General features: G+C 34.4%; 41 protein-coding genes and 1 tRNA gene (1 of these 42 running past the window's edge). 32 read left to right on the top strand and 10 right to left on the bottom strand.

Going from position 1 to position 57,671, the window contains the following annotated elements:
• On the bottom strand, positions 1 to 376 hold the 5' portion of the coding sequence (locus B5X64_RS12740; RefSeq protein WP_079465618.1) for a deoxyuridine 5'-triphosphate nucleotidohydrolase. Its footprint begins 251 nt before the window's first position; the window shows 376 of its 627 coding nt (coding positions 1-376); the start codon lies at positions 374 to 376; its stop codon lies beyond the left edge, outside the window.
• Positions 376 to 1,128: a glycosyltransferase family 2 protein gene (locus tag B5X64_RS12735; protein WP_079465695.1), complete on the bottom strand. Its 753-nt coding sequence runs from the start codon at positions 1,126 to 1,128 to the stop codon at positions 376 to 378. Before B5X64_RS12735 ends, B5X64_RS12740 begins: the two co-directional genes overlap by 1 nt.
• Before the next feature lie 143 nt (positions 1,129 to 1,271).
• Here B5X64_RS12735 and B5X64_RS12730 point away from each other — a divergent pair, with 143 nt between their 5' ends.
• The 13 genes from B5X64_RS12730 (at position 1,272) to B5X64_RS12670 (ending at position 17,683) form a co-directional block, all read left to right on the top strand.
• The gene (locus B5X64_RS12730; protein WP_079465617.1) at positions 1,272 to 1,739 is read left to right on the top strand and encodes a lipocalin family protein; all 468 of its coding nucleotides are present in this window, start codon (positions 1,272 to 1,274) and stop codon (positions 1,737 to 1,739) included.
• A gap of 204 nt (positions 1,740 to 1,943) precedes the next feature.
• The gene (locus B5X64_RS12725; protein WP_079465616.1) at positions 1,944 to 4,871 is read left to right on the top strand and encodes a leucine--tRNA ligase; all 2,928 of its coding nucleotides are present in this window, start codon (positions 1,944 to 1,946) and stop codon (positions 4,869 to 4,871) included.
• Positions 4,872 to 5,109: 238 nt separating this feature from the next.
• The gene (locus tag B5X64_RS12720; RefSeq protein WP_076560271.1) at positions 5,110 to 5,973 is read left to right on the top strand and encodes a MotA/TolQ/ExbB proton channel family protein; all 864 of its coding nucleotides are present in this window, start codon (positions 5,110 to 5,112) and stop codon (positions 5,971 to 5,973) included.
• A 60-nt stretch (positions 5,974 to 6,033) separates the two neighbouring features.
• Positions 6,034 to 6,642 carry an ExbD/TolR family protein gene (locus B5X64_RS12715; protein ID WP_079465615.1) on the top strand — a complete coding sequence of 203 codons (609 nt, stop codon included), beginning with the start codon at positions 6,034 to 6,036 and terminating at the stop codon, positions 6,640 to 6,642.
• A gap of 13 nt (positions 6,643 to 6,655) precedes the next feature.
• The gene (locus B5X64_RS12710; RefSeq protein ID WP_079465614.1) at positions 6,656 to 7,198 is read left to right on the top strand and encodes an ExbD/TolR family protein; all 543 of its coding nucleotides are present in this window, start codon (positions 6,656 to 6,658) and stop codon (positions 7,196 to 7,198) included.
• Between the two features lie 41 nt (positions 7,199 to 7,239).
• A complete protein-coding gene (locus B5X64_RS12705; protein ID WP_079465613.1) occupies positions 7,240 to 8,082 on the top strand; it encodes an energy transducer TonB in 843 nt (280 codons plus the stop codon).
• A gap of 79 nt (positions 8,083 to 8,161) precedes the next feature.
• Positions 8,162 to 8,350 (top strand): DUF308 domain-containing protein, encoded by a 189-nt coding sequence (locus B5X64_RS12700; protein ID WP_228418902.1) that lies wholly within the window; start codon positions 8,162 to 8,164, stop codon positions 8,348 to 8,350.
• Positions 8,351 to 8,438: 88 nt separating this feature from the next.
• Entirely contained in the window at positions 8,439 to 9,212 is a 774-nt protein-coding gene (locus tag B5X64_RS12695) for a PstS family phosphate ABC transporter substrate-binding protein (RefSeq protein WP_420808111.1), read from the top strand.
• A gap of 103 nt (positions 9,213 to 9,315) precedes the next feature.
• Positions 9,316 to 10,965 (top strand): tetratricopeptide repeat protein, encoded by a 1,650-nt coding sequence (locus B5X64_RS12690; RefSeq protein WP_079465610.1) that lies wholly within the window; start codon positions 9,316 to 9,318, stop codon positions 10,963 to 10,965.
• A gap of 149 nt (positions 10,966 to 11,114) precedes the next feature.
• Positions 11,115 to 11,834 (top strand): bacillithiol biosynthesis deacetylase BshB1, encoded by a 720-nt coding sequence (gene bshB1 / locus B5X64_RS12685; RefSeq protein ID WP_079465609.1) that lies wholly within the window; start codon positions 11,115 to 11,117, stop codon positions 11,832 to 11,834.
• Positions 11,835 to 11,870: 36 nt separating this feature from the next.
• A tRNA-His gene (locus tag B5X64_RS12680) sits at positions 11,871 to 11,946 on the top strand.
• A gap of 243 nt (positions 11,947 to 12,189) precedes the next feature.
• A complete protein-coding gene (locus B5X64_RS12675; protein WP_079465608.1) occupies positions 12,190 to 12,624 on the top strand; it encodes a hypothetical protein in 435 nt (144 codons plus the stop codon).
• 22 nt (positions 12,625 to 12,646) lie between these two features.
• A complete protein-coding gene (locus B5X64_RS12670) occupies positions 12,647 to 17,683 on the top strand; it encodes a DUF4132 domain-containing protein (protein ID WP_079465607.1) in 5,037 nt (1,678 codons plus the stop codon).
• Between the two features lie 146 nt (positions 17,684 to 17,829).
• Here B5X64_RS12670 and B5X64_RS12665 read toward each other — a convergent pair whose 3' ends face one another.
• Together B5X64_RS12665 and B5X64_RS12660 are read right to left on the bottom strand one after the other, a co-directional pair.
• Positions 17,830 to 18,165 (bottom strand): DUF3276 family protein, encoded by a 336-nt coding sequence (locus tag B5X64_RS12665; RefSeq protein ID WP_029295477.1) that lies wholly within the window; start codon positions 18,163 to 18,165, stop codon positions 17,830 to 17,832.
• Positions 18,166 to 18,266: 101 nt separating this feature from the next.
• Positions 18,267 to 19,928 (bottom strand): ABC transporter ATP-binding protein, encoded by a 1,662-nt coding sequence (locus B5X64_RS12660; RefSeq protein ID WP_079465606.1) that lies wholly within the window; start codon positions 19,926 to 19,928, stop codon positions 18,267 to 18,269.
• A 90-nt stretch (positions 19,929 to 20,018) separates the two neighbouring features.
• On the opposite strand from B5X64_RS12660, the gene B5X64_RS12655 reads away from it, so the two are divergent.
• From B5X64_RS12655 to B5X64_RS12635, 5 genes are all read left to right on the top strand, one after another.
• Positions 20,019 to 20,924, top strand: coding sequence for a transcription antitermination protein NusB (locus tag B5X64_RS12655; RefSeq protein ID WP_079465605.1), 906 nt, complete (start codon positions 20,019 to 20,021; stop codon positions 20,922 to 20,924).
• A 17-nt stretch (positions 20,925 to 20,941) separates the two neighbouring features.
• Positions 20,942 to 21,469 (top strand): DUF1573 domain-containing protein, encoded by a 528-nt coding sequence (locus B5X64_RS12650; protein WP_079465604.1) that lies wholly within the window; start codon positions 20,942 to 20,944, stop codon positions 21,467 to 21,469.
• A gap of 4 nt (positions 21,470 to 21,473) precedes the next feature.
• Positions 21,474 to 21,830 carry a preprotein translocase subunit YajC gene (gene yajC, locus B5X64_RS12645; protein WP_066674825.1) on the top strand — a complete coding sequence of 119 codons (357 nt, stop codon included), beginning with the start codon at positions 21,474 to 21,476 and terminating at the stop codon, positions 21,828 to 21,830.
• 199 nt (positions 21,831 to 22,029) lie between these two features.
• A complete protein-coding gene (locus B5X64_RS12640; RefSeq protein ID WP_079465603.1) occupies positions 22,030 to 23,580 on the top strand; it encodes a hypothetical protein in 1,551 nt (516 codons plus the stop codon).
• A 211-nt stretch (positions 23,581 to 23,791) separates the two neighbouring features.
• Positions 23,792 to 24,517 (top strand): SDR family NAD(P)-dependent oxidoreductase, encoded by a 726-nt coding sequence (locus B5X64_RS12635; protein WP_079465602.1) that lies wholly within the window; start codon positions 23,792 to 23,794, stop codon positions 24,515 to 24,517.
• Between the two features lie 51 nt (positions 24,518 to 24,568).
• On the opposite strand, the gene recQ is transcribed toward B5X64_RS12635, so the two are convergent.
• The 6 genes from recQ to B5X64_RS12605 form a co-directional block, all read right to left on the bottom strand.
• Entirely contained in the window at positions 24,569 to 26,755 is a 2,187-nt protein-coding gene (gene recQ, locus B5X64_RS12630; RefSeq protein ID WP_079465601.1) for a DNA helicase RecQ, read from the bottom strand.
• 152 nt (positions 26,756 to 26,907) lie between these two features.
• On the bottom strand, positions 26,908 to 27,453 hold the full coding sequence (locus tag B5X64_RS12625) for a hypothetical protein (RefSeq protein ID WP_079465600.1): 546 nt from the start codon (positions 27,451 to 27,453) through the stop codon (positions 26,908 to 26,910).
• A gap of 47 nt (positions 27,454 to 27,500) precedes the next feature.
• The gene (gene aspS, locus B5X64_RS12620) at positions 27,501 to 29,255 is read right to left on the bottom strand and encodes an aspartate--tRNA ligase (RefSeq protein ID WP_079465599.1); all 1,755 of its coding nucleotides are present in this window, start codon (positions 29,253 to 29,255) and stop codon (positions 27,501 to 27,503) included.
• A gap of 142 nt (positions 29,256 to 29,397) precedes the next feature.
• Positions 29,398 to 29,832: an ankyrin repeat domain-containing protein gene (locus B5X64_RS12615; RefSeq protein ID WP_079465598.1), complete on the bottom strand. Its 435-nt coding sequence runs from the start codon at positions 29,830 to 29,832 to the stop codon at positions 29,398 to 29,400.
• A 333-nt stretch (positions 29,833 to 30,165) separates the two neighbouring features.
• Positions 30,166 to 30,825 carry a DUF937 domain-containing protein gene (locus B5X64_RS12610; RefSeq protein WP_079465597.1) on the bottom strand — a complete coding sequence of 220 codons (660 nt, stop codon included), beginning with the start codon at positions 30,823 to 30,825 and terminating at the stop codon, positions 30,166 to 30,168.
• Positions 30,826 to 30,933: 108 nt separating this feature from the next.
• Positions 30,934 to 31,443, bottom strand: a complete 510-nt coding sequence (locus B5X64_RS12605; protein ID WP_079465596.1) for a DUF2480 family protein — start codon at positions 31,441 to 31,443, stop codon at positions 30,934 to 30,936.
• A gap of 121 nt (positions 31,444 to 31,564) precedes the next feature.
• Here B5X64_RS12605 and lpxB point away from each other — a divergent pair, with 121 nt between their 5' ends.
• The 14 genes from lpxB to B5X64_RS12530 form a co-directional block, all read left to right on the top strand.
• A complete protein-coding gene (lpxB, locus tag B5X64_RS12600) occupies positions 31,565 to 32,674 on the top strand; it encodes a lipid-A-disaccharide synthase (protein ID WP_079465595.1) in 1,110 nt (369 codons plus the stop codon).
• A 55-nt stretch (positions 32,675 to 32,729) separates the two neighbouring features.
• On the top strand, positions 32,730 to 34,505 hold the full coding sequence (locus B5X64_RS12595) for a ComEC/Rec2 family competence protein (protein ID WP_079465594.1): 1,776 nt from the start codon (positions 32,730 to 32,732) through the stop codon (positions 34,503 to 34,505).
• Positions 34,506 to 34,650: 145 nt separating this feature from the next.
• Positions 34,651 to 35,313, top strand: a complete 663-nt coding sequence (locus tag B5X64_RS12590; RefSeq protein ID WP_066674590.1) for a succinate dehydrogenase cytochrome b subunit — start codon at positions 34,651 to 34,653, stop codon at positions 35,311 to 35,313.
• A gap of 15 nt (positions 35,314 to 35,328) precedes the next feature.
• Positions 35,329 to 37,341 carry a fumarate reductase/succinate dehydrogenase flavoprotein subunit gene (locus B5X64_RS12585; RefSeq protein ID WP_079465593.1) on the top strand — a complete coding sequence of 671 codons (2,013 nt, stop codon included), beginning with the start codon at positions 35,329 to 35,331 and terminating at the stop codon, positions 37,339 to 37,341.
• Positions 37,342 to 37,365: 24 nt separating this feature from the next.
• Entirely contained in the window at positions 37,366 to 38,133 is a 768-nt protein-coding gene (locus B5X64_RS12580; protein WP_074232040.1) for a succinate dehydrogenase/fumarate reductase iron-sulfur subunit, read from the top strand.
• 140 nt (positions 38,134 to 38,273) lie between these two features.
• Entirely contained in the window at positions 38,274 to 39,809 is a 1,536-nt protein-coding gene (locus B5X64_RS12575; protein WP_079465592.1) for a TlpA family protein disulfide reductase, read from the top strand.
• A 166-nt stretch (positions 39,810 to 39,975) separates the two neighbouring features.
• Entirely contained in the window at positions 39,976 to 41,382 is a 1,407-nt protein-coding gene (gene rlmD, locus B5X64_RS12570; RefSeq protein ID WP_079465591.1) for a 23S rRNA (uracil(1939)-C(5))-methyltransferase RlmD, read from the top strand.
• A gap of 43 nt (positions 41,383 to 41,425) precedes the next feature.
• Positions 41,426 to 43,906, top strand: a complete 2,481-nt coding sequence (locus tag B5X64_RS12565; protein WP_079465693.1) for a zinc-dependent metalloprotease — start codon at positions 41,426 to 41,428, stop codon at positions 43,904 to 43,906.
• Between the two features lie 10 nt (positions 43,907 to 43,916).
• Positions 43,917 to 44,387, top strand: a complete 471-nt coding sequence (locus B5X64_RS12560; protein ID WP_079465590.1) for a DUF6452 family protein — start codon at positions 43,917 to 43,919, stop codon at positions 44,385 to 44,387.
• Complete coding sequence (locus B5X64_RS12555) at positions 44,353 to 45,018, top strand: DUF6048 family protein (protein WP_079465589.1); 666 nt, start codon at positions 44,353 to 44,355, stop codon at positions 45,016 to 45,018. Before B5X64_RS12560 ends, B5X64_RS12555 begins: the two co-directional genes overlap by 35 nt.
• Before the next feature lie 197 nt (positions 45,019 to 45,215).
• The gene (locus tag B5X64_RS12550) at positions 45,216 to 48,128 is read left to right on the top strand and encodes a reprolysin-like metallopeptidase (RefSeq protein ID WP_079465588.1); all 2,913 of its coding nucleotides are present in this window, start codon (positions 45,216 to 45,218) and stop codon (positions 48,126 to 48,128) included.
• A gap of 114 nt (positions 48,129 to 48,242) precedes the next feature.
• The gene (locus tag B5X64_RS12545; RefSeq protein WP_079465587.1) at positions 48,243 to 51,227 is read left to right on the top strand and encodes a reprolysin-like metallopeptidase; all 2,985 of its coding nucleotides are present in this window, start codon (positions 48,243 to 48,245) and stop codon (positions 51,225 to 51,227) included.
• A gap of 143 nt (positions 51,228 to 51,370) precedes the next feature.
• A complete protein-coding gene (locus B5X64_RS12540; RefSeq protein WP_079465586.1) occupies positions 51,371 to 54,409 on the top strand; it encodes a reprolysin-like metallopeptidase in 3,039 nt (1,012 codons plus the stop codon).
• A 389-nt stretch (positions 54,410 to 54,798) separates the two neighbouring features.
• A partial coding sequence (locus tag B5X64_RS12530; protein ID WP_185120019.1) for a fibronectin type III domain-containing protein occupies positions 54,799 to 57,671 on the top strand: 2,873 nt, incomplete at its 3' end.

Raw genomic sequence — 57,671 nt, 5'->3', positions numbered from 1 at the left:
AGATATCGTTAAATCTCTGTCGGCTCAGTTTTTCATTACTTTCCAGGATTTCGTTGATCAATAAAAGGTTTAAACTAATATCACCAAATTTATCGGTCGTCACTTTTACGTGTTCGGTAATTTGAGCGCTTATTTTTCGGATCAGTACAATGAAATATTTTTGATTACTGATGTATTTAGAAGCATATTCTACCTTTTCCTTAATTAATTCTTCCATTGCATCGCGTTTCTGATCAACGGTTTCTTCATCGATTAATTCAAAATATAATTTTTTAGATAAAATTTCATCCTTTCTGAGTAATCTGAAAATTAATCGGTCTTTTTCTACCGGTGAAAGTTGACTTAATGCTGTTTTAAATTCTTTAGAATACTCCATTAATTAAATATTTTCGAATATTTTATAAATCCGTTTAATGCCCAGTTTGCGGTGTAATAAAGAGATTTTAAGGTAGAAAATTTCATAAAATCTTTATAAACAAGATACTGATCTTTTACAATATTCTGTTTTTTTCTAGAGATACTGTTTTCACGCATCCTGTATTTTGCCATTGTTTTCGGAAGTGGTTTTCCTGTAGGAATTTTCTTTAATAGATTTAACCACATTACATGATCTTCCCTCTTGCTGTCTTCCGGGAAGAATTCTTTTCCCACTCTTTGCGAATCGTACATCGATGAAAGAAGAGAAAACCTGCAGGTTTTCAATAAATTATTAAAAGTAACTTCTTTATCGGCTTTAAAATCTTCAATTTTTGGAACTAAATTTTCATCACATCTTGCATAATTAGAATAAGCAATTTCTGCATTTTCACGCTTCATAAAATTAATCATTTCTTCAAGAAAATTGGGTTCCCAAAAATCATCAGCATCAAGAAAAGTAATAAATCTTCCGGAAGCTTCCTGTAGAGAAAGGTTTCTTGCATGACCTGCACCGCCATTTTTTTTAGCAATAATTAATTTTACTCGGGAGTCTTTATGTTTTTGAATGATTTCAACGGAATTATCTGTCGACTGATCATCTGTAATGAGCCATTCCCAATCGGTAAACGTTTGATTCATTACCGAGCTGATGGTTTCTTCTAAAAAAGGAGAAGAATTGTAACAAGGGGTAATGATGGAAACTTCTGGCACGTATTTTTTTACAAATATAAGGCTTTGTGAATATATTTTCTTCGGAGAATTTTTAAGGAAATGTAAATTATAGTTCAAAATTCAAAAAAAATGATTGGATTTTTAAAAAAAATCATAATTTTAACCCTTGAAAAATTTGATCTATGAAGAAATTAGCATTATTTGCAGGATTATCATTATTAGCTTTTACAGGATGTAACGACGACGACGTGTCAGAACAGATATTTCCTATTGTAGGAACTTGGTCTCCAACCACAGAAGTAAGAACACAGGTTCCCGCTGACGGAGTCGGGTTTTCTGACGAAATAACATATACAGACTGCCAGAAAGAAGGAAGATGGGTTTTTAATGAAAATTCTTCGGGTAAAAGAACCAATAGAGATATGGCAGGAAATCCTGCAATATGTAGTACAATTTCTGAGCGTAACTTCACTTATGTGTATAACTCTTCTGAGAAAAACTTCGAGATCAAATATCAGGGAACTGTAGTTTCAGATAAAGGTAAAGTGACTTTGCTAAACGCTGAAACTTTAAATCTGAAAATTGAAGATACTACAGATCCTACTATATATAAGTCTACAACGTATACTTTCAAAAGAATTCCGCAATAATAATCAGTGTTTCGATTCTAATATATAATCTCATCTTTTTGGTGAGATTTTTTTGTTTATAAGAATTACATTGTAATTAATTCAAAATTCAATTTACATTAATTTTATAATCATTAATTTTGTGAAACTAGATTGAGAATTGATAGTGAAATTAATTCTAATATCTAATATCTAAAGTCTAACATCTAACATCTATAATAAAAAGTGTTTTACGATCATCAGCAGATAGAAAAAAAGTGGCAGAAATACTGGGAAGACAATCAAACGTATAAGACTTCCAATAACACAGACAAACCAAAATTTTATGTTCTCGATATGTTTCCGTATCCGTCGGGTGCGGGGCTTCACGTAGGCCATCCGCTTGGGTATATTGCATCAGATATTTACGCAAGATATAAAAGACATCAGGGTTTTAATGTTCTCCACCCGGTTGGGTACGATAGTTTTGGGCTTCCTGCTGAGCAATATGCAATTCAAACTGGTACGCACCCCGCAGTTACTACTGAGCAAAACATTACAAGATACGAAGAGCAGTTAAGAAAAATAGGTTTCTCTTTTGACTGGAGTAGGGAAGTGAGAACTTCTGATGCTTCTTATTATAAATGGACCCAATGGATTTTCATTGAGCTATTCCATTCTTGGTATAATAAAGATACCGACAAAGCTGAATCTATCGAAACTTTAATCAAACATTTTGAAGAAAAAGGAACGGAAGGATTAAATGCCAATCAAAACGACGAATTAAATTTTACAGCAGAAGAATGGAAATCTGCTTCTGAAATTGATAAAGAAGATATTCTTTTAAATTACCGTTTAGCGTATAGAGCAGAAACGACGGTGAACTGGTGTCCAGCCCTTGGAACTGTTTTGGCAAACGACGAAATAAAAGACGGAAAATCTGAAAGAGGAGGCTTCCCTGTTTTTCAAAAGAAAATGATGCAGTGGAGCATGAGAATTTCTGCTTACTCTGAAAGATTATTACAAGGTCTAAAAACTTTAGACTGGCCACAACCTTTGAAAGATTCTCAAGAATACTGGATTGGAAAATCTCAGGGAGCACAGGTTCAATTTAATATTGATGGGCATGATGAAATCGTTGAGGTTTTCACCACACGCCCTGATACTATTTTTGGAGCAACTTTTATGGTTTTGGCGCCGGAGAACCCTTTAGTCGAAAATATTACTACAGCCGAACAAAAAGCTGAAGTAGATACCTACATAGAAGAAACTTCCAAGAAAACTGAAAGAGACAGGATGTCTGATGTGAAAAACGTTTCAGGTGCTTTCACAGGAACTTATGCAATCAATCCGTTTAGCGGAGAAAAAATGCCGATCTATATTTCAGATTACGTATTAATGGGTTACGGAACGGGAGCTGTAATGGCTGTTCCTGCACATGACGACCGTGACCATAGGTTTGCGAAAAAATTTAATTTAGAAATTAAAAAAGTTGTAGAAACAGAAGAAGACGTTCAGGAAAAATCTTTTGATTCTAAAGATTCTGTTTGCGTAAATTCTGATTTCTTAAACGGATTAAAATATAATGAAGCTAAAGCATTAATTATTGATGCTATCGAGAAAAAAGCAATCGGCCACGGAACTACGAATTACAGACAGCGTGATGCGATTTTTTCAAGACAAAGATATTGGGGAGAGCCCGTTCCTATATATTATAAGGATGGAATGCCTTATACTTTACCAAATTCTGCGCTGCCTCTAGAACTTCCTGAAGTTGAAAAATATTTGCCAACAGAAGATGGTGATCCGCCATTAGGAAATGCAAAGACATTTGCTTGGGACGAAGCGAACCAAAAAATTGTTGATACTAATTTAATTAACGATAAAACTGTTTTCCCATTAGAATTATCTACCATGCCAGGTTGGGCGGGAAGCTCTTGGTACTTCCTTAGATATATGGATCCTAATAATGATGAAGTTTTCACAAACAAAAACTTATCAGATTATTGGGGGCAGGTAGATTTATATATTGGCGGTAGCGAACATGCGACTGGTCACTTATTATATTCTCGTTTCTGGAATATGTTCTTAAAAGACAGAGGGTATATTAATAATGATGAGCCTTTCCAAAAATTGATCAATCAAGGAATGATTTTGGGAATGAGCGCTTTTGTGTATAGATTTAATTACAATTCTACAATTGACAATGAATTAAAATCAGTTTTTATTTCTAAAAACCTTGTTGATAACCTTGTTAAAGGAAATAATGTAGACTTACTAACTAATTTTATTTCTAAAAATATTGGATTTGATCTGAAATCAAATTTGGTTTTAACAAAAGATAGCTTTCAACAAATCCACGTTGATGTATCTTTATTAAAAGGAACATCTGACGAATTAGATACTGAAGCATTTAAATCTTGGAGACCAGATTATACTGATGCCGAATTTATTTTAGAAGAAGGAAAATACATCACAGGTCGTGAAGTAGAAAAAATGTCTAAGTCTAAATACAATGTTGTAAATCCTGATGATATTTGTAATGAGTATGGAGCAGACGGTTTAAGATTATATGAAATGTTCTTAGGTCCATTAGAACAATCCAAGCCTTGGAATACTCAAGGATTAAGTGGAGTGTATGGTTTCTTGAAGAAGTTCTGGAATCTTTATTTCAATGAAGATACTTTTGAAGTTTCTGAAGAAGAACCTACGAAAGCAGAATATAAAGTATTGCATACCTTAATAAAGAAAGTAGTTTACGATATCGAAAACTTCTCTTTCAACACTTCTGTGTCATCATTTATGATCGCTGTAAACGAATTACAGAAATTAAAATGTAACAAACGCAATATTTTAGAGCCTTTAGCCGTTATAGTTTCCCCTTACGCTCCACATATTTGCGAAGAGGTATGGAATTTGCTTGGAAATAACTCTTCAATTGAATTTGAAAAGTTCCCAATTTTGAACGAAGATTACTTAATTGAAGACGAAATTGAGTACCCTGTAAGTGTAAATGGTAAGATGAAATTTAAAATATCTCTTCCTGCAACATTATCTGCTAAAGAGGTTGAAGATTTAGTGCTTCAAAATGAGAAAATGGGAGCTCTCTTGGAGGGTAAAACTCCTAAAAAAATCATCGTAGTGCCAAAAAAAATCGTTAATATCGTAATTTAAAAGAAATTTAACATTGGTAAAATGAAAATTTTAGAGTATTTAAATTTTTGATTTTCTAACGTATTTTGTGAAATTAGAAAATATTAATAAAATATTTAAATATAATTGCGATATCGGAATCTTATCAAATTATCATTATGAAAAAAAGGCAAAATGTTATTTGATACTATTGGATTTTAATTAATTTTGCCTTTATTTTACAACTTTAAAATTTTAAAACAATATAATTTAGTTAAATATGGAAATGAATGTTTCAAAAAATGATGAGCAAGTAGTTGCTAGAAAAGCAGGAGGTCTTAATCCAGCTGTAATTATTCCTATTCTATTAGTTATAGGAATTTGTATTTGGTTATTCGTATTGGGTAGCCCGGGTAACTTTAAAGCTGATCCAAGATTGGCAGGTGCGTCAGTAGCGTTTTCTGATGTTGAAGGTAAAGAGATGCATCCTGAAGGATTTTTAGGTATGATCTACATGGGAGGTATTATTGTACCATTATTGGTAACATTCATGATTACTGTAATCGTTTTCTCATTTGAAAGATATTTTGTTTTAAGCAAAGCTTCAGGTGCAGGTAACGTAGATAACTTCGTAGTAAAAGTAAGAAGTTTATTAAATAGCAATAAAGTTGACGAGGCTTTAGAAGAGTGCGACAGACAACAAGGTTCTGTAGGGAATGTTGTAAAAGAAGGTCTTACTACTTACAAAGCTTTAGCTCACGATACTACTCTTAACAAAGAGCAGAAAATGGTTGCTCTAAACAAAGCTATCGAAGAGGCTACAACTCTTGAAATGCCAATGTTAGAGAAAAACATGATGATTCTTTCTACTTTAGGTACTGTTGCAACATTAGTAGCACTATTGGGAACAGTAATCGGGATGATTAGAGCATTCTTCGCTTTAGGAGCTGGAGGTGGTACTCCTGATGCAGCTGCATTATCAATCGGTATCTCTGAAGCATTGATTAACACGGCATTAGGTATTGGTACTTCTGCAGTAGCGATTATCCTTTACAACTTCTTTACTTCTAAAATTGACGGATTGACTTATAAGATCGACGAGATCGCTATGAGCATTCAGCAGTCTTTTGCAGAATTTCACTAAGAAATAGTGGAGCTGTGTTTTTACACAAAAAAAGAAGTTTTAATAATTAGATAATAAATAATGGCGAGAATAAAACCAAAAAGACATGGTGTAGTTACGGATATGACCGCAATGTGCGACGTTACGTTTCTACTACTTACGTTCTTTATTATGACCACTCAGTTCAAAAAACCTGATGTGGAGCAGATCAAACCGCCATCTTCAATCTCAGAGAAGTTACTTCCTGATGCAAGCTTAATGACTATTAATGCTACACCAGACGGGAAATTTTACTTCCAGCCTGTAGAAAATGCAACAGAGAGATTACAGCTTTTAAAGAAAATGGGTGAAAAGTACAATGTTACTTTTGATGATAAACAAAAAGCTTCATTCCAAAAAGTACAGTCTATTGGTGTTCCTATGAACCAATTGAGAAGCTATTTGGATTTGCCAGAAGATGAGCAGAAAAATTATAAGAGTCCTACTGGGATTCCTATGGATAGTACAAATAAGCAGTTAACTGACTGGGTAGAACAAAGTTTAAGCGTAAATCCTGATTACAAATTAGCAATCAAGGGTGACGTTACAACAGAATATCCTAAAGTGAAAAGTTTATTTGAGGGTTTAAGAGATATTAACTTTCTTAAATTTTGGTTGATTACGTCACAAGAAGGTAAACCTAACGAATAATTAAGAATAAGAAATGGCACAAGTACAAGTACAGGAGAAGAGCGCCAAAGGTGGCAAAGTTCGCTCCAAGAAAAACAACCCTGCCGTCGATATGACGCCAATGGTTGACCTTAATTTCTTACTATTGATGTTCTTTATGTTTACATCAACATTTAGTAAACCGAATGTGATGGATTTAGGGCTTCCCGCAAAACCGGATCCCACTAAACCTCAACCACCACCAAATGAAATCGATTTATCCAATTCTATTACTTTGCTTTTAGGAAAAGATAATAGAGTATTTTGGCATCAGCAAGACCAAGCAGGTCTTAATGATCAGACAATGACTGAAACTTCTTTAGACAGAGAAGGGATTAGAGAAATTATCAAGCAAGCAAAAGCCAGAGCTAAAAAGAAAGATCTGTTTACAGTGATTATTAAGCCAACGGATGATGCGGTATATAAAAACTTTGTAGACATTCTTGACGAGATGGCAATTACAAAAAGCGAAAGATATGGGGTAACCGATCTTAAGCCTTATGAAAAAGCTGTTTACGATAAGAAAGTGGGTAACTAATTTGTTACTGCAAAGTGTTTAACATTTAAATTTGCAATACAATGGCAGATGAAAATATATACAGTCAGAATCTTACTTTAGACGAGATTGTATTTGAAAATAGAAATAAAGCATATGGTGCTTACGATCTTAGACATCAGTATCCTAGATTACTGACAAAGTCTTTTATTATTGGTACAGGATTGTTCTTGGTGACTGCTTTATCTCCTTTTATTTATATGACTATTAAGAGTATGAATGAAAAGGAAGCTGTAGAGGTGAAATCTGATTTGGTTGAAATTATCGAAGAAGATCCTATCATTGAACAGCCGAAAGAAGAGGAACCACCTCCACCACCTCCGCCAGTAGAAGAGGAAAAGATTGAAATTATTCAGAATGTTGTTCCGGAACCGGTGAAAGCTCCTAAAATTGAGACGCCACCACCACCAATTTCTGAGCAGCTAAAAACCACTACAGGTGCTGTATCTCAAGATGGAGTAAAAGCTCCTGCTTATACTCCACCACCACCGCCGCCATCTACAGGTACTAAAGCTTCAACAGCTGAAGTTAAGCCTCAGGTGAGTGATACTCAGGTGTATAGTGAGGTTGAGCAGACTGCAGAATTCCCTGGAGGAATTAATGCTTTCAGAAGAAAAGTTCAAGATAATTTTGATTCTTCGGCAATTGAAGGTGCTGATGGAGTTGTAAAAGGAGAAATTACTTTTGTTGTTGAGAGAGATGGTAGTATTACAGATATTAAAGTAAACGGTAAAAATTCCGATTTTAACTCTGAAGCTGTAAGAACTGTAAAATCGATTAAAAACAAATGGGCTCCTGCAAAAATTAATGGTCAATCTGTTCGTTACAGATACAGACTTCCATTAGCGATGCAACCGCCAGAATAAGTTATTAGTTTATTTTAAATAATAATTAAAAAAGAGAAGCTTATGCTTCTCTTTTTATTTTTTTTAATATTTTTGTTGTATGATGTTCAACTGGTTATCTTTAGTCGCAGGAATTTGTTACGTAGCCCTAGGAATCGTAATGATGGTTTATAAATTCCTCGAGCCAATATATGCATACGCTCTGGGAGCTGTATTAATACTTTACGGAATCTTCAGAATCTGGAGAGCAATATCTAAATTCAGAAATACAGCCGAAGATGAAGATTAGTCGCTTTTTTTTATTAGTTTTCTTCGCAGTTTTGATTATAAACTGTTCAAAAAAAGTAGAAAGTACCGTATCCTATAATAAAGGGGAAATGACAATTTTAACGGATGAATCTTTTAAAAGTGTTACAGAAGCTTTAGCAGAAGGGTATATGATTAGTTATCCAGACACTAAAATAAAAGTGGTGACTAAAAAAGAAGACTTAGGTTTTCTTGATTTATTGAATAATAAAGCAAGAATTGTAGTGATGTCTAAAGTATTATCTTCCGAAGAGGTTAAAGCCTACGAAGAAAAAGTAGATATGAAGATAGAACCTGCAAAATTTGCAGCAGATGCTGTCGTATTTTTTGTACCTAAAAATTCTGATAAAGAAAGTATTACAATGGAAGAAATAACTTCCGGTTTGCAGTCTGATGATAAGAATTTTGTATTTGACGGAACCAATTCTAGTAACCTTAATTTTGTTGCTCAAAAGCTAAATAAACTTCCTAAAGATTTAAAGTTTTCAATTATTCCAGGAAGTGTAAATGTTATTGAAGAATTGAGTAAATATCCGAATAAAGTAGGGGTGATTGGGCTAAATACAATCAGCAGACCCTATGATAAAGAAGCTGAAAAGCTAAGAGGAATGATAAAAATTCTTCCTGTAGTAAGTGAAGGAAAATCTTATTCTCCTGATTTTAGTGGACTTCGTGAGATGAAGTACCCATTCACCAGAGTTTTGTATTTCCTTACCAATGAAGGTAGTTTTAATATCGCCAATGGTTTTATAAGATATTCTTGTACCCATTTGGGACAGAAAATTGTTCAGAAAGAAGGTTTACAACCTTATAATATTTATCCGAGACAAGTACAAATGCGTTAAAAAATATTAAAAAATAGCAACTTTCAAACCTATTTATTATATTGGTCTGAAAATTGTGTATTTGTAATGTGTTTTATTTAGAATACTGATTTTTAAAATAATAATGAAAGATATAATGATTATGAATGTAAAGAAGATTGCTTTAGGAGCATCAGTGGTATTTTTTACCAATTTTGCCTTTGCACAGACGTTGCAGGATGGTATTAACAGCATAGATAGCGATAAATTTGCAGCTGCGAAGACCAATTTCACGTCTATGATTGCAAAAGAACCTACAGCAGAAAATTATTTCTACCTAGGAAATACTTTTTTAAGACAAAGTGAGCCAGATTTTGCAGCAGCTACAGAAAACTTCAATAAAGGTTTAGCTGCAGATAAAAAAAGCTACTTAAATCAAATTGGTTTAGCTGCGGTTAAGCTTGGTAAAGGTGATAAATCTGCTATCGCAGAGATTCAGAAAGTAGTTACAGATTCTAGGGAAAAAGATGCAGCAGTATTGTTTAGAGCTGCTGAAGCATTGACTTTGTTTGAAAAAAATAACGCTCCAGATTTAGCTATTCAATTTTTGAATAAAGCTATTGAAAGAGCCTCTAGAAAAGAAGTTCCTGCATACTATTACTATACTTTAGGAGATGCATACAGATTAAAAAGAGTTCCTGGAGATGCAATGACAGCATATGACAACGCATTACCGTTAGCTAAAAATAAAGCTTCAGTGTATACAAGAATTGGAACTTTATGGATGGCTGCTCAGCAATGGCAACAAGCAAAAACAAGCATCGAGAAAGCAATTTCAACCGATCCTACATATGCGCCTGCTTACAAAGCTTTAGCTGCTTATGATATTAAATATCAGGAGAATGCAAAAGCAACTCAGGATTTGATTAATTATACAAAGTATGCTGATGAGGATCCTTATACTCAATTAGAAATTGCAAAATTGTACTTTACTAACGAAGATTATGCAAATTCTAAAATGATTTTAGATAAAATCTTTGATAAAGTTGACGATCCTATTAAATTCAAATTAAGAGCATATGTAAATTATGCAGACGGTCAATATGCAGAAGCAAAACAAAACATGGATTCTTTCGTATCTAAAGCTGAAAAATCTAGAGTTCAACCTGCAGATCAAGGATTGATGGGATTAATCGCTGCTGGTTTGGCTAAAACTGAAACTGATGCAGCTAAAAAATCAGCTTTACAGGCAGAAGCACAACAAAAAATTGCTATTGCAAAAGCCGCTAAAGACCAAACAATGAAGTGGGATTTGGAAATAATTAAAATTAATGGTGGTGGTGCTACGCAGGCAAGTATTAATGAAGGACCAACTTCTCCTGAAGTAGAGGCTGCAAAAAAAGAAGTAGCTGCCAATCCTGAAAGCTCGGATGCATTGTACAAACTTGCGAATGCTTATCAAGATGTGAAAAACTGGGATGGAGCTATATTAACTTGGCAGAAAATGAGCAGTTTATTACCTGATTGGGCGCCTGCTTATTACAGCCAAGGATATGCGTACCAACAGAAAGGAAATAATGAGACCGCAAAAGTTTCTTATGAGAAATTTATTGCAACGGTAAAACCTGCTGAGGTTGAAACTAACAAGCAAACTCTTGCGTATGCTTATTTTGCAGTAGCATATCTTGAAAAAGATAAAGACTTGGCTAAAGCTAAAGACTATGTTGCAAAATCTTTACAGTTGGATCCTTCTTATCAGGATGCTGTGAAATTAAATGCAGAAATCAATAAATAATTTAAAAATTAAATTATTCAGATATAAACTTCCCATTCGTAATGTTTGGGAAGTTTTTGTTTAAATCTTATCTTTGAATTAATATATTGCCTGTTTAAAACTAAAAATAATCAAACCGGCGATTGTATTATTTAAATTATTATCTAATTATGAAAACAGATATACTTGCTTTTGGGGCTCATCCTGATGATGTTGAATTAGGATGTGGCGGAACAATAGCTAAATTAATTTCGGAAGGAAAAACCATCGTTATTGTTGATTTAACTAAAGGTGAATTGGGAACAAGAGGAACTGACCAAACTAGAAAAGAGGAAGCAACTGAAGCTGCCAAAATTTTAGGAGTAGCTGCAAGAGAAAATTTAGGATTAAAAGATGGTTTCCTTGTCAATTCTGAAGAATATCAGATGGAGATTGTAAAAATGATCCGCAAATATAGGCCAGAAATCGTTTTAGCCAACGCAATTGATGATAGACATCCAGATCATGCAAAAGCTGCAAAATTAGTGTCGGATGGGTGCTTTTTAGCTGGACTAATAAAAATTGAAACTGTTTTAAACGGCCAAGTTCAGGAAGTGTGGAGACCTAAGCAAGTTTTTCATTATATTCAGTGGAAACATATTCAGCCAGAATTTGTTATTGATATTTCAGAACATCTTGAGAAAAAGCTGGAAGCTTGTATGGCATTTAAAACTCAGTTTTATGACCCCACTTCTAAAGAACCTGAAACTCCGATTACGTCAAAAGATTTTTATGAGAGCTTAACGTACCGTGCTCAGGATTTAGGAAGGCTTTCGGGAGTTGCTTATGCTGAGGGATTTACGTCTGAGAAGTTAATTGCTTTGAAAAATTTTGATGGAATTGTTTGGTAATTAAAAATTCTTTCCTATATTTGCACCACCAAAAACGGTGATTGTAGCTCAGTTGGTTAGAGCGCCGGATTGTGGTTCCGGAGGTCGGGGGTTCGAGACCCCTCATTCACCCTATAAAGTACACTTTTACAGTGTACTTTTTTTGTTTTTACAACTTCGCTCATTTAGATTTCTATATCTTAACGATTTGTTTTCTCCAAAATAAATAATATTCAATTGATCATTATACTCAAATAGATAACGGTTTTTGATTTAAATTTTAAGTTCTTTAAAAAAAAATATTCCGAATAGATGTGAAATATCATTTACGGAAAGTGAAAAATTTGTTATATTTATTTCCATATCAAATTCTCATATGAAAATAAATGTTACAGTGAAGCAATTGGGACGGAAGCATCCTATTCTTACTACAGAACCACTTGAAATTGCTTTTGATGGCAGTGATATTTCATTAGAAAATTTATTAAGACTAGTGGTTCGGCAACAAGTGGAGACATTTAATGTAAAATCATTTGAGTGGGAAGACGAAGACTATGCAAAAATTCCTACCGAAAACTACCTGAATATTCTTACTGACACAGGAAAGGTAGGTTTCGGAAGCATTTACAATCAGAAAAAAGCAGATTTAGAGAAAGCGCAGGAAAACGTAATTCAGGCTTTTGAAGATGGGATGTTTGCTGTCTTTTATAATGACGAACAATTAGATAATCTCACCCAGAATATCAACCTCAGTTTACAGCATACACTCACTTTTATTAGGCTTACTTTTCTTGCAGGAAGCTATTGGTAATAAATTACAAACACATCTATTAATGGAAATCACAGAAAAATTAAAATCAAAAAAAATTGTCAACTATTACAAAAATCTAAGACAAGATTTACAAGAACAGGCAGAGAAAAGCATATTGTCTCAGCTGTTTTCTAAACCTAAATTAAAGAAAGACGTTGCTACATTGGGGCTTTTGTTTTTGGGTAAAGAAAATCATTATCAGGAACTGACTTTAGGTTCGAAGAAAACTGAAGAAATCAAAAAATATTTAAAACCGGATATTTGGGAAGACCAAGAATTCTACAAACTATTGGTTTATTTTTTTGGAGAAAACGCAGATTTGGTAAAATACGCATGGAATAAAATGCCTTACAAAATGTATCAATCGGGATATGATCGTCGCTCGTTTCGTGCTCCCAATAATGAAAAATTTGTATTGCTCAACCAAATCAATTTAATTAAAAATTTGCTGCAGTTTCCAAGTACATATTCTTACAGCAGTAATTTTGAATATTACAACCTGTCTTTGGAGGAACAGATTATTTACGATCATGCTTTATCCAATAACTCAAGTCAGTTTTATATCTGGTCAGCAGCAATAGATAACGGAAACAAAGAAATCTATCAGTTAATTGAGGATATTATTTTCAATAAACATACGGAAGGAAAAGTTTCGCAAAACATTATAAAAGCTTTGCTCAACAGCGAGCAGAAACATTGTTGGGAATTGGTAGAGAAGCTTTTGCTTGCGGCACAGCGGCAGGAAGGTTTAAGGCAAACTATTTTGGAAGCATTAGACGAAACAAGCATCGGAGCTTTACAATATATGACGAATGTAATTGTGGAGCATAAACTGACACGTTTTTCATCGGTTGTGCGTGCAATTGATACTTGGACGGGTTTAGGTTGGGACGCTGAAAAAGAGTCTGTCGTTAAAAATATAGTATCTCTGGCTCATACTTATTTTAATAATCCGGAACAGATTTTTGAAGCTGTTAAAAGTAAAAATAATAATGAAGTGTATATGGCACTTTGGGTTCAGGGAGTTTTGGATGTAGAAAAAACGGTTCCTTATCTGCATGATTTGTTTGATAAAGGTAGTGTAGAAAAGAAATGTTTGGCGATAAAATTCGCTGTAGAAACTGAAGATCCTTACATTCAGATGCCATTGTATTATAAAGCCGTCTTGGAAGGTGATTTACAGGTTTTAGCATTTGCCGGAGCTCCTATGGTTTCACTTTTAAGCGCAAATGTTAATTCTAAATTTTATGTCAATAACACCGATTATCCCAACTTTTTTGAAAAACTTCATGAGCTAACTCAAAAAATAGAAGTTAAAGAAAAAAAGTTTGAAGGAAAAGTTTTCTCTTGGCAAAATGCGACTTTCAAAAAGAGTGATTTATATGCTTCAATGTTTTATCTGGTAGGAGAAGATAGTGAAAAACTAGACTTGGTGCTTTCTTATTTTGATCAGTTTGATCTGAGCTTAAGAGAGCAACTCACCAGAAATATTCTCGGTGATTTCTACTGCTACTCTTACTCTTATAATTTTGAAAAGAAAAAGAAAGAAGTTACCCCTTTTCAGAAAGAATTTGCTTTTAAAATTATCAAAGACAGAGGAGAATCTATGATTGCTTCAGGAATTAATGTTTTACAGCAAGGTTCTTTAAATAAAGATGAAGTCATGATTTTCTTTGATCTGTTTAAAAGAAAAGGTGGAACGCTTCGTAAAAAGTTAATAGAATTGATGATGAAGCAAGAGGATGCAGTAGTCGCTCCATTGGTCGAAGAATTAACCGTGAAGGGAGATATTGAACAAAGAACGGCTTCATTGGATATTATGCTTCAGCTCCAGAAAAACAGAAGGTTGTCTGATAAAATTGATCAATGGGCTTTACAGTATTCTGAAAAAACAAAAATTTCTGATAGAGAAAAAAACTTATTGGATCAGCTTAATCCTTCTGAAGATAAAGAAATTCTCTCAGAAAAAAACGGATTTGGTTTCTATAATCCTTCCGTTATCTCAAAGTATGAGTTGCCAAAAGTAGAATCAGATTCTTTCTATGCAAAAGCAACAAAGAATGATAAATATGGCTTCACGCAGTCTTTAGATCATATTAAATCTGAATTAAAAAAACTTAATGATTTATTTTTAAAACATAAAGATCACGAATATGAATACGAAGACTGGAATGGTTCTCTAGTAAAAGAATTGCTAGGAAATAATTTCCGTCAGATTAAAAAAAATACGGAAGGTTTTATTGGCGAAGAATTAGCAGAAAACTACCCACTGTATGAAGTTTGGGAACAATGGTATAAAGATTCTAAACTACAGCCGGTAGATTTATTTTTATTGACATTTGCAGAGAACTGCGATCGCAAAAAGTTTAGAGATTTTCTTGAAAATTATGTGTTTTATCACAAAGACTTCATTCCGAATCCCCTTAAAAATGATTATTACTGGGACAATCCTCTTAAAAACATTCTCTTATCATTAGAATACAAGTTTGAATTTAAAGAATCAATAGATTTTCTGATTGATGCCTGTGCTACTTTATTTGCAAATCTTCCGAAAGAGATTATTGATTATAAAGCCAAACCAAGCGAATATTACTACAGATACGATGGAGACGGATGGCAAAATGCAGTTTTTTTTAAAGTGTTTTTACAGTCAATTCCGGTAAAAAAGCTGACGGATGAGCAATTTGCAAAAGTCTGGAACTTGTACCGATGGATGCAGTTCAACGGATCACAGGATAATGTAAAATACACAGTTCCTGGTTTCTACTTATTCTGTAAAGCTTATGAACTAAAAATTATTACCAAAGATGAGCTTTATGAAGGAGTTTTTACAGCAGAATCTGCAATAAGAGACCTTACGACAACCAAGTTTTATCATCACAGCGAAAAATATCTGGAAACATTCCCTTTCCTGAAGCCTGTAATTGACGGAATTCAGAATAAATTTTTAGATATAGAACTGATTCGCGGTGATGCGAATACTTCGGTTTCACATTTTGTCCAGGAATTTCAGGCGATTTATGGAGCTGAACGGTTTGTGCAAATTTTAAAAGGTTTAGGCAAAGCCAATTTGTATGCAAATTATATTTACAGCTACGGAAGCGAAAGTATGACGAAGCAAAAGCTGTTTTCTTATCTTTTGTCTAATTGTTATCCGTTGGAAAGTGATACTCAGGAATCGTTTAATGCAATGGTGAAAAAGGAGAAAATTGCTGAGCTTCGGTTGATTCAGGCTGCAGTGTATGCTCCGCAATGGCAGAAATTTATTAATAATTATTTAGGTTGGAAAGGCTTAGATTCTGCAATTTGGTGGATGCATGCACATACAAAAACAGGTTCTTATCAGGCTCAGAATTCAGGTCTTGAAAGTGAAGTAGCAAAATATTCTTCCGTAGACGTTCAGGAGTTTCAGGATGGAGCGGTTGATAAAGATTGGTTTACTAAAGCGTATAAAGAATTAGGAAAAGCCCGCTGGGAAATGTTGTATGAATCTGCAAAATATATTTCTGATGGAAATGGACACCGAAGAGCGAGGTTATATTCTGATACCTTAACAGGAGATTTAAAAATAAAAGAAGTTACGGCAAAAGTAAAAGACAAGCGTGATCAGGATTATCTTCGTGTGTACGGTTTGGTTCCTTTAAGTAAAACAAATTCTGAAAAAGATGTTTTAAACCGATACGAATACATTCAGCAGTTTAAGAAAGAAAGTAAAGAATTTGGCTCGATGAAACAGGCGAGTGAAGCATTGGCCATTCGTGTGGCGTTGGAGAATTTGGCAAGAAATGCAGGTTATCCTGACCCGATCCGTTTAACTTGGGCTATGGAAACCAAGCAGATTCAGAACTTATTATCAAAAGAAACTCAGGTTACCATTGATGGCGTTACGGTCGGTTTAATTATCGAAGACGACGGAAAAGCCGAATTGGTTGTTTTCAGAGATGATAAACAGTTAAAATCAATTCCGCCAAAAATTAAAAAGGATAAAGCGATTGTAGAATTGGGAACTTATCGAAAAATCATGCGTGAACAATGGATGCGCTCCCGAAAAGGACTTGAAGAAGCGATGATAAGAGGCGATGAGTTTTTTTATGCTGAAATAAAAAATCTTTTTGAACATCCGGTTATTGTGAAACATTTAGAAAAACTGGTGTTTATCTCTAATGATAATAAGATAGGATTTTTCCATGATGGAAATTTGGTAGACGCTCAAGGTGAAATTCATGAACTGAACGAAAATAATACATTAAGAATCGCTCACTGTGTAGATTTGCATCAACATTCGGTTTGGAGTGATTTCCAGCATTATTGCTTTAAGGAAAAATTGATTCAGCCATTCAAACAAATTTTCAGAGAATTATATACTCCGACTCCGGATGAGTTGCAGGAAAAATCTGTTTCGAGACGATATGCAGGACATCAGATTCAACCTAAGCAAACCTTAGCTTTACTAAAAACAAGAGGATGGAAGGTAGATTATGAAGAAGGTTTGCAGAAAGTTTATCATAAAGAAGGTTTTCAGGTTAAATTATACGCGATTGCAGATTGGTTTTCTCCTGCAGATGTAGAAAGCCCGACCCTTGAGACAATAGAATTCCATTCATTAAAAGATTATAAAAATATTCCTTTTGAAGATATCAACCCGAGATTGTTTTCTGAGGTAATGCGTGATGTTGATTTGGTTGTTTCTGTTGCTCATGTTGGTGGAGTAGATCCTGAAGCAAGCCATTCTTCTATTGAAATGAGAGCGGTATTAATGAAAGAAACGGCACGGTTATTTAAGCTTGAAAATATAAGAATTGAAGGTTCTCATGTCTTAGTGAAAGGTCAATTGGCAGAATACAGTGTACATTTGGGGAGTGCGGTTGTACATCAGGTTCCCGGGAAATATCTGTCGATCCTTCCGGTTCATTCACAGCACAGAGGAAGGTTGTTTTTACCTTTTGCAGATGACGATCCCAAATCTGCTGAAGTTTTGTCTAAAGTTTTATTATTGGCAAAAGATAATGAAATTCAGGATCCGACAATACTTTCTCAGATCAAAAGAGAATATGTTTAGAACTAAGCTAAATCCTTATAATAGAAAAGTACACTGTGAAAAGTGTACTTTTTATTTTTTAAATATCAGATATAACAAGTTGGAAAGCGTAGCATAAAAAAAGCATCCTTTTTCAGATGCTTGTGTTTTTTTAGATATGTTTTGATTTAAACTTCGTCGTCAGAATCTATAGTGTAAGTTCTGCTTTTGAAATCTTTATCATGCTTTTCTGAAATAACATCCTCACCTTTTTCATTAATGATGAAATCTGTGGACTCATTAAACATCTCCTGAAAACTTTTAAAATCTTCTTTGTAAAGATAAATTTTGTGCTTCTCGAATGTAGCTTCTCCATTCTCTCCGAAATTCTTTTTGCTTTCGGTAATCGTAAGATAATAATCTCCTGCTTTAGTCTCTCGCACATCAAAGAAATAAGTTCTTCTCCCCGCTTTTAACACCTTAGTGAAAATTTCATTTTCATGGCGTTCCTTGTATTCACTCATTATTAGATATTTTTTTAAATCTTGTTAAGAACAAATATAAAATATTTCTTTTAATCACAAAGTTTTTTTTATGATTTATTTAACAATTCAAAATGTTTTGGCTATGCAGTTGCAGAATTGCTAATTTCACTAAGATTAAGAATGAGGTCTGCTCTTTGTGCGCTAGACTCTCTATGTGTGATGATTATGGAAGTAGCATTATTGATTTTATCATCTATGTTTCTGAGGATATTCTGTTCGGTTTCTGTATCTAATGCAGATAGGGAGTCATCAAAAATAATGATATTTGGGTCTTTTATTAAGGCTCTAGCAATGCAAATTCTCTGTTTTTGACCTCCCGAAAGCATTACGCCTCGTTCGCCCACCATCGTTTTGTATTGATCTTTAAACTCAACAATGTTTTTGTGCACATCTGCAATTTTAGAATATTCAACCACTTTTTCATGCGTAGGATGGTCGATAGAGAATCCTATATTATGTTCTATAGAATCTGAAAAGAGATAACTTTCCTGCGGAATATAACCAATGAAATTTCTGTAATTTTCAAGATTATGATCTTTTAAATTTTTACCGTCAATCAAAATTTCGCCTTCAGTAGGATCTATAAGTCTGCAAAGAAGTAAAGCGATCGTCGATTTTCCACTACCGGTTTTTCCCATGATGGCTAAAGATTTTCCGGCACCAATTTTAAAACTTAAGTTATCTAATGCTTTAATTCCTGTGTTTGGATAGACGTAAGAGACATTTCTAAATTCAATATCACCTTTAATAGGGTAGTTTTCAAAGTTTTTATTGTAAATATCAGACTGCTTCTCCAAAAATTCATTAATTCTCTGCATGGAAGCTTCTGCTCTCTGATTAATTGATGTTACCCAACCTACCATTGAGAATGGCCAGATTAAAATATTAATGTACATAAAGAAATCTGCAATTTTACCAACGGTAAGCTCGCCTGCAATATATTTTTGTCCGCCAATCAAAATTACTGCAACATTCAATAACCCGATTACAAATAAAATAATGGTAAAGAAATAGGCTTCTGTTTTTGCTAAATCTAAAGCTTTATCTTGGTAATCGCTTACTTTAATACCGTAATTTTTTTGGATATATTTTTCCTTTGCAAAGTATTTTACCACTCGTATTCCTGAAAAACTATCCTGTACAAAAGTGGAAATCGCAGACTGACTTTTCTGCATCACTTTTGATTTTTTATTGATAATCGAGCTTACTTTAAATATGATAAAAGATAAAATCGGAAGCGGCAACAACGTCCAAACCGTCATTGAAACATCAGTTGTAAGCATATAAAAACTGGTAATCAATAATAATACAATAAGATTGACCACATACATTACACCTGGTCCCAGATACATTCTTACGGCAACAATATCTTCACTTAATCTATTCATTAAGTCTCCGATGGTTGTTTGCTTGTAATCGGTAAGCGATAACTCCTGATAATGTCTGTAGATTTTATTTTTTAGTTCATATTCAATTCTTCGGGATGCAACGATGATGGTTTGTCGCATCATAAAAGTAAAGAATCCGGTAAGAAGAGAGCAACCGACAATAATGGCAACGTAGATTAAAACTTGCTTATTAAAGCCCAGATTTCCATGTTTTGTAAGCTCGTCAACCGATTTTCCAACGAACTGTACCTTATATATATTAAAAAAATTACTGGCGATGATGAATAATAACCCCCAAAACAATAATATTTTGTGCTTCCAAAAGTAAGGGTTCAGAGTTTTCAGTGCTTTCATAAAGTTTCACAAAATTACAAAAATTGAAGCAGACTGAGAATTTCATAAATTTTAAATTTCATATCTTTGCACGCATAAAAAGCTCTTTGAATGTTAGGAAGAAGACAAATCCGTGAAAAAGTAGTAGAATCTGTGTATTCGTACTACCAAAACCCGATAAAATTTGATGTGTTAGAAAAAAACATGTTTTCGGGAATAGAGAAAATCTATAATCTCTATATTTTTCAATTGAATTTTTTGGTGGGTCTGAAAGATCTTGCCGAAAACCAAATGGAAATTGGTAAAAACAAATACTTTAAAACTGATTCAGATGTTAATCCCAATCAAAAATTTATTAATAATCAGGTTTTAAAAAAGCTTGATGAAAATCCTGAGAGATTGTATTTCTCTGGTCAGCATAAAGATTTGAAATGGGACTTGCACGATGATATGTTGGTGAAAACTTTCCAACGTATGACTGCAGGAAAGCGTTATCAGGATTTTATGAAGGAAGATGGTTATTCTTTTGAAGATGATCAAAAGTTTATCGGAAAATTATTTTTAAGGTATATTGCCGAAAATGATGATTTTCATGATTATATCAGCGATAGAGAACTTACTTGGTCAGATGATATTCATATTGCCAACTCGATGGTTCAAAAAACAATCGGTTTTTTGAAAGAAGATGAAGAAAGCCGCACTTTAATTAAAATGATTAAAGATGAAGAAGACGCAACTTTTGCGAGCAAACTTCTTAGAGATACTTTGAATAACTGGGAAATTAATGAGAAAAAGCTTTCTGAGCGTCTAGAAAACTGGGATTTGGAAAGAGTGGGATTGATGGATAAAGTTATTTTAACAACTGCTATTTCAGAGCTAGACAATTTTCCTTTTACCCCTTCAAGAGTTATTATTAATGAATATATTGAGATTGCAAAAGTATATGCGACAGATCGTTCTAATATATTCATCAACGGTATTTTAGATAAATATTGTAAAGATTTAAATAGAATATAAATTAAAATTAATTTAATATGAAAAAGACATTATCAATTATTGCTTTGTCTGTAATCGGATTCGGATTGGTTTCTTGTAAAAAAGAAGAAAATAAAGAAGTGCAAAATGCAGAAGTAATTGGTGTAGATTCTACCAATGCACCTGCTGCACCTTCAAATGACTCTACAGTTTCACCTGTAACTCCTACAGTTGCCGGAACTGAAGCTGCAGCTCCTGTAAAATCTAATCAACCTACCACCACAATTGCATTATCTGAAAGCAATTTCGATTTTGGAACTATTAAAAAAGGAGCAAAAGTAAACCACGTTTACGAAGTAACCAATACAGGTACAAACCCATTAATTATTTCTGAAGTAAAGCCTGGATGCGGATGTACTGCTCCTGAATTTACTAAAGATCCAATTATGCCGGGTAAAAAAGGGAAAATTACTTTGAGCTTTGACTCTACAAGCTTTGACGGAAGCGTACAAAAGTATGCTGATGTTTTTGCTAACGTAGAAAATGCTCCGATAAAATTGACATTCAATGCCAATATTCAACCATAATTAAATGAATATGTTAACATTATTTTTACAAGCACCTGCACAGGGAAATTCAACGACTATGTTGATGATGATGGGGGTGATGGTTGTCGGATTTTATTTTCTGATGATCAGACCTCAAATGAAGAAGCAGAAGCAGGAGAAAAAATTTCAGGAAGATCTGAAAGTGGGAAGCAGAGTAGTGCTTACTTCTGGTCTTCACGGAAGAATTGCTCAGATTCAGGAGGATGGAGTGGTTATTGAAACCCTTTCAGGAAAACTGAAATTTGAAAAAGCAGCAATTTCAAGAGAATTTACAGCAAACAGATTTGGAGACAAAGCGGCGGCTGATAAAAAAGAAGTTGTAGAAACTGAAAAAAAATAATTTAGTTTTAAAATAATATTGTGAATTGGCGCGGTGAAAGAAGCTCACCGCGCCAATTTTTTTATACATCATTCTGTAAAAACCACAACATTCTGAACTTATTTTCATGATTGTGAAATTTTTGTTTATATATAAAAATGTTTGTGGAAGTTATGCTAAAAAAATATATTTGACAGATTATTAAAAGACTAAGAAAACCATGAAAAAAATTCTTCTTTGTTTGGCGTTTACCTTCCTAAGCATTATTTCTTTTGCACAGAAAATTCCGTTTGACATTAAAAAAAGCGATGTTTTTAAAGATGAATACAAACGTTCATCGATTGCTCTTGTAGAAGATGACGGAAAAGGTGGAGTGGTGGTTATTCGCTCTTATGTTGGTGGTGTTTTTTCTTCCGGATCTGGTTATTATTTTGAGCATTATGATTCCAATCTTAAGTTGATAAAAGAATTTGAATATGAAATAAACTATTCTAAAGCGGTAAGACAAAGTTCTGTGTTGGGTGTTATTATGGATGGTGAGAATATACATATTATCGATTTTATATATGAAAAAGATCAAAAAGCTTACATCTGTTCTGCAATGTCATCTAATATTAATGATTTTAATTTCAAGAAGAGCGAATTGTTTCGGGTTAATAGTGATGAGATAAAGCAATTTGTTTTTTTTAATGCAGGAGTTTTTGATGGTGATTACGGAGCGAGTATGATTGTTAACGAAAATCGTACTGCATTTGCAGTGACGGTGGATATTAAAGATAAAAATACAGAAACGCACCGTATGTTTGTGTTTGATCAATCGCTTCAGAAAAATATTGATCATACTTTTAAAAAAGAGATAAAGGACAGAAAATTTGTTTACGAGAATATTGATGTTTCTAAAGACGGAAAAACAATTTATGTTCTCGGGAAAGTATATAGCGATGACAAAAAGAAGAAAAAAGAAGGCGGAAAATATCAATATGAATTAACTCGCATTACTGGTGATAGCGAAAAAACTCAGGTTTTTGATTCTGATGAACATTTTGTAGCGTCTCTTAATACAATCGTTTTTGAAGATCGTTTAATATGCCTTGGCTTTTATTCAGATCTACGAGATCATAGATTTAAAGGAATTTCTTATTTCGAGCTAGATCCTGTCACTTTAGAAATGAAAAAAGTAAAGTACAATCCGTTTACGGAGCAATTTATCATTGATAAATATGGGAAAGACAAAGATAAAGAGTTGAAAAATCTTTCTTTTAGAAAAATAATTACAACTCAAAACGGAGATATTATTTTTAACGCTGAAGAATTTTATATTACTTCACATTATTATTCGTCGCCATATGGCGGAGGATATTCGCGCACAATTTTTCATTATGATGATATTGTTACAGCAAGGCTTAATCCAGCTGGTGAAATTGTTTGGGCAAGAAATATCAATAAAAGACAGACAACTAATGGAGACGAATCTTTTATTTCTTACACTTCAGCTGCTGTTGGTAGCGACGCTTATTTCTTTATCAATACAGGTGAAAAAGTAAAGAAACTAAGCAACGACAGAATCCAATTTGGACAAACCAGTTCCAAAAAAGCCAATCTTAATATCATCCGGGTCAATCAAAATGGAAATTTCGATTACCAGGAAATTTTAGATAATGAAGACAGTGAAGTTCCGTTTATGGTCTCAAATGGCGCTATTTCTGGTGATTCTGTTTATTTCATTGGAAGAAAAGGAACGAAAAAACAAATTCTGAAAGTATCTTTATAAACTGAACTAATTTAAAATATTTCGTTTCGGCGGGGTGAGGATAGATTACCCCGCCGAAACTTTTTTAATATTGATGAATCATTTTGTTATTCTTTAAACTATTAAAGTTGTGATTTTAATTCTTAAAGGATGAAAAAAATAGCGTCGAATTTTTATTGTCTATTTTGTGAGAGTATTTGTAAGATTTCTATTAAAAAAATATCTTTACCTAATGAATCAAAACAAAACTGTTCTCATTCTTGGCGCAAATTCCGATGTTGCAAAACAATGTATTAAACAATATATAGCAAAAGGATTTTTGGTTGTGGCGGCATCTAGAAATACCGAATCTTTAGAAAACTTTATTCAGCAAAATAATCTCAATTCAAAAGTTACAGTTTTATCTTTTGATGCTGTTGATTTTGATTCTCATCAAAAGTTTTACGATGAACTTCCTATAAGACCTCATATTGTTGTTTACGCAGCCGGATTTTTAGTTGACAACGAGAAAGCGTTAAGCGATTTCAAAGGTGTTCAACAAATGATGACAGTGAATTATATGGGTGCGGTTTCTATTCTGAACATTATTGCGATGGATGGAAGTAATAAAAATTTAGAAAGAATCATCGGATTGTCTTCTCTTTCAGGAGTGAGAGGGCGTAAAAGTAATTTTGTATACGGAAGTACAAAATCAGCTTTTACTACTTATTTGGCGGGTTTAAGGCAGGAACTAGCGCAGAGAAATATTAAAGTCAACGTTTTGGTCAGTGGATATATTAATACGAAAATAAACGCTGGTTTAGACCTTAATAAAAATCTTCTGATGGAACCTGATTATGTGGCAAAGCATCTTGTGAATGCAGGTAATTCTTTTACGATTGTTCCTAATTTTAAATGGAAATTGATTTATTTTATTTTAAAAATCTTGCCGGAAAGTTTGGTGGCGAAATTGCCATAAAAAAATAATTTTCGTTTTTTTATTTTTCAAATTTACCATATATAAAATAGGTTAAACTTCTTGCTGCGATTTATAATGCGCAACAGCCACATGAATTTCAAAATAAGAATAATCGTCACCCAACGCTTCTTTTATCACTTTTAAAGATTGAATTTTTGGGGTTTTTGCAACTTCGATGATGTTTTCTATTTTGTTAGTATTCACTAGTTCACTTGCATTTATGGTTCCGTCCACGACGAAATTAATTAAATGATTCTGAATCGTATTGATTGACAAATTTCTTATTTTGGCAATTTCCTCGATGCTGTTATTTTCTTTGTAGAGTTGAAAAGTTGTAGCAAATGTTCCAGATGTGTTTTTATTTGCCTTTTTGGGTTTCTGTTCTCGTTGTTTTTTTTGTTTTTTTTCTGAGACTTTACTGCTCAAATTATTAATGTTGCAATATTCTAAAATGACTTCAAGAAATAATTCTCCATACTTTTCTATTTTAAATTCCCCAAAACCACTAATTTGATTAAGTTCTTCTTTGGTATTGGGCAGATAAGTTGAAAGTTCCATCAAACTGGCATCAGAAAAAATAACATACGGCGGAACGTTTTCTTTTTCTGCCTGCTTACGTCTGAGTTTCTTGAGCTCATCAAATAAATCGAGGTTTTCTGCTATTTTATTTTGAGTATAATTAGTCTCAATCTCAGCTACAGTTACTGCTTTCGCTTGTTCTTTTATTTTTTGTAAGCTTACTTTTTTATGTTTAAATAAAACCAAATTGCTTTCTTCTGTTAATTTTAAAACAGAAAATTCTTCATTTGATTCTTTTAGAAAACCATTGATTATTAGTTGTTTGATGAGGTTTTGCCAATAGTTTTTATCACTTTTATTTCCAATACCATACGTAGGAAGACTTTGCATATAATCTGTAATTTTGGCACTTTTTGAACCACGCAGAAAATCAATAATCATGTTTTTTCCGTACCGTTCTTTCAGTCGGAAGACGGCACTGAGTAATTTTTGAGCATCAACGGTTGCGTCCCAGGTTTCAAATTCACTGAGGCAATAATCACAATTGTTGCAATTTCCAGGATGATTTTCTCCAAAATACTCCATCAGATATTGTCTTCGGCATTTTTGCATCTCGGCAAAATCAGCCATTTGTTGCAGCTTTCGCAACATTAGACCAGATTGTTCTTCATTGCCTTCTATCAAAGCAAATCTTCGAAGTTTTATCACATCAGCACCAGAATAAAACAAAATCGCTTCACTCGGCAGACCATCTCTTCCGGCTCTTCCCGTTTCCTGATAATAGCTTTCTATATTTTTTGGTAAATCTGCGTGCATCACAAAACGGACATTACTTTTATCGATCCCCATTCCAAAAGCAATTGTTGCAACCATTACCTGAGTTTTGTCTTTGATGAAGTCTTCCTGAACCTTTGCCCGTTCGGCTGATGAAATTCCTGCGTGATAAAAAGCAGAATTGATACCATTTTCTTTCAGCTGATTAGACATTTCTTCAGTCCCTTTTCGGGATAAGCAATAGATAATTCCAGAATCGTTGGGATGCTCACTGAGGTATTGAGTAATGTGATGAAGGACAGACTGTTTGGGCTGTACAAAATATTTGATATTGGCTCTGTCGAACGATGAAACTAAAACAAGAGGTTGCTGAAGATTCAGTTGTTTGATGATATCTTGTCTTGTAATTTCATCTGCACTTGCCGTTAAAGCAATGATTGGGATTTGTGGAAATTGATTTTTTAAACTATTCAGAAATAAATAGTCCGGACGGAAATCGTGGCCCCAATGTGAAACACAATGTGCTTCATCTACAGCAAATAATGAAACCTTAACTTCATTAAGCAATTTTAAAAATGCACCGTTATCGGCACTTAATTTTTCGGGTGCGACGTATAAAAGTTTGAGTTCGCCATTTTTTAATTGATGTAAAGTTTCATTTTGTTCCAGAGAACTCATCGAAGAATTAATGTATGCAGCAGAAATCCCATTCACGCGCAGTGCATCAACTTGGTCTTTCATTAAAGCAATTAATGGAGAAATAACAATCGCAGTACCTTCCAAAACTAAAGCCGGAACTTGGTAGCAAAGGGATTTCCCACCACCAGTTGGCATTAAAACAAACGTGTCTTTTTTTGCAATTACATTTTCCACGGCATTGGCTTGCTCTAGCCTGAAACTGTCGTAGCCAAAATATTGCTGTAAAATTTCTAGAGAAGATTTCATAATTCAAAATTTGTGTTGAAGTAAAAATAATAAATTGTGAGTAGTTTTGCGTGTTTTTTTATTTTGATGGATTCAAAAATATTGTAAAAGACTATTATTTTTAAAAATACCTGAAAATATTTTGCAATTAACTTTTAAAAAATGTGTTGATACTAAATTTCCATAAATTTCGACCTAGTTTCAAGGTAGATGATGGTTTTATTGAGATTACTTTCATCAATATTAGCTTTGTCTAAAATGAAATTCATGAATGAAGAGGCTGTGATGTAAAGATATTTATCATCTAGAATACAGTAGGTAATTTCCTGCCAAATAAATTTATATTCAGATTTATAGTTTTTGAAGGAAAAATGGGTAGGAGTAAATTCCCAAATTACATCAGTTGAGTTTATTCTGAAATTAGAAATTTCTTTATCTATTGTTTCTTTAAACTTCTTTTTAGAATTTTTATGGATAGAATAGTAAGAAAAGTATGATGAAAATGTAGCTATACCGAATCCTATAAAGAAACCTGTAAATTGATAATCATTAAATAGAAAAGTAAGAAGTCCAAAAGCTATTGAAAAAAGCCCCCAAAAGAGATTCCTATTGTTTTTTTTAAGGTTGCTCTTCCAAGCTCTTTTAAATTCATATTGCTGAATTTGTGTGAAAATTTCTTCAGAGATTGGAGTGTTGTAGGTTAGGGTTTCTTCGGTCATAGTCTTTGTTTAAATAAAAAAAGCGGAGAAAAATCTCCGCTTCTAATTTATGCTTTTAAATTTAATTTCAATTCCAATTCATCGAGTTGTTCATCAGCAATTTTACTTGGCGCATCAATCATCACATCTCGTCCTGAATTATTTTTCGGGAATGCAATGTAATCTCTAATCACTTCGTTTCCGTCAAGAATAGCTACCAAACGGTCAAATCCGAAAGCCAAACCACCGTGAGGCGGAGCTCCGTATTTGAACGCATTCATTAAGAATCCAAATTGCGCTTCTGCTTCTTCTTTTGAGAATCCTAATAAATCAAACATTCTTGATTGTAAATCTTTATCAAAAATTCGGATTGAACCTCCACCGATCTCGTTTCCGTTCAAAACCATATCGTAAGCATTGGCTCTTGCTTTTCCTGGGTCAGTTTCCAATAAATGTAAATCTTCTGGTTTTGGAGAGGTGAAAGGGTGGTGCATTGCGTGGTAACGTCCGCTTTCCTCATCAAATTCCAATAACGGGAAGTCAACAACCCAAAGTGGTGCAAATACATTTCCTTTTCTTAATCCTAAACGGTTTCCAAGTTCCATTCTCAACGCTGAAAGCTGAGTTCTTACTTTGTGTTCGTTTCCTGAAAGAATCAACATTAAATCGCCTTCTTTTGCTCCGAATTTTTCAATGATTTTTGCTAAATCTTCCTCGTTGTAAAATTTATTTACAGAAGAAGTTTTCACTCCGTCATTTTGGAATTTAGCCCAAACCATTCCTGAAGCTCCGATTTGTGGTCTTTTTACCCAATCAACAAGCTCGTCGATTTGTTTTCTTGTATAATCTGCACATCCTTCAACATTGATTCCGACAACCAATTCTGCATCATCAAATATCTTGAAATCTTTTCCTTTTACTAAATCGTTTAATTCTACGAATTCCATTCCGAAACGGATGTCCGGTTTGTCGTTTCCATATTTCTGCATCGCATCAGCAAAAGTCATTCTTGGGAAAGTTCCGAATTCCTGACCGGTAATATCTTTGATTAACGTTTTGGTCATTCCTTCAAAAACATTCATTACATCTTCCTGCTCTACGAATGCCATTTCGCAATCGATTTGTGTGAATTCCGGCTGTCTGTCGGCTCTCAAATCCTCATCACGGAAACATTTCACGATCTGGAAATATTTATCCATTCCACCAACCATCAACAATTGTTTGAAAGTCTGTGGAGATTGTGGCAATGCATAAAATTGTCCCGGATTCATCCTGCTTGGAACCACGAAATCTCTTGCCCCTTCCGGAGTAGATTTAATTAAAACCGGAGTTTCAACTTCAATAAATCCTTCGTCTGAAAGATAATTTCTAACTTTTTGCGCCATTTTGTGACGGAAGATCAATTTATCTCTTACCGGAGCTCTTCTGATATCCAGATAACGGTATTTCATCCTTAACTCTTCACCTCCGTCTGTTTCATCTTCAATGGTGAAAGGCGGAAGCTGAGATTCATTAAGAACCGTTAATTTTTCAACTAAAATTTCAATTTCTCCTGTTGGAATATTGGGGTTTTTGCTTACTCTTTCAATGACTTTTCCACTCACTTGAATCACGAATTCACGACCCAATTTTTTTGCATTTTCCATCAATTCCGCTGTAGAACGGTCTTGGTCGAAAACCAACTGAGTAATTCCGTAACGATCTCGAAGATCTATCCAAATCATAAATCCTTTATCACGAATGGTTTGTACCCATCCTGAAAGTGTAACTTCTTCATTAAGATTTTTTAGAGATAATTCTCCGTTGGTGTGCGATCGAAACATTTGTTTTAGATGTTAGATATTAGACTTTATATATTAGACTTTTATATGTCTAATTTTTCGTTGGCAAAGATAAGGTTTTTGAAAGTTTTAAAATAAAAAAAACTCCCCGAAGGAAGTTTAAAGTATAATATTGTAAAATTTTCTAAAGAATTGCAGCCGTATCAGGATGGTTATTTTCTAAAGCATAATCTTTTGCTGTCTTACCTTGACGGTCTTTAGTGTCTTTTTTAGCCCCTTTTTTTAAAAATAATTTTACGGTATCTGTGTAGCCATATCTTGCGGCATACATAAGTGGAGTTGTGTCGCTACAAGATTTATTAACGTCTACATTGTTTTCAAACAAATAGTTGATCACATTTACTCTTTCATATCTTGCACTTAAAGACAAGAGATTGTAAGGGACTTGTTTAATATCAAAACACTTGGTCAATTCGTCTTTCTTGAAAACCTTTTTTATATCTTCTATTTTGTCTGTCTGGAAGATTCTTGTTTTCTCACTAGAAAGTTCTTGTGCAAACAATCCATTACTAAAAATAGCAATTCCAAATAGTAAAGAAGTAGTAATTATTTTTTTCATAAATCTTAATTTTATCTAAATAATATACAAAGCTAAATATTTTTTTTGATACATGTTGCTAATTATTAATTGATTTCATTGTTTTTTATGAAATTCACTACATGAAGTTTCATATCATTGATAATTAAGAATTTCGCAAATGCAAGTTACAAAGTTTCATCGATTAAATTATAATGCTTCTTAACTAAAGATTTTCCTTTAAAATTTATACTATATTATCACTAAATGTTGAAAATTATTTTTGTTAAAAAACATTAACTATTTGTAACCATATTATCATAAAAAATACCGAAGCGTAAACTTCGGTATTCAATATTTTTAAGATGTTAGGATTTATTTCCCTCCAAAAAGCCCGCCTAGAATATCTCCTAAACCTCCACTTTGTTGTTGTTTTTGTTGTCCGCCTCCACCAAGAACGCTTCCTAAAATATCATTCAAAGGATTTCCAGAAGACTGCGATTGCCCACCACCTAAAACACTTCCTAGGATATCGTTTAAAGGATTAGACTGCTGTTGCTGAGCCTGAGTTTGTGCACCGCCTAAAATTCCACCTAAAAGATCACCAAGACCTCCAGCTCCCACATTGTTTTGTTGTTTTTCTTTACCAATATAGCCCATAATTACAGGAGCAAGCATTGCCAAGATAGGTCCGATTTTATCAATAGAAATTCCTGTATTTTGTGATAACTGATTTTCTACATTACCTTTTTCACTTCCAAAAACATGAGAGAGAATTGACCCGCCTTCATTTTGTCTTGCTTCCAACTGTGAAGTATCATCTAAAATACTTCCGTCGTGATCTTTATCTAATGCATTATTTAAAGCTTCGGCTTCTTTATTGTCTTGAGATTTGTTTCTCAGATAAGAAATTACAAGAGGTGTTGCTACTGCCAAAAGTGCGAGGATTTGGTTCTTGCTGATTCCGAATTTGTTTTCAGCCTGCTCCGCAACCTGATTTCCTGTGTTTCCTGTAAGTAAATCTATTAAACTCATTTTTGTGCTTATTTTTTAGGTGTTAATAAACTCAAAGTTATCAAAAATATTGACAATGTATAATTTAATTTAAAACAAAAATCTAAGGTTAATATCTTGAAGAATAGATTAGTTTTTCAAAATGGGAACATTCGAACAAGCCTCACCAAACATCAGAGATTTTATAATCGGCTGAATTTTTTCCACCAATTCTACGTATGCATTTTCTGGAATTAGCTTGTCAGAGCAGCCTTTTACCAATACTCTTTTTCCTTCCATTACAGAGAAATCATGGCTGTTGATCGCATCATGCATTAAGATTATTTCTAAATTTTCTAAATTTCCGAAAACTATTTTTTTTGTAACGTCTGTTAATTTAGCAGTGATTAAAAAGTAAGCCCAAAGTGGTACGATTGCATCAGCAGAATTATAGATGTAAACGTAAGTATCTTTGTATTCTTCAGTGTCGATTGCGGCTACTTTTTCACGGAAGTCTTTTTCTTTTAAAATCATTTCCATAAAAAGAAAATCTTTAAGATCAATACCTTTTCTTGCACCTTTGGGAACAAGATCAGTAAGGTCAAAGTTGATCAATCCGCTTGCGGCTACTTTATTTTTTATTTCAAGTTCTTCTGACATTTTTTTATCATTATCTTTGAAGCAAATTTACTCAATTATAATTTGAATTTTGATGTTTGCAATTTGAGATTAAATGTCATTTCAATAGATAAAATCATTCATCGCTTATCAATTGTCATTTATGAAATATTATATCATCGCAGGTGAAGCATCCGGAGATTTGCACGGAAGCAATTTAATGAAAGCTTTAAAGGAAAAAGATCCTAACGCAGAATTCAGATTTTGGGGTGGAGATTTGATGCAGAAACAAGGCGGTACTTTGGTGAAGCACTATCGAGATTTAGCTTTTATGGGCTTTTTGGAAGTTGCGATGAACTTGAGAACGATTTTAAATAATATTAAAATCTGCAAAGAAGATATTAAAAATAATCAGCCGGATGTTTTGATTTTGGTTGATTATCCCGGCTTCAATTTGCGAATCGCAAAATTTGCAAAAGAATTGGGCATAAAAGTAGTCTACTATATTTCTCCTCAACTTTGGGCTTGGAAAGAAGGTCGTGTTGAAATCATTAAAAAATATGTTGATGAAATGATGGTGATCTTGCCTTTCGAGGAAGATTTTTATCACAAGCATGATGTAAAATCTCACTTTGTAGGACATCCTTTGTTGGATGCAATTTCTACACTTCAGGATATTTCTGTTGATGATTTTAAAACTGAAAATGGTTTAAATGAAAAAGAAATCATTGCACTTTTGCCAGGTTCCAGAAAACAGGAGGTGGAAAAAATGTTGGAAATCATGCTTTCTGTTCGTCCTCATTTTGAGAATTATCAGTTTGTGATTGCGGGAGCACCAAGTCTTGAAAAGGAGTTTTATCAAAAATATGTTGATGAAAATGTACATTTCGTATCCAACAAAACTTATGATTTGCTGAGATGTTCAAAAGCAGCTTTGGTTACTTCAGGAACGGCAACGTTGGAAACTGCTTTGCTGAATATTCCAGAAGTGGTTTGTTATCGCGGAAGCAAAATTTCTTACGCTATTGCCAAAAGATTGGTGAAAAACATCAAATATATTTCTTTGGTAAATCTGATTATGGATCGGGAAGTGGTGAAAGAATTAATTCAAAGTGAACTCAATACTAAAAATCTTGTTAAAGAATTAAATTTCATTATTGATGGTGAAAAAAGAAGTGAAATGCTTCAAGATTTTAAATTACTCAGAGAAAAATTGGGCGGAAAAGGTGCAAGTGAAAATGCAGCTGATATTATTTTGAATCTCAAAAAATAGAAATAAATCTATTCCGGTATTCTAAAATTTTCTAACTTAGTTTGTTCAAACACAAATGATTTTGAACAAGCAACCTCTTTTGATTGTTGTACTCTGTTTTATTCTTGGAATTTTCTTTCAGGATAAATTCATTCTTGAGCAAAATTCCATCATTTTAATTCTACTTTTTTCTGTCATTATTTTCGGATTATTTTTTCTGAAAAACCAGATTCTATTTAAAATCAGAAATTTCCTTTTGATGATTTTCTTTTTCGGATTAGGAATTTCTTTTCATTTTTATAATAATTTGAATCTTCAAAAGATTGATGTAAAAACCAATGAAACCATCATTTTTAAAGTTTCAAAAAAATTAAATTCAAACGAAAAATATAGAAAGTACGAGGTTTTAGCTGAGGTTGATAATCGGTCTTTTCAAGCGATTGTAAATGTTGTAAAAAATCAGAAAGAATTAGATTTTAATCATTATTATAAAGCAAAAGCCTATCTGGTTCAACCAAAATCACCGGAACACGATTTTCAGTTTGATTATTCAAAATATTTAAAGCGAAAAAATATTTCCTATCAATGTTATATTAACGGAGAAATCTCGTCTGCTGCAAGAAGCGATTTGAGTTTTACAGAAAAGATCAGGCAAAAACGTCTTGAAACATTGCAGGAAATTAGCAATTCTGAAATGTCTTTGCGAAGTCGCGAATTTTTAAAAGGAATAATTTTGGCAGACCGCACAGAAATTGATGCTGAAACCGTTCAGGATTTTAACCGTTCCGGTTTGGTGCATTTTCTTGCTATTTCAGGAACGCATATCGTCGTGATTTTCGGGATGTTTTATTTCCTGATGATGAGGTTTGCATCTGTTCGCCTGAAAAAATATGCCATCATTATCAGTTTACTATTCATCTGGATTTTTGCCATTTTCATTGGATTTGGAAATTCTGTGGTGCGGTCTTGCATCATGATTTCTGTATATTTTATTTACTTATTGCTTCAAAGAAAACCAGATCTGCTCCATTCAATGGCACTTTCGGCATTTATTATTTTAATGATTGATACGCAGCAAATTTTTGATGTAGGTTTTCAGTTGAGTTTTCTGGCTGTGTTGGGGATTTATTGGTTGAATCAACCGATTTTAAAATACCTTCCGAGACAGGATAATTTTTTCAAAAAACTGATTTATAATACAATTTCTATTTCTATTGCAGCACAATTGGCGACATTGCCTCTAGTTTTGTACTATTTTCATCAGTTTTCATTGATTTCAATTATTGCGAACTTTATAATTGTTCCGTTTTCGGAGCTTATCATTATCTTTTCTTTTTTAATGACTGCGCTGATTGGTTTTAATTTAGATTTTGAAATAATTAATTGGTGTTACGATTTTATTATTAAGATTTTGCTGAATGTAATTCATTGGTTTGCTGATTTCGATGCCGTTTTCTTTGAAAATATTCCTTTAAATTTAGCTGAGGTTTTTCTCCTGTTTGGGATTGTTTATTTCCTAAAATTTATGCTTGATAAACTCAGTTTCAGAAATATTTCAAATATAGTTTTAGCCATTACCGTATTTTTAGTTATCAGAATTTCTTTTAATCTTATTGAAAACCAGAAAGATGAGTTTTTAGTACATCATTATAAAAAAGAAAATATTATTTCCATGAAAAAAGGAAATAAGGCAATTTTTTGGATGAATTCTTCGGATGATAAAAATAAAATTCAACAGTATATTATCAATCCCTATGTTTCTTCACGGAGGATAAAAAATTTAGAAATCAAAAATTTTCCGGCTTCGGCTAAAATGGTAAAGTTTGAAGGTAAAATTTATGAATTAAAGTAATCTCAAATTTTAATGCTTTTTCTTGTATTTAATATACTTATGAATCTTATTTAGAAAGATTACAAACTGTCTAATAGTGAGATTTCTCACTTTTTAGTATTGTTAACATTTCCTAATTTTGTGGAAATTCAAATTTAAACTTAATATGGCAGGTTTAACAAGTTCTACAATAGGTAGAAAATATGCTATGGCACTTTCAGCAATGTTTTTGCTGATATTCTTAGTGATGCATCTATCTACCAACATGACATCCGTTTTTAGCGAAGATGTTTTTAATGAGGCTTCTCATTTTATGGGATACAATCCGGCGGTGCAGTATCTGATGCAGCCGATTTTGATGTTTGCAGTGATTTTCCATTTTGCAATGGGGTTCGTTCTTGAGATTAAGAACAACAAGGCTCGTCCGATTAAATATGCGAACAACAACGGAGCGGCTAATTCTACATGGATGTCTAGAAATATGATTATTTCCGGAGCTGTGATCTTAGCTTTCTTGGTATTGCATTTTTATGATTTTTATTTTCCTGAAATGAACTACAAGTACATTCAGGCAAATACACCAGATGAGACAAGATATTGGGCAGAGCTTCACCACAAGTTTCACGACCTTTGGAGAGTGGCTCTTTATGTTGTTGCTTTCGGATTATTAGGTCTGCATTTGGCACACGGTTTCCAGTCTTCTTTCCAGTCGATCGGAGCTAGACACCAGAAATACACTCCTGTTATTAAAGCTTTCGGAAACTGGTATTCAATCCTTATTCCTGCAGGTTTTATTTTTATTGCAATTTTTCATTACGTAACTCAATAATATCAATATACTAATATGAGTAAATTAGATTCGAAAATTCCAGGAGGTCCTTTAAAGGATAAGTGGAAAAATCATAAAGACCATATGAACCTTGTTGCACCAAACAACAGAGATAAGATTGATATTATTGTTGTAGGTACAGGTTTGGCAGGAGGTTCTGCTGCAGCTACTTTGGCTGAGCAAGGATATAATGTAAAAGCATTCTGCTACCAAGATTCACCAAGAAGAGCACACTCTATTGCTGCACAAGGTGGTATCAACGCTGCTAAAAACTATCAAGGTGATGGTGACTCTACTTACAGATTGTTCTACGATACCATTAAAGGTGGTGACTACAGAGCAAGAGAGGCAAACGTTTACAGATTAGCTGAAGTTTCTGCAAATATTATCGACCAGTGTGTATCTCAAGGGGTTCCATTCGGTAGAGATTACGGCGGACAATTAGATAACCGTTCATTTGGTGGAGTTCAGGTTAAAAGAACTTTCTACGCAAAAGGACAAACTGGTCAACAGTTATTATTAGGTGCATATTCTTCATTAAGCCGTCAAATCGGAAAAGGAAGAGTAAAAATGTACAACCGTCACGAAATGCTTGAATTGGTAATCGTAGACGGAAAAGCAAGAGGAATTATTGCAAGAAACCTGGTAACAGGTGAAATCGAAAGACACTCAGCTCACGCAGTGGTAATTGCTTCAGGAGGTTACGGAAACGTATATTTCCTTTCTACTAACGCAATGGGTTCTAACGTTTCTGCAGCTTGGAAAATCCACAAAAAAGGAGCTTACTTCGCAAACCCTTGTTATGTACAGATTCACCCAACTTGTATTCCGGTTCACGGAACACAGCAGTCTAAACTGACTTTGATGTCTGAATCACTTAGAAACTCCGGAAGAATTTGGGTTCCTAAGAAAATTGAAGATTCAGTTGCCATCAGAGAAGGTAAATTGAGACCTGAAAATATTAAAGAAGAAGATAGAGATTACTATTTAGAAAGAAGATATCCTGCATTCGGAAACCTGGTTCCTCGTGACGTTGCGTCTAGAGCAGGTAAAGAAAGATGTGATGCTGGTTTCGGAATCGAAAATAATGAAACTAAAGAAGGTGTTTACCTGGATTTCTCTACAGAGATTATGAAAAAAGGTAAAGAATCTGCTATCGAAAAACATATTCACAATCCTACAGAGCAACAAATCTATGATTTAGGAAAAGCTTGGATTGAGGAAAAATATGGTAACTTATTCGTAATGTACGAAAAGATTACTGCAGATGATCCTTACAAAACTCCAATGAAGATCTATCCTGCTGTACACTACACAATGGGTGGTGTTTGGGTTGATTATAACTTACAATCTACAATTCCTGGATGTTTCGTTGTTGGGGAAGCAAACTTCTCAGACCACGGTGCAAACAGATTAGGAGCCTCTGCTTTGATGCAAGGTTTGGCAGACGGATATTTCGTTCTTCCTTACACAATTGCAGATTATCTTTCTGCAGACATCAGAACGGGAGAAATTCCTACTAACTCTGCTGAATTTGACGCAGCTGAAAAAGAAATTAAAGACAAAGTAAACTTCTTTGTTAATAATAAAGGAACACACTCAGTAGATTATTTCCATAAACAATTAGGACACATTATGTGGAATAAAGTGGGGATGGGAAGAACTCCTGAAGGTTTGAGAGAAGCTATCGTAGAAATTGACGAAGTGAAAAAGAACTTCTGGAAAGATGTAAAAGTAATGGGTGAAACTGAAGGAATGAACACCGAGCTTGAAAAAGCATTCAGAGTTGCCGATTTTATCGAATTAGGTCAATTAATGGCTATCGATGCATTACACAGAAACGAATCTTGTGGAGGACATTTCAGAGAAGATCATGCGACTCCGGAAGGTGAAGCAGAAAGAGATGATGTTAACTTCAAATATGTAGGAGCTTGGGAATATCAGGGTGATGATATCAAACAAGAAGTTCTACACAAAGAAGACCTTATCTATGAGAACATCGAAGTTAAAGCGAGAAGTTACAAATAATCTCCAACCTATAAATAAATAATTATGAGTGCAAAAAAAGGCCTTCATCTTACGCTGAAAATTTGGAGACAAAAAAATACAAAAACTAAAGGTCAGTTTGAGACCTATAAAATATCAGATGTTTCTACAGATTCTTCATTCTTGGAGATGTTAGACATTCTGAACGAGAACCTTATCAACGAAGGAAAAGAACCTATCGCTTTTGACCACGACTGTCGTGAAGGAATCTGCGGTATGTGTTCTCTTTACATCAATGGTAGAGCTCACGGTCCGGATACGGGTATTACAACATGTCAGCTTCACATGAGAATGTTCAAAGACGGTGAAACTATCGTTATCGAACCGTGGAGAAGTGCTGCGTTCCCTGTTATCAAAGACTTAATGGTAGACAGAAGTGCATTCGACAGAGTAATGGCTGCAGGTGGATTTATCTCTGTAAACACTTCAGGAAATACTTTGGATGCAAATGCAATTCCGGTTCCTAAAGAAGATGCAGACAAAGCAATGGATGCTGCAGCTTGTATCGGTTGTGGAGCTTGTGTTGCAACTTGTAAAAATGGTTCTGCAATGCTATTCGTTGGAGCTAAAGTTTCTCAGTACGCATTGTTACCTCAAGGTAGAGTAGAAGCGAAACGTAGAGTTCTAAACATGGTGAAAGCTATGGACGAAGAAGGTTTCGGTAACTGTTCAAATACAGGAGCTTGTGAAGTAGAGTGTCCTAAAGGAATTTCTCTTGAAAATATCGCAAGAATGAACAGAGAATACATGGCTGCTTATGCAGACAGAGGATAATCTGTTTTAAAATAAATTATAAAAATCGTCTTCCGTTGTGGAGACGATTTTTTTTAGTTAAATCTTTCATAAATTACCTTCAAATATTGCATTTAGTATATTTGAAAAACTTATTTTTGCTAAATTATTTAAAATCAAAAATGAAAAAATATCTTTTGTTGTTTGTCATTGCAATATTTGTAATGTCTTGTTCAAAAAAAGTTGAAGTAAAAGGAAAAATCGCAGGCAGTTCTCCATTAGAGAGAATTGAGTTTGTAGAAGCTTCCGGTGTTGCTACATTACCATTGGCTAACTTTGGTATCGATAAAGACGGAAACTTTACAGGAACTTTTGAAGCTCCAAAAAACGGAATGTATGTGATTAATTATGCCGGAAAACAGAATCTTATTTTCCTTAAGGGAGGTCAGAAACTTAATATTTCAGGTAATTCTGCTAGTTTCCCGAACGAATATGTAGTTACAGGAGATGCAAAAAGTGATAACGACTTTTTTCAAGCTTGCCAGAAATTCTTAACAACTTACGGTCAGACGTTGAATATTCAGCAGTTGACTGCAAGTGATGAGGCTGCGTATGTAAAGGCAATGCAGAAAATTGAAGCTGATATCAATAAAAACATCGAAGAAAATGTAAAGAAATTCAACCCTGGAAAAGAAGTGGTAGAATGGAAAAAAATAGATGCTAAAACAGCTATTCTTAATTTATTGGTAAATTATGAAATGACCAAAAAGCAAATGTCTGGTAACAATCCTTCATTCAAGCTGGCAAAAGTATTCACTGATTACGAAACCAAGCTTCAGGAGAATAAAGATACCATGATCAAAACAAGTCCGTTTTACAGACAGTATCTTTTAACAAAGATGAGTACAGATTTTCAAACATTTGCTCAGGCAAAAGCGCAAGGAAAAACAGATATTACAACTTCAGAATTATTCAATGAATTCTTGAAAGGTAAAAAAGAAGTTTCTCAAATAGAGAAAGATTATTTATTGGCTTTTGTAATGGCTCAGTCTGACGTACATCCACAAACTCCTGCCGCTACGACAGATAAAATCAAAAAGATTATCGAAGAAGATATTAAAGACGCTACCATTAAAGCTGATTTGAAGAAAATGCTTTTCGTAATCAGCGGATTCAAAATTGGTGATGATGCTCCGGAAGCTGCTTTGGTAAAACAAGATGGTTCAGCTTATAAATTAAGTGAAAACAAAGGAAAACCATACATGTTAGTATTCTACGCATCTTGGAATCCTTATATTGCTGAAGGTACAGTTCCTGTTTTAAAAGAAGTAGTAAATTTCTATAAGTCTAAAATGAATTTCGTTTTCGTAAACCTTGATGATACTAAAGATCAGTTTACTAAAACAAGCAACGCTTTACTAAAAGGAATTTCTGGAACTAATGTTTACGGTGACGGAGGTTTAAACTCTGATATTGCTAAAAAATATGGTGTATACGGTTTCAAATTACCAAGCTTCATCGTAGTTGATAAAAATGGTAAAGTAGCAAGCAGATCTTTCGTAAATCTAGGTGATCAAGATTTGATTACAATTTTAGATAAGCAAACAGGTCTTTCAGCTCCAAAAGTAGATCCTGCAGCTCAATTGCAGATTGATCCTTCAGCTTTACAGCAACAAGCGGCTCCTCAGGTTGAGAAAGTTCCGGTTGAAGCGAAATAATTAGCTTAAACAGAATATAAAAAACCTTGTCTTCGGATAAGGTTTTTTTTTATTGTATTTTTGCAGACAAAATTGAAACTGAAAGGTTTCACGTTAAATTATTAGAAAAAATAGAAAATAGATGAAGTGTAGGGTAGAAAGCTATATTCATCATACTTGAATTGATATGAGAAAGAAGAAAGACGTAATTCTTGAGAATATAAAACTTTTTGCAGCGGGTGCAAAAGGAGTTGCGATAGGAAAGACTGAAGAAGGGAAAACTGTTTTGGTTTCCGGAGCGATTCCTGGAGATGTGGTTAATGCAAGAGTAAAAAAATCAAAATCAAAATATTTTGAGGCTGAAGTAAAAGAAATTGTTGAAAGATCACCATTCAGAGTGGAGCCGAAGTGTATTCATTTCGGAACTTGTGGCGGTTGCAAATGGCAGAATATGAGCTACGAAAAGCAGCTTGATTTTAAACAAGAAGAAGTTTACAATAATATCAAAAGAATTGGTGGAATCGATGATTTTGAAACCGTTCCGATTTTGGGTGCAGAAGAACAGTATTTCTACAGAAATAAAATGGAATTTTCTTTCTCTAATGCAAGATGGTTAAGCCAGTACGAGATCAGTTCTGAAGAAAATTTTGGAAGCAGAGATGCGCTAGGATTCCATATTCCGGGAATGTGGAGTAAAATTTTAGATCTAAAAGAATGTTTCCTTCAGGAAGATCCATCGAATGCGATTCGTTTAGCTGTAAAGAAATTCGCTGAGAATAAAGGTTTAGACTTTTTTGATGTGAAAAGTCAGAAAGGTTTCTTGAGAACTTTGATGATGAGACAAAACTCAAAAGGAGAATGGATGGTTTTATTCCAGCTTTACAGAGAAGAAAAAGAAAACCGTACGCAGCTTTTTGATTTCTTGTTGGAGCAATTCCCACAGATAAAAACATTGGTGTATGCCATCAATCCTAAACAAAATGATTCAATCTACGATTTAAATGTTAATATTTACTTCGGAGACGGATTCTTAATGGAAGAAATGGACGGCTTGAAATTTAAAATTGGCCCGAAATCTTTCTTCCAGACCAATTATAAACAGGCTTTAGAATTATACAGAAAAACCCTTGAGTTTGCTGATTTAAAAGGTGATGAAGTGGTTTATGATCTATATACAGGAACCGGAACTATTGCTCAGTATGTTGCAAGAAATGCAAAGCATGTAATTGGTATTGAGTCTGTACAGGAAGCCATTGATGCTGCAATTGAACACGCTGAATTAAATGGTTTAACCAATACGACTTTCTATTGTGGTGATATGAAAAATGTGTTTAATGATGAGTTCTTAGAAAACCATCCAAAAGCGGATGTATTGATTACCGACCCACCAAGAGACGGAATGCACCAGAAAGTAGTAGAGCAGATCTTAAAATTAGCTCCTGAAAAAGTAGTGTATGTAAGTTGTAATTCTGCAACGCAGGCTAGAGATTTAGCTTTAATGAAAGAGCATTATGCTTTGGTGAAAATTTTACCGGTTGATATGTTCCCGCAAACACATCATGTTGAAAATATTGCGTTATTAATAAAGAAATAATTTATTTAAATTTGAAAATACAAAAATCAAAAGTTTAATGAATATGATAAAGAACTGTAAAGCTGTTTTCTTAGTGGGTGCATTATTTTTTACCCAGCAGAATTTATTTTCTCAGGAAAAAGAGAATGATTCTACTGCAACTGTAAAAAAAGATACTGCCGTAGTAAAGAAAGATGATAAAAAGAAAAGTCTGATCAAACCATTTAAAGAAATCATTACCGATAAAGCGGTTTCAGATCAGGGAGTTTTTACGGTTCATAAAGTAGACGACAAATATTATTTTGAAATTCCGGACGCCATGCTGAAAAAGGAATTTCTTTTGGTGACAAGGTTAACAAAAGCGGCTGCAGGAATGCGTTCCGGAACTTCCGGTTATGCCGGTGATCAAATTGGGCAGCAGGTAATCGCTTTTGAGAAAGGTCCGAAAGATAAAATTTTGTTGCGTTCGATTTCTCACGTAGATTATGCCAAAGATTCTACCTCGCAGATGTATAATTCGGTGACTAGAAATAATGTGCAGTCTATCATTAAATCTTTTGATGTAAAAGCTTACGGAGTAAAGAATAACTCTTCTGTAATTGAAGTTACAGATGTTTTGAATTCTGATAACGAGCTGACTTCTTTTTCCGTTTGGTCTAAAGATTCTTACAGAGTCGGGACTTTCCAGAAAGATATGTCGTTTGTGAATTTTGTGAAATCTTTCCCAAGCAATATTGAAATCAATACCACTAAAACTTTTGCAAGAACTTTAGGAGCGCCTGTAACTCCGGCAATTCCGGGAAGACCTGCACCAAAAATCAGTGGAAATTATACGGTGGAAATTAATTCTTCGTTCGTACTTCTTCCTGAAAATAAAATGCAGGCAAGATATTTTGATCCTAGAGTTGGATATTTTACAGTAGGGTATACCGATTTCGATTTAGATCCTCAAGGGGTAAAAAGGATCTCATTAGTAAAAAGATGGCGTCTTGAGCCAAAACCTCAGGATTTAGAAAAATATAATAAAGGTGAATTGGTAGAACCGGCAAAACCGATTGTATTCTACATCGATCCTGCAACTCCGAAAAAATGGGTTCCTTACTTAATGCAGGGAGTTAATGATTGGCAAAAAGCTTTTGAAAAAGCCGGATTTAAGAATGCAATCGTAGCAAAAGTTCCGGATCCTAAAGTTGATCCAGAGTGGAGTTTGGAAGATGCAAGATTTTCAGCAATCGTTTATAAACCTTCAGATGTACCTAATGCTTCAGGGCCTTCAATCGCCGATCCTAGAACGGGTGAGATTTTAGAAAGTCACATCAATTGGTATCATAATGTAATGTTGTTGTTAAGAAACTGGTATTTTGTACAGGCTGCTCCAAATGATGAAAGAGCAAGAAAAATGGAGTTTGATGAGAAACTGATGGGTGAACTTATCCGTTTTGTATCTTCTCACGAAGTTGGGCATACTTTAGGTTTGAGACATAATTATGGTTCAAGTTCTACCGTTCCTGTTGAAAAGTTGAGAGATAAAAAGTGGCTAGAGAAAAACGGTCACACTCCTTCTATTATGGATTATGCAAGATTTAATTATGTTGCACAACCGGAAGATAAAATTGGTGATGCAGGAATTTTCCCTAGAATCGGTGATTACGACGATTGGGCAATTGAATGGGGCTATAAAAGATTTAATCAGTTTAAAACTCCGGATGCAGAAAAACAATATCTGAATCAATGGGTAATTAAAAATCTTAAAAACGAAAGACTTTGGTTTGGTACAGAAACCAACCCATTAGATCCAAGATCTCAAAGTGAGCAAGTTGGTGATAATGCGATGATTGCAAGTACTTATGGGATCAAAAATCTTCAAAGAATTGTTGATAACTTAGATCAATGGACGAAAACACCAAACGAAGATTACAAAAATCTTGACATGATGTACGATCAGGTGACGACTCAATTTAAAAGATATTTAGGTCACGTTTCAAAATACATCGGTGGACAAATGGAAACTCCGAAAACGGCAGAACAGTCTGGTGCGGTTTATGAAGTTGTTGCCAAAAAAGATCAAAAGGAGGCGATGAAGTTTTTAAATGAAAATGTTTTCATCACTCCGCAATGGTTGCTTAAGAAAGATATTTTTGAGAAGACAGGTAAAGCTCCGGTAAAAACAGTTGAAGAAATTCAAAATGTTGTTTTGGGAAGAGTTTTAAGTCCGATGGTACTTCAGAGTCTTTATCAGTCTGAAGCGGTTGACCAAAATTCTTATCCATTGGTTGAGCTTTTTTCAGATTTAAATAGTTCAATTATTAAAAAAGATAACGCAGACATTTACGGAAGAAATCTTCAGAGAAATTATGTAGACACTCTAATAAGATTGATTGATAATAAAAATTCTGATAAATCTGATGTTTCTGCTATCGTAAGAGGAAATTTAAATACCATTAAAAAAGATCTTTTAGCAAAAAATACTTCTAATGATTTGGTCAATAAATATCATAATGAAGATTTGGTTTTCCGTATCGAGAAAGCCTTAGATCCAAAATAAAGATTTAAATATGAAATATTTTAAATTTATCATATTCATTCTTGCATTGTCATCGGTCATTTCATGTGGAAGTGATGATGATATCTGCGATAGTGGTGAGGGTACACCACGGATGAAAATTGCATTTAAAAAAGGCAATCAGATCACAAAGATTGATAAAATAAAAGTTTTTGTAGATTACGGTTCAAAAATTGTAACCTTGGGAACTTTTTCACAAGTTGATTCTATCTTTGTTCCATTACGTGTAGATGAATCTCCTTATACTGATATCTATGTAAAGACACTCGATTCAGAAGATTCTACAAGAGTAAGAGTCAATTACACGACCAAAGCTATTTACGTTTCTCCGGCATGTGGTGTCAAGAAAAATTACGAAAATGTAAATTCAGTATTATCAGCTCCGAACTCATTGAAAAGTGTAGAACAAGGGCAAAATTTTATAGAAAATGAAGACAAGACTAATTTATTCTTTAATTTTTAGTGTTTTCGGTTTGCTGATTTTTTCTGCACAGGAAACAGAAGAAGCTGATAAACCAAAATGGAAATATGAACCCAATTTTATTGTAGGGGTTGATATTTTGAATGCCGGAGCTTCATTTTTCTCAGATAGACAGTTTTTTCAGGGATTTATTTCATCTAAAGTAAAAGATAATCTTCACGGAATTATAGAGGCAGGTTTTGATAAAAATATTTACCAAAATAACGGTTATGATGCTAAAGCAAGCGGTCCCTTCATAAAAATCGGAGCCTTTTACATGTTGGCAAGAGACCCTGAAAATGATTTCAACGGTTTTTATGGAGGCGGAAAAATAGGCGGGTCATTTTACACTCAGGAATATATGAAGATTCCGGTGCGTGGTTTTGCAGGAAACAGCTCTTACGTTTCAATGCCTTCTTCTTCTTCACAGTCATCTTTCTGGCTTGAAGGAAATTTAGGCGGAAGAGTACAGTTGTTTACATCTAATTTTTATATCGATGTCAGCATGCAACCACGTTATCTGATGGTTACTTCTAAACAAGACGACGTCGTTCCGATGATTGTTCCCGGTTTTGGAAAAAGCTCCAATAAGTTTAATATGGGCTTTGCATGGAATATAGCGTATAAGTTTTAATAGAAAGAGCTAAAACTCACTGATTATAAATTTTCGAATTATTTAGATACTAAAAAAACTCCAGATTTTTCTGGAGTTTTTCCATTATTAATAATTCTAACAAATGTGATTGTGATTTTAATAAAAAAAATGTCATTATACTAAATATATATATGCTAAAAACTATTATATTTGGCAATTAAAAATAATTCAATTATATGAAAAAACTCATTACTGCTTTATTTTGTAGTTTTATAGGAGGATCTGTACTTGCGCAGTGGACGCCTACGACTGCAGAAAGAGGAACTAAACTTGGGGAAGCTCAAGTAAGAAATTACTATAAATTGGATTTAGCAAAAATTCAATCCCAGCTTAAAGATGCAAAGCTAATGGGAGGTAATGCTAAACCTGTTGAAATTTCGATTCCATCTCTTAACGGGAAAATTGAAAAATTTGCTGTTTATAGCTTCCCGGTAATGGCTAAAGAGCTTGCAGAACAGTATCAATTAGGATCGTATGTAGGGGTAGGAATTACTGACCCAGGAAAATATATTAGATTTTCTGTGTCGCCAACGAACTTCCAATCTATGGTAATTAATAACGGCACCTATGAATTTATTGAACCTCAGAACGCATCTAAAACTTTGTACGGAGTAACTCCTAAAACAATCAATACGGGAGGTAAAAGTTTTGTATGTAGTACAACTGAAGGACCAAAGTCAATTGATCAAATCAATGAAATGATTAAAGGAGGACAGTCTTTCACCAATCAGCCAACTGACTTCTCAAAAAGTTCTGATAGAAAATATAGAACTATGAGATTGGCGATTTCTACAACTCCAGAATACACTACTTTTCATGGAGGTACATTAGCAACTGCTTTATCTGCTATTAATGCAACAATGACTACCGTAAATGGTGTTTTTGAAAAAGATTTTGCTTTACACTTGAATGTACTGAACTATCCGCAATTAATTTACATTGCAGGATCGCCAGATCCTTATACTAATAATTTGAATTTACAACTTCAGCAAACGCTGACTTCAGTTGTAGGTAGTGCAAATTATGATATTGGACATGTATTCAATGCTGCAGGAAACAATGGAAATGCAGGTTGTATAGGATGTGTATGTTTAGCTCCGGCAAATAATACCTCATTAGGTAAAGGATCTGCTTTTACCCAGAGTACAAGCCCGATAGGTAATAGTTTTGATATTGATTTTGTTGCTCACGAAATGGGGCACCAGTTAGGAGGGAACCACACTTTTGCTCATGCTTTAGAAGGAGCTGGTGTAAATGTGGAGCCAGGTTCTGGATCTACAATTATGGGGTATGCTGGAATTACCGGACCTGATACAGATGTTCAGCCTAATTCTGATCCATTCTTTCATAAGGTTAGTATTGTTCAAGTACAAAATAATTTAGCTGCTAAAACTTGTGATACAGAAGTTTCTATGAACAATAATCCGCCAGTAATTGCAGATTTACCTACGTATAGTATTCCTAAAGGAACAGCATTTGTTTTAACAGCATCTGCTACAGATCCTGAAAATGATCCTATTACTTACATGTGGGAGCAAGTGAATAATGCAACTGTAACCATCAATAAGGCTAACCTTGGTACTACAACTTCGGGGGCTACCTTTAGATCTTTTACCCCAACAACAAGCCCAACTAGATATTTCCCTAAATTAACATCTGTGTTAGCTGGTGTACTAGATAACTCTACTAATCAATGGGAGTCTGTTTCTCAAGTAGCAAGAACTACGAAATTCTCGGTTACTGTAAGAGATAATAATCCAGATCCTCAACAACAACAAACACAATCTGCAGAACAGACAATTGTTGTTGGTAATGATGGACCATTTAAAGTTTTAACAAATTATATAAATAGTAATGCTCCATCTGCATTAGAATGGGATGTTGCTAATACTACGGCTGCTCCTTATAGCGTTGCAAATGTAAAAATTGACTATACAACAGATAACGGAACAACTTGGAATGTTTTGTTTGCTTCTACTGCAAATGATGGTACTGAGAACATAAGCTTCCCAGCTGCTCTTAACGGGCAGACTGTAAAAGTAAGAGTTTCATCAATTGGAAATGTATTTTATGCAGTAAGATCTGTAATGATTACTCCTTTTGCAACTTGTACAGGGGCTGCGCCAACTAATATTGTAGTGTCAAATACAACAGCTTCTTCGGCTTATGTTTCTTGGACTCCAATAGTAAATGCAACTTACAACTTCAGATACAGAAAGCCTAGTTCAACTGTTTGGACTGAAGTAAGTTTAAATAATGCATTTATTACTTTAAATAATTTAGCAGAAAATACAGATTACGAAGTGCAGGTTTCTACAGTTTGTAATGGTGTTCCTGGTGCTTATTCTACATCTGTTTATTTTAACACAATTTTATTGACTTATTGTGTAACACAATCTAATAATTTTGCATATGAATATATTTCAAATGTAACAGTAGCTAATGTAAATAATACTTCTGTGGGAACTGCTTATTCAGATTATACTACCAACCCTCTACTTCAGATTAATGTGGTTAAAGGAGTTTCAAATCAAATGTCTGTTACGGTTGCAAACCCTGATTATGATACTGTAGCTGCTTGGATTGATTATAATAAAAATGGAGTATTTGAAAGTTCTGAAAGAGTATTTAATTTCCCAGTAGCTTTAATTACTGGTCCGGTAACGGGGTCATTTACTGTTCCTCAGTCAGCTATTACTGGACAACCTATGAGAATGAGAGTTGTTCTTTTATACGGTGGTGCACCAAATGCAGGAGGATCTTTAACTGGACCTTGTGGAGGATTAAGTTATGGTGAAGCAGAAGATTATTTTGTTGTAGCAACTGAAACTAACCTTTCTACAGTTGATAATAATATCAAAAATAACGGTATTCAGATTTACCCTAATCCAGCAACTGATTTCCTAAATGTTACTAAAGTTTCTGATAAAGCTACTTATAAGATTTATAGTGCAGCTGGTCAGTTAGTAGGTAATGGAAATATTAGCAATGGAAAAATTAATGTTTCATCATTAATCAAAGGAGCTTATGTAATATCTATTGAAGATAAAGGAAAAGAAAGTTTCAATTCTAAATTTATCAAGAAATAATAAATTCTTTTTTAATACTAATGAATCCTCAGGAAAACCCTGAGGATTTTTATTTTTTTTTATGATAAATAAATGAAAACAAGTATATTTGGCAATTAAAAATAATTCAATTATATGAAAAAACTCGTTACTGCTTTATTTTGCGGTTTGATGGGAACCTTTGCTTTTGGGCAATGGACACCAGCTCAACCGCAAAGAAATTCTAGTAAGAAAATTACAGAATTTAAAAGTTACTACAAATTGGATCTTGCCCAGCTTCAGCAGAAGCTTAAAAACGCTCAAGAAATGGGTGGGAATTCAAAATTTGTTGAAATATCACTTCCTACACTTAGTGGTAAAATTGAAAGATTTGCTGTTTATAGCTTTCCTGTAGTGGTGAAAGAATTGGCAGATAAGTATGAATTAGGTTCTTATGTAGGTGTCGGTATTGATGATCCATCAAAGTATCTGAGATTTTCTGTTGCTCCAAATGACTTCCAGTCTATGATAATTAATAATGGAGAGCTTGAATTTATTGATGCGCAAGATTCAGCTAAAACCATTTATGGAGTTCATCCAAAAACGATTAATACAAAAGGTAAAAGCTTTGTCTGTTCTACTGATGAAGGGTTTGGAGCGATTAAAGATATAGAAGAAATGTCAAAAGTTGGTAATTCATTTACTAATCAGCCAACAGATTTTTCTAAAATGTCTGATAAAAAGTACCGTACAATGAGATTGGCTGTTTCTGTAACAGGTGAATACTCTCAGAAATTTGGAGGTACAGTTGCTGGAGCTTTAGCTCAAATTAATGCTACTTTAACAAGAGTAAACGGTGTTTTTGAGAAAGATTTTGCATTACATTTGAATTTGCAAAATTTCCCTAATGTTATTTATTTAAACGGAGCAACCGATCCTTATTCAGATCCTGCAGTTGGAACAGATCCTGCTAATACAGCCAGCGCAACTGGTTGGAATGTACAACTTCAACAGACATTAAGTGTAAATGTTGGAAGTGCTAACTATGATATCGGACATCTGTTCGGAGATTCAGGAGGTGGTGGAAATGCAGGCTGTATTGGTTGTGTATGTATTAACCCAACCGGAGTTGCTGCAACATCTCTTTCTAAGCAAAAAGGATCAGGATATACATCTCCAGCAAATGGAAACCCATCTGGTGATAGCTTTGATATTGATTACGTAGCACACGAAATTGGTCATCAACTAGGAGCTAATCATACTTTCTCACATGCTCTAGAGGGTTCAGGAGTAAATGTGGAGCCAGGATCAGGATCTACAATTATGGGGTATGCTGGTATTACTGGTGGACCGGCTACTGATGTGCAACCAAACTCAAATGCTTACTTCCATAAAGCAAGTATTACTCAGGTTCAAACAAATCTTATTAATAAAACATGTGATGTAGAAACTACAGTAAATAATAGTCCTCCTGTTATCACAGCGTTACCAACTTACAATATACCAAAAGGAACTGCTTTTGTTTTAACGGCTTCAGCTACTGATGCTGAAAATGATCCTTTGACTTATACTTGGGAGCAGGTAGATAATGCAAGTGTTACCACTAATAGTACAAACTTAGGTTCTACTATTACAGGTGCTTCATTTAGATCTTTTACGCCAACAACTAATCCTACAAGATATTTTCCAAAATTAGCTTCTGTATTAAATGGAGTTTTAGATAATACAAATAATGGATGGGAATCTGTATCAAAAGTTGCTCGAACTACAAAATTTGCAGTAACCGTAAGAGATAATAATCCTGATCCTGCACAGCAACAAACTCAGTTTGCAGAGCAAACAATTGTCGTTGGTGACGTAGGTCCGTTTAGAGTGTTTACTCAATATGCAAATACTTCTGCTCCTACAGCAATTGAATGGGATGCAGCGGGTACTACAGCAGCTCCATACAACGTAGAGAATGTTAAAATTGATTATACAACTGATAATGGAACTACTTGGACAGTATTATTTGCTTCAACTCCGAATGACGGAACTGAAAACTTTACTTTTCCAGCTTCATTGAGCGGTCAGACAATCAAATTAAGAATTTCTTCTATAGGAAATGTTTTCTATGCGGTAAATTCTATATCAGTTTCACAATTTGCGCCATGTTCAGCAGCAGCACCTACCGGTGTAGTAGTAAGTAATATAACAGCAAGTGGTGCAACAGTTAGCTGGGCACCAGTAACAGGAGCAACTTATATTATTAGATATAAAAAAGTATCAGATACAACTTGGCAACAAACAACTTCCACTTCACCATATGCTGTGTTGGCTGGTTTAAATGAGCAGGTTATTTACGAAGTTCAGGTAGCAGTTGTTTGTTCTGGTAATACGGGTACTTATTCAGCTTCTGTAAACTTTACAACTAAGGCAGAATTAACCTATTGTGATGCCTCAACGCTTACAGGTACATCAATATCTATTTCTAATGTTACTTTAGCTAATATTAACAACAATTCGAATGCTGCGCCGTACACAAACTTTACGACTAACCCGGCGTTGCAAGTAAATTTGGTAAAAGGAACTCCTTATCCTATTTCAATAAAATCCACATTGAATCAATATAATGCCGTTGCCGTATTTATTGACTACAATCGTGACGGAGTATTTACAGATAACGAAAAAGCTTACAATTTCCCTACAGCCGTTGGATCTACTTTTACTGGGTCAATTACAGTTCCTTCAACTGCCGTTGAAAACCAAATTCTTAGAATGAGAGTAATATTGATCTATGCAGGACAAGGATCTGCTGGAGCTTCTATTGATGCATCTTTAACTTGTGGTACAAACTTTACGCATGGAGAGGTTGAAGACTACAATGTTGTTGTTACTGCTTCTAACCTAAGTACTTCTGAAACAGGTGTTAAAAATAACGGTATTCAGATTTACCCTAATCCAGCAACTGATTTCCTAAATGTTACTAAAGTTTCTGACAAAGCTACTTATAAGATTTATAGTGCAGCTGGTCAGTTAGTTGGTAATGGAAATATTAACAACGGAAAAATTAATGTTTCATCATTAATAAAAGGAGCTTATGTAATATCTATTGAAGATAAAGGAAAAGAAAGTTTCAATTCTAAATTTATCAAGAAATAATAAATTCTTTTTTAATACTAAAGAATCCTCAGGAAAACCCTGGGGATTTTTTTTTGTTTATAGTATTGGTATTAATGTTTGGCTTTTTTTGTAATAAATGGATGAAAACAAGTATATTTGGGTATTAAAAATAATTCAAGTATATGAAAAAACTCATTACTACCTTAATGGTTACTCTAGTAGGAGGGGGTGTGGTGTTTGCACAATGGACACCAACTTCCTCTAAAAATGTAGAGCCTAAAAAAAAGGGGTCAGAATTTGTAGTGAAATCGACATCTATTAGAGATGGAGATTACTATAAATTAGATTTAGATTTATTGCAATCTCAACTTAAGGATGCGCAAGAGACTGGAGCCAATGCAAAACCGGTTGAAATATTATTGCCTACTTCAAATGGAAAAATAGAAAGGTTTGCTGTCTATAGTTTTCCTGTAGTTGTAAAGGAATTGGCTGATCAATATCAGTTAGGATCTTATGTAGGTGTGGGAGTTGATGATCCCTCAAAATCTCTAAGATTTTCCTTAGCTCCTAATGATTTCCAGTCGATGATTATGAAGAGCGGAACTTATGAATTTATAGATGCGCAAAATGCTGATAAAACTGTCTACGCTGTTCATTTAAAAACGATTAAAGGTAAAGAAGGTTTTGTATGTTCTAGTGAAGAGAGCGCACAGGCAAAACAGCAGATGGAACAGTTGTATCAGCAAGGTAAGTCATTTTACAATCAACCAACAAATTTTTCAAAGTTATCAGACAAAAAATACCGAACGATGCGATTGGTAATGTCTGTTACAGGAGAGTATAGCCAATTTTTTGGTGGTACAGTAGCGGGAGCACTTACTCAGATAAATGCAACTTTAACCAGGGTAAACTTTGTATTTGAAAAAGATTTTGCATTGCATTTAAATCTTCAGAATTATCCACAATTAATTTATCTAGATCCTACTACGGATCCTTATGCAACTGTAACAAATGCATATCAACCACCTAGTAGCTGGAATCAGTCTCTTCAAACAGCAATAACTAATGCTGCAGGAAATGCTAACTACGATATCGGACACTTATTTGGTGCATCAGGAGGAGGAGGAAACGCCGGTTGTATAGGATGTATATGTGTGAATCCTACCACAGCAGTACCATTGGGAAAAGGAGCTGCGATTACGTCTCCTCTTACTGGTAGTATAAATCCTAGTCCTTCGGCACCCCCATCAGGAGATACTTTTGATATAGATTTCGTTGCTCATGAAATGGGGCACCAACTAAGCGCAACCCACTCTTTTTCTCATGAGATACAAGGGGGGGGAGCACAAATGGAACCTGGCTCCGGATCTACCATTATGGGGTATGCTGGTATTACGGGAGGACCACTTACTGATATTCAGCAAAATTCGGATGCTTATTTTCATGCAGTCAATATTAAACAGGTTCAGGCAAACCTTATTAGTAAAACATGTGATGTAGAAACTACAGTTACCAATAATGCTCCAGTAATTGCGGCTTTACCAACCTTCAATATTCCTAAAGGTACGGCATTTGTACTTTCGGCTTCGGCTACAGACCCGGAGAATGATCCTCTGACATATACGTGGGAGGAAATGGATCCTGCTAGCGTTGCAATAGATAAAAATAATTTAGGTAATACCTCAACGGGTGCATCTTTTAGATCTTTAACACCAACTACAAATCCTACAAGGTATTTTCCCAAGCTTACTTCTGTATTAAATGGTGTTTTAGACAATACTAATAATCAATGGGAGTCTGTTTCCAAAGTAGCAAGAACAACTAAGTTTAGTGTTACGGTAAGAGATAATAACCCAGATCCTCTTCAACAGCAAACTCAGTTTGCAGAACAGACAATTATTGTAGGAGATAATGGTCCATTTAAGGTGACCACTACGATAGCAGAGGCGAGCGGTTCTCCAACATCAATTTCATGGGCAGTTGCCAATACTACCGCTGCACCCTATAATGTAGCAAATGTTAAGATTGATTATACAACAGATAATGGTACTACTTGGACAGTGCTTTCTGCTTCTACACCAAATGATGGTTCTGAAAGCTTTACATTCCCAACTTCATTGAATGGAAGTAATGTTAAAGTGAGAGTTTCTTCTATAGGAAACGTATTCTATGCTATCGGAAGTGTTGCGCTTACTACATTATCACCTTGTAGTACTACTGCACCTTCTGGTCTTACCGTAATTACTTCACTAAGTGGGGCTTCAATCTATTGGACTCCTTATTCAGGAACTAGCACTACATATATAGTACGTTATAAGAAAACGACCGATATTACTTGGACTGAAGTTTCTACATCAGGGTCAGCAATCAATGTTAGTGGCTTAACGGCTGGAACCTATGAAGCGCAGGTAGCTGCGGTATGTGCTGGTACTGCAGGTACATTTTCTGCATCTGTAAACTTTACAGTAACTACTTTTTCTACAGTTACCTATTGTGATTCTTCTACAGGAAGTGCTTTATATGAACATATCTCAAGCGTTTCATTGGCGAATATAAATAATCCTTCTGGACCTTCTACATATACAAATTATACTACAAATCCCTCATTACAAATTAACTTAGCAAAAGGAGCTGCTCCTTATACTTTAACAGTAGGTGTGGGAACTGCGGATCAATATGATGCGGCTTCTGTATGGATAGACTGGAACAGAAACGGACTATTTGAAGATTCTGAAAAAGTATTAGATGCTCCAGTATCTCCTACTATTCCAACTCAATATACATCGTCTGTAACAGTACCTTCTACTGCTGTAGAAAACCAGCCGTTGAGAATGAGAGTAGTGTATATTTTTGCGGGCTCTGGAAATAATGGTTTCCCTATACCTTCAGATTTTGCTTGTGGCACCAATTTCAATTATGGAGAAACTGAGGATTATAACGTAGTAGTGACTCCAGATCCTTTATTGTCAACAAATGAGAATTCAGGTGTCAAGAATAACGGTATTCAGATTTACCCTAACCCAGCAACTGATTTCTTAAATGTTACTAAAGTTTCTGATAAAGCGACTTATAAGATTTACAGTGCAGCTGGTCAATTAGTTGGTAATGGAAATATTAGCAACGGAAAAATTAATGTTTCATCATTAATAAAAGGAGCTTATGTAATATCTATTGAAGATAAAGGAAAAGAAAGTTTCAATTCTAAATTTATCAAGAAATAATAAATTCTTTTTTAATACTAATGAATCCTCAGGAAAACCCTGAGGATTTTTTTTGTTTTGAAATCATAAGCTTGATTTTGATGAAGTAATTGTAAAAAAAAAAGTTTAATCTATAATTTAATTATAGAAAATGATTAGATTTGTATTTAATTAATAAATAATGCCTATGAAGAAATTCTTTACATTTTTAATACAATTTCGTGATTTAATAGCGTTAAGTTTTATAAAAAGCATTGATGCTATTCTGTTTGAGAAATTGTCATTTTATCTATTTCCTATCACAGGAAACTCGATTATGAAAATAATTACACTCAATGGTTTTACAGAAAAACGCATTGATAGCCTTAAAAATCGTTTTAATACTTCATTAGATTCTTAATTTACTATTTATGAAGAAATTTTTATTCTCGTGTCTATTATTTATAGTCACATGTATAAATGCCCAGATTAATTTGGGTGTTGGAAGTACTACTACGGGAATCGCCCCTATTAGTACTTATTATGGATATTCCTACGTACAGCAGATTTTTCCTAAAACGGAAATAAATGCTGCCGCTGCTGGGAATATAACTGGTGTTAAGTTTTACTTAAGTCCATCATCAGTACTTACTAATTCCTCGAGTTGGACTGTTTATTTAGGTCATACTAACAAAGCTACCTTTGATTCTAATACAGATTGGATAGCGGTAACGGGATTAACTCAAGTGTTTACCGGAACAGTAACCAATACCGCAGGTGTTGTAGAAATTACTTTCCCGACACCTTTTGCTTATAATAACGTAGATAACTTAGTAATTGCGGCAAGAGAAAATTCACCTAATTACGACTCAAATGGATTTGCAGATGCTATGTATGTTTACAATACAGCAGCAAATAGATCAATCTATTACAGAAGTGATACTACTATTCCTAATCCTGCTTCTCCACCAACTGCTGGAGGAAGAAATGGGTATAACTCTGCTACCACACTTTTAGGCTTGGCTCCAAGCCCTATTCCTGCTTGTCCTACGGTGACAGCTCCTGCAGCTGCGGCAACAGGAGTAAGTTTAACACCTGCATTTACTTGGAACTCAGTAAGTGGCGCAACGGGGTATAGATTATCTGTTGGTACTACATCTGGAGGAACCAACATCGTAAACAATCAAGATCTTGGAAACGTTACGACGTATACACTTCCAGTTGCTGCAGGATTGCAATATAGTACTCAGTATTATTATACGATAAGTTCTTACAGCGCTACTAATCCTTCTGCAACTTGTTCGGTAAGAAACTTTACGACTCAAACTATTCCATGTCCTGCTGTATCGGCACCAGCTGCTGGAGCGGTGGGAGTATCTACTACGCCAACAATCACTTGGGCTGCTGTTACTGGCGCTACAGGGTATAGATTGACCGTAGGTACTACCGCAGGTGGAACACAAACATTAAATAATGTAGATTTAGGAAATGTAACATTATACACTTTCCCTACTCCTTTAGCTAATAATACACAGTATTATTATAAGGTAAATTCTTACAACACTGGTGGAGCTTCGGCTTCATGTACTGAAAGAAATTTTAGAACTTTATGTACAACGACTCCTTTACCTTGGACAGAAAACTTTGATGCAATGTCGACTCTAGGTGCTGGAATTGTTCCTCCTTGTTGGGCACAAGTTACTGGAAGTAATGCGTGGACTTCTTCAAATGCAGCGGCATCTAACTCATCTCCAGGACCAAGATCGACACAGAACTATGTTAGAGTACAATATGGTAATTCAACAGCAAGTCAATTATGGACACCTGGATTTACATTAACAGCTGGAACTACTTACGAATTTTCATTCTATTATCATACTGGAGGAACAGATACTAGTAATATCGGATTCACAGGTAATGTCTTGGTAAACTCGTCTCAGTCTTCTACAGGAGCTACGAATTTAGGAACATTCATCACTGCTACACAAGGTACAGCTAACTATACTCAGTATAAAGTATACTATACACCTGCAACTACCGGTAACTATAATTTTGCCGTAAATGCATCGTCTACTTTTGCTCCTTGGTATTTAGGGGTTGATGATTTCAGAGTGAGAGTTGCGCCTACTTGTATAGAGCCATTAGGGGTTGTAGCCGTTAGTGCCACAGGAAATACAGCTACGGTATCATGGAATCCACCAACAACGCAGCCGGCAAATGGATATCAAATATATTATAGTACTACAACTACTCCTCCGGGAGCACCTCAAGTACCATTTGTGGCAGGTACAGCTACTAACTATACAATTCCAGGGCTAAATCCAAGTACTACTTATTATATTTGGATTAAAGCGATATGTAGTGGGACAGATCAGAGTGATTTATCGGATGTTGTATCTATTATGACAACGCAGATTCCGGCAACACTTCCTTATACTCAAAACTTTACCACAAATAATGATTTAGGATTATTAAACGGAACACAAGCTAATAAATGGGTACGTGGTAATGTAACTGGAAATCCTGCTCAATCATTATATATATCTAATGATAATGGTGTTACAAATGGATATGCACATACAACAAGTACTGTACATGCATTTAGAGATATTCAAATTCCAATTGGAACTACACTTGCCTCATTCTCTTTTGATTGGAAAGGTCAGGGAGAAGGAACAACTTACAAATACGATTATTTGGAAGTTTGGTTAGTGCCATCTACATATTTACCAGCTCCAGGAACGTTAATTACTGCAGGAGCGGGAAGGGTTTCTTTAGGACAGTATAATCTTCAGGGAACTTGGCAGTCTTATTCTAATAGCAATTTAAACCTAACCAATTTCGCCAATAGTGTAATGCGTTTAGTATTCCAATGGAGAAATGATGGTGGGGGTGGTACTCAGCCTTCTATTGCAATTGATAATATTGTATTAAGAGTTTGTAGTAATGCGACTCCTGTAGTAACAGTAGTACCTGCTTCTATTACACATAATGCGGCAAACCTTACTTGGCCACAAGATATTGGTGGAGCTTCTTATGTGATAAGATACAGACCTTTAGGTACGGGAAGTGCTTGGTTGCCATCCACTGGCCCTATTACTGTAGCGGCAGTAACTACAGCTACAAATGGCTATCCTTTCCCTCAAAACCTGTTACCATTCACTGATTATGAAGTGGAAGTAGCAGCGGTTTGTAATAATGTCCCAGGGGTATTCTCACATAATGAATTTAAAACCAAATGTGATCCTACTCCTCCAAACGTTACAGTGACTAGTATTACTCCAACATCTGCTTTAGTAACTTG

This window comes from Chryseobacterium balustinum (assembly GCF_900168205.1).
Taxonomy (GTDB): domain Bacteria; phylum Bacteroidota; class Bacteroidia; order Flavobacteriales; family Weeksellaceae; genus Chryseobacterium; species Chryseobacterium balustinum.
Note: the sequence above shows the minus strand (reverse complement) of the source record. Positions and strands in the feature narration are given on the sequence as shown.

What these genes read in the sequence shown, in the direction of transcription:
- B5X64_RS12730 (WP_079465617.1), top strand. Translation starts at nt 1,272, where the DNA reads ATGAAGAAATTAGCATTATTTGCAGGATTATCATTATTAGCTTTTACA.
- B5X64_RS12720 (WP_076560271.1), top strand. Translation starts at nt 5,110, where the DNA reads ATGGAAATGAATGTTTCAAAAAATGATGAGCAAGTAGTTGCTAGAAAA.
- B5X64_RS12715 (WP_079465615.1), top strand. Translation starts at nt 6,034, where the DNA reads ATGGCGAGAATAAAACCAAAAAGACATGGTGTAGTTACGGATATGACC.
- B5X64_RS12710 (WP_079465614.1), top strand. Translation starts at nt 6,656, where the DNA reads ATGGCACAAGTACAAGTACAGGAGAAGAGCGCCAAAGGTGGCAAAGTT.
- B5X64_RS12705 (WP_079465613.1), top strand. Translation starts at nt 7,240, where the DNA reads ATGGCAGATGAAAATATATACAGTCAGAATCTTACTTTAGACGAGATT.
- B5X64_RS12700 (WP_228418902.1), top strand. Translation starts at nt 8,162, where the DNA reads ATGATGTTCAACTGGTTATCTTTAGTCGCAGGAATTTGTTACGTAGCC.
- B5X64_RS12695 (WP_420808111.1), top strand. Translation starts at nt 8,439, where the DNA reads ATGACAATTTTAACGGATGAATCTTTTAAAAGTGTTACAGAAGCTTTA.
- B5X64_RS12690 (WP_079465610.1), top strand. Translation starts at nt 9,316, where the DNA reads ATGAAAGATATAATGATTATGAATGTAAAGAAGATTGCTTTAGGAGCA.
- bshB1 (WP_079465609.1), top strand. Translation starts at nt 11,115, where the DNA reads ATGAAAACAGATATACTTGCTTTTGGGGCTCATCCTGATGATGTTGAA.
- B5X64_RS12675 (WP_079465608.1), top strand. Translation starts at nt 12,190, where the DNA reads ATGAAAATAAATGTTACAGTGAAGCAATTGGGACGGAAGCATCCTATT.
- B5X64_RS12670 (WP_079465607.1), top strand. Translation starts at nt 12,647, where the DNA reads ATGGAAATCACAGAAAAATTAAAATCAAAAAAAATTGTCAACTATTAC.
- B5X64_RS12665 (WP_029295477.1), bottom strand. Translation starts at nt 18,165, where the DNA reads ATGAGTGAATACAAGGAACGCCATGAAAATGAAATTTTCACTAAGGTG.
- B5X64_RS12660 (WP_079465606.1), bottom strand. Translation starts at nt 19,928, where the DNA reads ATGAAAGCACTGAAAACTCTGAACCCTTACTTTTGGAAGCACAAAATA.
- B5X64_RS12655 (WP_079465605.1), top strand. Translation starts at nt 20,019, where the DNA reads ATGTTAGGAAGAAGACAAATCCGTGAAAAAGTAGTAGAATCTGTGTAT.
- B5X64_RS12650 (WP_079465604.1), top strand. Translation starts at nt 20,942, where the DNA reads ATGAAAAAGACATTATCAATTATTGCTTTGTCTGTAATCGGATTCGGA.
- yajC (WP_066674825.1), top strand. Translation starts at nt 21,474, where the DNA reads ATGAATATGTTAACATTATTTTTACAAGCACCTGCACAGGGAAATTCA.
- B5X64_RS12640 (WP_079465603.1), top strand. Translation starts at nt 22,030, where the DNA reads ATGAAAAAAATTCTTCTTTGTTTGGCGTTTACCTTCCTAAGCATTATT.
- B5X64_RS12635 (WP_079465602.1), top strand. Translation starts at nt 23,792, where the DNA reads ATGAATCAAAACAAAACTGTTCTCATTCTTGGCGCAAATTCCGATGTT.
- recQ (WP_079465601.1), bottom strand. Translation starts at nt 26,755, where the DNA reads ATGAAATCTTCTCTAGAAATTTTACAGCAATATTTTGGCTACGACAGT.
- B5X64_RS12625 (WP_079465600.1), bottom strand. Translation starts at nt 27,453, where the DNA reads ATGACCGAAGAAACCCTAACCTACAACACTCCAATCTCTGAAGAAATT.
- aspS (WP_079465599.1), bottom strand. Translation starts at nt 29,255, where the DNA reads ATGTTTCGATCGCACACCAACGGAGAATTATCTCTAAAAAATCTTAAT.
- B5X64_RS12615 (WP_079465598.1), bottom strand. Translation starts at nt 29,832, where the DNA reads ATGAAAAAAATAATTACTACTTCTTTACTATTTGGAATTGCTATTTTT.
- B5X64_RS12610 (WP_079465597.1), bottom strand. Translation starts at nt 30,825, where the DNA reads ATGAGTTTAATAGATTTACTTACAGGAAACACAGGAAATCAGGTTGCG.
- B5X64_RS12605 (WP_079465596.1), bottom strand. Translation starts at nt 31,443, where the DNA reads ATGTCAGAAGAACTTGAAATAAAAAATAAAGTAGCCGCAAGCGGATTG.
- lpxB (WP_079465595.1), top strand. Translation starts at nt 31,565, where the DNA reads ATGAAATATTATATCATCGCAGGTGAAGCATCCGGAGATTTGCACGGA.
- B5X64_RS12595 (WP_079465594.1), top strand. Translation starts at nt 32,730, where the DNA reads ATGATTTTGAACAAGCAACCTCTTTTGATTGTTGTACTCTGTTTTATT.
- B5X64_RS12590 (WP_066674590.1), top strand. Translation starts at nt 34,651, where the DNA reads ATGGCAGGTTTAACAAGTTCTACAATAGGTAGAAAATATGCTATGGCA.
- B5X64_RS12585 (WP_079465593.1), top strand. Translation starts at nt 35,329, where the DNA reads ATGAGTAAATTAGATTCGAAAATTCCAGGAGGTCCTTTAAAGGATAAG.
- B5X64_RS12580 (WP_074232040.1), top strand. Translation starts at nt 37,366, where the DNA reads ATGAGTGCAAAAAAAGGCCTTCATCTTACGCTGAAAATTTGGAGACAA.
- B5X64_RS12575 (WP_079465592.1), top strand. Translation starts at nt 38,274, where the DNA reads ATGAAAAAATATCTTTTGTTGTTTGTCATTGCAATATTTGTAATGTCT.
- rlmD (WP_079465591.1), top strand. Translation starts at nt 39,976, where the DNA reads ATGAGAAAGAAGAAAGACGTAATTCTTGAGAATATAAAACTTTTTGCA.
- B5X64_RS12565 (WP_079465693.1), top strand. Translation starts at nt 41,426, where the DNA reads ATGATAAAGAACTGTAAAGCTGTTTTCTTAGTGGGTGCATTATTTTTT.
- B5X64_RS12560 (WP_079465590.1), top strand. Translation starts at nt 43,917, where the DNA reads ATGAAATATTTTAAATTTATCATATTCATTCTTGCATTGTCATCGGTC.
- B5X64_RS12555 (WP_079465589.1), top strand. Translation starts at nt 44,353, where the DNA reads ATGAAGACAAGACTAATTTATTCTTTAATTTTTAGTGTTTTCGGTTTG.
- B5X64_RS12550 (WP_079465588.1), top strand. Translation starts at nt 45,216, where the DNA reads ATGAAAAAACTCATTACTGCTTTATTTTGTAGTTTTATAGGAGGATCT.
- B5X64_RS12545 (WP_079465587.1), top strand. Translation starts at nt 48,243, where the DNA reads ATGAAAAAACTCGTTACTGCTTTATTTTGCGGTTTGATGGGAACCTTT.
- B5X64_RS12540 (WP_079465586.1), top strand. Translation starts at nt 51,371, where the DNA reads ATGAAAAAACTCATTACTACCTTAATGGTTACTCTAGTAGGAGGGGGT.